Annotated in this window: 49 protein-coding genes and 1 tRNA gene (1 of these 50 running past the window's edge); 27 read left to right on the top strand and 23 right to left on the bottom strand. The window is 67.8% G+C overall.

Translation table 11 applies throughout. From position 1 onward, the window contains the following. Nucleotides 1-2,685, bottom strand: partial view of an alpha-2-macroglobulin family protein gene (locus BW981_RS17205; protein WP_076441448.1) — the 5' portion only. It extends 2,574 nt beyond the left edge of the window; 2,685 of the gene's 5,259 nt are visible here — the first part of the coding sequence; it begins with the start codon at nt 2,683-2,685; the stop codon falls past the left edge of the window. Nucleotides 2,686-3,042: 357 nt separating this feature from the next. Between BW981_RS17205 and BW981_RS17200 the strand changes: the two genes are divergently transcribed. From BW981_RS17200 to BW981_RS17185, 4 genes are all read left to right on the top strand, one after another. After that, the gene (locus BW981_RS17200; protein WP_210188687.1) at nt 3,043-4,476 is read left to right on the top strand and encodes a serine protease; all 1,434 of its coding nucleotides are present in this window, start codon (nt 3,043-3,045) and stop codon (nt 4,474-4,476) included. Nucleotides 4,477-4,600: 124 nt separating this feature from the next. Next, entirely contained in the window at nt 4,601-5,590 is a 990-nt protein-coding gene (locus BW981_RS17195; RefSeq protein WP_076441444.1) for a tripartite tricarboxylate transporter substrate binding protein, read from the top strand. 80 nt (nt 5,591-5,670) lie between these two features. After that, on the top strand, nt 5,671-6,138 hold the full coding sequence (locus BW981_RS17190) for a tripartite tricarboxylate transporter TctB family protein (protein WP_076441442.1): 468 nt from the start codon (nt 5,671-5,673) through the stop codon (nt 6,136-6,138). 10 nt (nt 6,139-6,148) lie between these two features. Further along, complete coding sequence (locus BW981_RS17185; protein ID WP_076441441.1) at nt 6,149-7,666, top strand: tripartite tricarboxylate transporter permease; 1,518 nt, start codon at nt 6,149-6,151, stop codon at nt 7,664-7,666. A gap of 57 nt (nt 7,667-7,723) precedes the next feature. Here the strand turns inward: BW981_RS17185 and BW981_RS17180 are convergent, their stop codons facing one another. Further along, nucleotides 7,724-8,473, bottom strand: a complete 750-nt coding sequence (locus BW981_RS17180) for an enoyl-CoA hydratase-related protein (RefSeq protein WP_076441439.1) — start codon at nt 8,471-8,473, stop codon at nt 7,724-7,726. A gap of 141 nt (nt 8,474-8,614) precedes the next feature. On the opposite strand from BW981_RS17180, the gene BW981_RS17175 reads away from it, so the two are divergent. Continuing rightward, entirely contained in the window at nt 8,615-10,000 is a 1,386-nt protein-coding gene (locus BW981_RS17175; protein WP_076441437.1) for a hypothetical protein, read from the top strand. A gap of 15 nt (nt 10,001-10,015) precedes the next feature. Here the strand turns inward: BW981_RS17175 and BW981_RS22680 are convergent, their stop codons facing one another. The 3 genes from BW981_RS22680 to BW981_RS17160 all read right to left on the bottom strand — a co-directional run bounded on the left by BW981_RS22680 (nt 10,016) and on the right by BW981_RS17160 (nt 12,905). Continuing rightward, nucleotides 10,016-10,258 carry a hypothetical protein gene (locus tag BW981_RS22680; protein WP_139333820.1) on the bottom strand — a complete coding sequence of 81 codons (243 nt, stop codon included), beginning with the start codon at nt 10,256-10,258 and terminating at the stop codon, nt 10,016-10,018. A gap of 601 nt (nt 10,259-10,859) precedes the next feature. After that, the gene (locus BW981_RS17165) at nt 10,860-11,018 is read right to left on the bottom strand and encodes a nitroreductase family protein (RefSeq protein ID WP_083712444.1); all 159 of its coding nucleotides are present in this window, start codon (nt 11,016-11,018) and stop codon (nt 10,860-10,862) included. Between the two features lie 177 nt (nt 11,019-11,195). Further along, a complete protein-coding gene (locus BW981_RS17160) occupies nt 11,196-12,905 on the bottom strand; it encodes a lysine--tRNA ligase (protein WP_076441480.1) in 1,710 nt (569 codons plus the stop codon). A 236-nt stretch (nt 12,906-13,141) separates the two neighbouring features. Between BW981_RS17160 and BW981_RS17155 the strand changes: the two genes are divergently transcribed. Continuing rightward, a complete protein-coding gene (locus tag BW981_RS17155) occupies nt 13,142-14,290 on the top strand; it encodes an amidohydrolase (protein ID WP_076441433.1) in 1,149 nt (382 codons plus the stop codon). Nucleotides 14,291-14,378: 88 nt separating this feature from the next. Here BW981_RS17155 and BW981_RS17150 read toward each other — a convergent pair whose 3' ends face one another. The 3 genes from BW981_RS17150 to uxaC all read right to left on the bottom strand — a co-directional run bounded on the left by BW981_RS17150 (nt 14,379) and on the right by uxaC (nt 18,230). Next, nucleotides 14,379-15,206, bottom strand: coding sequence for a transporter substrate-binding domain-containing protein (locus BW981_RS17150; RefSeq protein WP_083712442.1), 828 nt, complete (start codon nt 15,204-15,206; stop codon nt 14,379-14,381). Nucleotides 15,207-15,360: 154 nt separating this feature from the next. Further along, complete coding sequence (locus BW981_RS17145; protein ID WP_076441429.1) at nt 15,361-16,830, bottom strand: mannitol dehydrogenase family protein; 1,470 nt, start codon at nt 16,828-16,830, stop codon at nt 15,361-15,363. Next, entirely contained in the window at nt 16,827-18,230 is a 1,404-nt protein-coding gene (uxaC, locus tag BW981_RS17140) for a glucuronate isomerase (protein ID WP_076441427.1), read from the bottom strand. Before uxaC ends, BW981_RS17145 begins: the two co-directional genes overlap by 4 nt. A 324-nt stretch (nt 18,231-18,554) precedes the next feature. On the opposite strand from uxaC, the gene BW981_RS17135 reads away from it, so the two are divergent. The 4 genes from BW981_RS17135 (at nt 18,555) to BW981_RS17120 (ending at nt 22,758) form a co-directional block, all read left to right on the top strand. Next, complete coding sequence (locus tag BW981_RS17135) at nt 18,555-19,982, top strand: ABC transporter substrate-binding protein (RefSeq protein WP_244560358.1); 1,428 nt, start codon at nt 18,555-18,557, stop codon at nt 19,980-19,982. 155 nt (nt 19,983-20,137) lie between these two features. Beyond that, nucleotides 20,138-21,082, top strand: a complete 945-nt coding sequence (locus tag BW981_RS17130; RefSeq protein ID WP_076441423.1) for an ABC transporter permease — start codon at nt 20,138-20,140, stop codon at nt 21,080-21,082. Further along, entirely contained in the window at nt 21,079-21,936 is an 858-nt protein-coding gene (locus tag BW981_RS17125; protein WP_076441421.1) for an ABC transporter permease, read from the top strand. Before BW981_RS17130 ends, BW981_RS17125 begins: the two co-directional genes overlap by 4 nt. A 21-nt stretch (nt 21,937-21,957) precedes the next feature. Then, a complete protein-coding gene (locus BW981_RS17120) occupies nt 21,958-22,758 on the top strand; it encodes an SDR family NAD(P)-dependent oxidoreductase (RefSeq protein WP_076441419.1) in 801 nt (266 codons plus the stop codon). A 35-nt stretch (nt 22,759-22,793) separates the two neighbouring features. Here the strand turns inward: BW981_RS17120 and BW981_RS17115 are convergent, their stop codons facing one another. Next, nucleotides 22,794-23,369 (bottom strand): DUF4337 domain-containing protein, encoded by a 576-nt coding sequence (locus BW981_RS17115; protein WP_076441417.1) that lies wholly within the window; start codon nt 23,367-23,369, stop codon nt 22,794-22,796. Nucleotides 23,370-23,454: 85 nt separating this feature from the next. Further along, the gene (locus tag BW981_RS17110; RefSeq protein ID WP_076441415.1) at nt 23,455-24,384 is read right to left on the bottom strand and encodes a tyrosine recombinase XerC; all 930 of its coding nucleotides are present in this window, start codon (nt 24,382-24,384) and stop codon (nt 23,455-23,457) included. Between the two features lie 59 nt (nt 24,385-24,443). Between BW981_RS17110 and BW981_RS17105 the strand changes: the two genes are divergently transcribed. From BW981_RS17105 to BW981_RS17075, 7 genes are all read left to right on the top strand, one after another. Continuing rightward, nucleotides 24,444-26,627 carry a primosomal protein N' gene (locus tag BW981_RS17105; protein WP_076441413.1) on the top strand — a complete coding sequence of 728 codons (2,184 nt, stop codon included), beginning with the start codon at nt 24,444-24,446 and terminating at the stop codon, nt 26,625-26,627. 106 nt (nt 26,628-26,733) lie between these two features. Next, complete coding sequence (locus BW981_RS17100) at nt 26,734-27,153, top strand: hypothetical protein (protein ID WP_139333819.1); 420 nt, start codon at nt 26,734-26,736, stop codon at nt 27,151-27,153. Between the two features lie 218 nt (nt 27,154-27,371). Then, a complete protein-coding gene (locus BW981_RS17095; RefSeq protein ID WP_076441409.1) occupies nt 27,372-27,941 on the top strand; it encodes a F0F1 ATP synthase subunit delta in 570 nt (189 codons plus the stop codon). Beyond that, nucleotides 27,941-29,473, top strand: a complete 1,533-nt coding sequence (gene atpA, locus BW981_RS17090; protein WP_076441407.1) for a F0F1 ATP synthase subunit alpha — start codon at nt 27,941-27,943, stop codon at nt 29,471-29,473. The genes BW981_RS17095 and atpA overlap by 1 nt, the downstream gene beginning before the upstream one ends. Nucleotides 29,474-29,570: 97 nt before the next feature. Beyond that, nucleotides 29,571-30,440, top strand: a complete 870-nt coding sequence (locus BW981_RS17085; RefSeq protein ID WP_076441405.1) for a F0F1 ATP synthase subunit gamma — start codon at nt 29,571-29,573, stop codon at nt 30,438-30,440. A gap of 71 nt (nt 30,441-30,511) precedes the next feature. Beyond that, nucleotides 30,512-31,993 (top strand): F0F1 ATP synthase subunit beta, encoded by a 1,482-nt coding sequence (gene atpD / locus BW981_RS17080; protein ID WP_076441402.1) that lies wholly within the window; start codon nt 30,512-30,514, stop codon nt 31,991-31,993. A gap of 115 nt (nt 31,994-32,108) precedes the next feature. Next, nucleotides 32,109-32,522, top strand: a complete 414-nt coding sequence (locus BW981_RS17075) for a F0F1 ATP synthase subunit epsilon (protein WP_076441400.1) — start codon at nt 32,109-32,111, stop codon at nt 32,520-32,522. A 78-nt stretch (nt 32,523-32,600) separates the two neighbouring features. Here BW981_RS17075 and BW981_RS17070 read toward each other — a convergent pair whose 3' ends face one another. After that, nucleotides 32,601-33,098, bottom strand: a complete 498-nt coding sequence (locus BW981_RS17070) for an RNA pyrophosphohydrolase (RefSeq protein WP_083712440.1) — start codon at nt 33,096-33,098, stop codon at nt 32,601-32,603. A 124-nt stretch (nt 33,099-33,222) separates the two neighbouring features. Continuing rightward, nucleotides 33,223-36,318, bottom strand: coding sequence for a bifunctional proline dehydrogenase/L-glutamate gamma-semialdehyde dehydrogenase PutA (gene putA / locus BW981_RS17065; protein ID WP_076441398.1), 3,096 nt, complete (start codon nt 36,316-36,318; stop codon nt 33,223-33,225). Between the two features lie 125 nt (nt 36,319-36,443). Between putA and BW981_RS17060 the strand changes: the two genes are divergently transcribed. The 3 genes from BW981_RS17060 (at nt 36,444) to BW981_RS17050 (ending at nt 39,785) form a co-directional block, all read left to right on the top strand. Then, nucleotides 36,444-36,902 (top strand): Lrp/AsnC ligand binding domain-containing protein, encoded by a 459-nt coding sequence (locus BW981_RS17060; RefSeq protein ID WP_280174204.1) that lies wholly within the window; start codon nt 36,444-36,446, stop codon nt 36,900-36,902. Nucleotides 36,903-37,023: 121 nt separating this feature from the next. Continuing rightward, entirely contained in the window at nt 37,024-38,079 is a 1,056-nt protein-coding gene (locus BW981_RS17055; protein WP_076441478.1) for an ABC transporter substrate-binding protein, read from the top strand. 86 nt (nt 38,080-38,165) lie between these two features. Then, the gene (locus BW981_RS17050; protein WP_076441394.1) at nt 38,166-39,785 is read left to right on the top strand and encodes an AMP-binding protein; all 1,620 of its coding nucleotides are present in this window, start codon (nt 38,166-38,168) and stop codon (nt 39,783-39,785) included. Here BW981_RS17050 and BW981_RS17045 read toward each other — a convergent pair. The 4 genes from BW981_RS17045 to BW981_RS17030 form a co-directional block, all read right to left on the bottom strand. Continuing rightward, nucleotides 39,769-40,713: a GNAT family N-acetyltransferase gene (locus tag BW981_RS17045; RefSeq protein WP_139333818.1), complete on the bottom strand. Its 945-nt coding sequence runs from the start codon at nt 40,711-40,713 to the stop codon at nt 39,769-39,771. The genes BW981_RS17050 and BW981_RS17045 overlap by 17 nt on opposite strands. 283 nt (nt 40,714-40,996) lie before the next feature. Next, nucleotides 40,997-42,133: a CobW family GTP-binding protein gene (locus BW981_RS17040; RefSeq protein ID WP_244560356.1), complete on the bottom strand. Its 1,137-nt coding sequence runs from the start codon at nt 42,131-42,133 to the stop codon at nt 40,997-40,999. A gap of 38 nt (nt 42,134-42,171) precedes the next feature. After that, entirely contained in the window at nt 42,172-43,083 is a 912-nt protein-coding gene (locus tag BW981_RS17035) for a DMT family transporter (RefSeq protein ID WP_076441388.1), read from the bottom strand. A gap of 7 nt (nt 43,084-43,090) precedes the next feature. Continuing rightward, nucleotides 43,091-44,611, bottom strand: a complete 1,521-nt coding sequence (locus BW981_RS17030) for a D-alanyl-D-alanine carboxypeptidase family protein (RefSeq protein WP_076441386.1) — start codon at nt 44,609-44,611, stop codon at nt 43,091-43,093. A gap of 197 nt (nt 44,612-44,808) precedes the next feature. Here BW981_RS17030 and BW981_RS17025 point away from each other — a divergent pair, with 197 nt between their 5' ends. The 3 genes from BW981_RS17025 (at nt 44,809) to BW981_RS17015 (ending at nt 48,243) form a co-directional block, all read left to right on the top strand. Continuing rightward, nucleotides 44,809-45,717 (top strand): DMT family transporter, encoded by a 909-nt coding sequence (locus BW981_RS17025; protein ID WP_139333817.1) that lies wholly within the window; start codon nt 44,809-44,811, stop codon nt 45,715-45,717. 110 nt (nt 45,718-45,827) lie between these two features. Beyond that, nucleotides 45,828-46,997, top strand: a complete 1,170-nt coding sequence (locus BW981_RS17020; protein WP_076441384.1) for an acetyl-CoA acetyltransferase — start codon at nt 45,828-45,830, stop codon at nt 46,995-46,997. A 37-nt stretch (nt 46,998-47,034) separates the two neighbouring features. After that, nucleotides 47,035-48,243, top strand: a complete 1,209-nt coding sequence (locus tag BW981_RS17015) for an MFS transporter (RefSeq protein ID WP_083712437.1) — start codon at nt 47,035-47,037, stop codon at nt 48,241-48,243. Nucleotides 48,244-48,251: 8 nt separating this feature from the next. On the opposite strand, the gene BW981_RS17010 is transcribed toward BW981_RS17015, so the two are convergent. Continuing rightward, nucleotides 48,252-48,524, bottom strand: coding sequence for a BolA family protein (locus tag BW981_RS17010; protein ID WP_076441382.1), 273 nt, complete (start codon nt 48,522-48,524; stop codon nt 48,252-48,254). Between the two features lie 113 nt (nt 48,525-48,637). Between BW981_RS17010 and BW981_RS17005 the strand changes: the two genes are divergently transcribed. Together BW981_RS17005 and BW981_RS17000 are read left to right on the top strand one after the other, a co-directional pair. Further along, complete coding sequence (locus BW981_RS17005) at nt 48,638-49,261, top strand: J domain-containing protein (protein WP_076441380.1); 624 nt, start codon at nt 48,638-48,640, stop codon at nt 49,259-49,261. Nucleotides 49,262-49,305: 44 nt separating this feature from the next. Then, a complete protein-coding gene (locus tag BW981_RS17000) occupies nt 49,306-50,163 on the top strand; it encodes an urea carboxylase-associated family protein (protein WP_076441379.1) in 858 nt (285 codons plus the stop codon). Between the two features lie 12 nt (nt 50,164-50,175). Here BW981_RS17000 and BW981_RS16995 read toward each other — a convergent pair whose 3' ends face one another. The 5 genes from BW981_RS16995 to BW981_RS16975 all read right to left on the bottom strand — a co-directional run bounded on the left by BW981_RS16995 (nt 50,176) and on the right by BW981_RS16975 (nt 55,174). Then, nucleotides 50,176-52,158, bottom strand: coding sequence for a protein meaA (locus BW981_RS16995; RefSeq protein ID WP_076441376.1), 1,983 nt, complete (start codon nt 52,156-52,158; stop codon nt 50,176-50,178). Nucleotides 52,159-52,307: 149 nt separating this feature from the next. Beyond that, entirely contained in the window at nt 52,308-53,222 is a 915-nt protein-coding gene (locus BW981_RS23275) for a cell wall hydrolase (RefSeq protein WP_076441374.1), read from the bottom strand. 292 nt (nt 53,223-53,514) lie between these two features. Beyond that, the gene (locus BW981_RS16985; protein WP_076441372.1) at nt 53,515-54,012 is read right to left on the bottom strand and encodes a DUF1178 family protein; all 498 of its coding nucleotides are present in this window, start codon (nt 54,010-54,012) and stop codon (nt 53,515-53,517) included. Between the two features lie 109 nt (nt 54,013-54,121). Continuing rightward, nucleotides 54,122-54,376 carry a glutaredoxin 3 gene (gene grxC / locus BW981_RS16980; RefSeq protein WP_076441370.1) on the bottom strand — a complete coding sequence of 85 codons (255 nt, stop codon included), beginning with the start codon at nt 54,374-54,376 and terminating at the stop codon, nt 54,122-54,124. A gap of 60 nt (nt 54,377-54,436) precedes the next feature. Then, nucleotides 54,437-55,174: a ComF family protein gene (locus BW981_RS16975; protein ID WP_076441368.1), complete on the bottom strand. Its 738-nt coding sequence runs from the start codon at nt 55,172-55,174 to the stop codon at nt 54,437-54,439. A gap of 437 nt (nt 55,175-55,611) precedes the next feature. Here BW981_RS16975 and BW981_RS16970 point away from each other — a divergent pair. Next, nucleotides 55,612-55,687 (top strand) — tRNA-Glu (locus tag BW981_RS16970). A gap of 741 nt (nt 55,688-56,428) precedes the next feature. Beyond that, complete coding sequence (locus BW981_RS22670; RefSeq protein WP_139333816.1) at nt 56,429-56,962, top strand: hypothetical protein; 534 nt, start codon at nt 56,429-56,431, stop codon at nt 56,960-56,962. A 489-nt stretch (nt 56,963-57,451) separates the two neighbouring features. On the opposite strand, the gene BW981_RS23270 is transcribed toward BW981_RS22670, so the two are convergent. Beyond that, the coding region (locus tag BW981_RS23270) for a hypothetical protein (RefSeq protein WP_210188686.1) at nt 57,452-57,671 on the bottom strand (220 nt) is incomplete at its 5' end.

The raw sequence follows: 57,671 nt of genomic DNA, 5'->3' as shown, positions 1-57,671 counted from the left end.
CTGCAGGCTCTCGCCATCGGCGTAGGAGGCCTTGTCGAGGGCGACATCGAGCACGTCGGGCGTATCGGCGGTCTTGTCGCTCTCATAGCCGATGCTGAAGGAGATCGCGGTCGCGGCCTCCTCGGCCCCGTCCGAGGTCACGTCGAGGCGGTAATTGCCCCATTCGACGGGGGCGGCGATCTTTGCCGGCGCATCGGCCGAGACCGCGACCTCGCCATCGGCGACGCGGCGGGTGGTGGTGACGCCCTCATAGTTCCAGCGGCCGTCCTGGAAGAACCACTGATAGTTGCGGCGGACCTTGGAGAGCACCCATTTCACGCCCGGCCGGGCGATGCGCCTGCCGTCGCCGCTTGCCATGATGACGTCGAAGCTCGCGGTCTGGCCGTTGCCCAGATCGCCATCCTTGAAGGCCTTGCGCACACCGATGGCCGCGCCCTTGGGCACGATCGGCAGCGTCACGGAGCGCGCGATGGCCCGCCCGCCGGGCTCGCCGACGCGCACGGTCATTTCGACCTCGAGCGGGCGGTTGGTCTCGGCCTGCTGGACGGGGTTCGAGATCGTCGCCTTGCCGGCGGCGTCGGTGGTGGCGCTCTCCTCGAACTCGGTCTGCACCGGGTCGAAGGCCTCGTCGGTCAGGCCGACCTGATAGTCCTTGAATCCGGGAATCGCGCTCTGGCTTGCGGCGCGCAACGTCATCGCGCCGGTGACGTCGAGGGCGGAGCCGGGTGCGCCATAGAGGTAGCGGGCTGCGACGTCGAGCTCGGCCGGCTGGCCGGCCTGAAGCACCGGCGCCTTCGGCGTGAGGGTCAGCTCCAGCCGCTCGGGAACGTAGTCCTCGACGAGGAAGGAGGTCTCGCCGATCGGCTGGCCCTTGGGGTCGGAATAAGCCAGCACGCGCCAGGTGCCGGTCGCGGCGCCCGCAATGAGCGGGATCGAATAGGCCCGGCCGCCGGCGCCCTGGTCCTCGACCTGACGGCGGCGGTACTCGACGCCGTCCGGGCGCTTGACGACGAGCGTCAGCGGCAGGCCGGTGACGGCAGCGCCCTTCGCATCGCGCAGCAGCGTGGTCAGGAACACCGTCTCGCCGGAGCGATAGACGCCGCGCTCGGTGTAGAGATAGGCGTCGAGCCCGGCGGGGGCGACACGGCCCTTCACGCCGCGATCCGACAGATCGAAGGCGGTCTGCTTCAGGTCGAGGAAGCCGTAATCCTCAGCGAGGCCGGCGGTGACGAGGCCCGGCGCATTGCCGCCCTCGCCCTTGGCGAGGCCGGCATCGAAGCGGGCATAGCCGTTGGCGTCGGTCCTGGCGGTGCCGAGCACCTCGTTGTTCCTGGCGATCAGCCGGATCTCGGCATTGGCGACGGGCCTGGCATCGGCGAGCGAGCGGGCGAGCACATGCACGCCGTCCGGGCCGGAGAAGGAGGTGAGCCCCAGATCGGAGACGACGAACCACTGCGTCGCGCGGGTGGAGCCGTCATCGTAGCCGTCGCCGTCGTCGCCGGCCGGCACCGAGGCCGCCCCGCCCGAAGGCTTGGCGAACATCACATAGACGCCGGGCTTGAGCGCGCCGACCGCCTCGACCACCGGGAAGGCGGTGACGACGTCCTTGTTGAGTTCGGACTTCACCTCCATCGTGCCGGTCCAGACGCTCTGCCCCTTGTCGGATGCGATCTGCTTGGCCGACCAGGAGCCGAGCTGGCCCAGGAAGTCCTCGGAATGGACCGAGTTGATCAGGTTGCGGTCGCCGATCCGCATCACCTCGAGGTCGAGCCGGCCGGCATTGACCGAGACGACCGGGATGCCCTGCTGACCTGTGCGCGGCAGGACGTAGTTCTTGCCGGTGAAGCGCACCGAAGGGGTGCGGTCGCGGACATAGATCTCGTAGTCGGCCGATTTCAGCAGCGTCTCGTCGGGGATGGCGGAGGGCACGCCCTGGCGGATGACGATGGCGTAGCGCTCGCCATGCTTCAGCCCGTCGACGCAGATCTGCCGATCCTCGGCGCTGACGGCGAAGTCGCCCTTGCCGCCCGAGATCGCGACATAGGGCGCGAAATCGACGCGCCCGCGCGCCAAGGCTTCAGAGAACTCGAAGCAGGCGCGGGGGGAGGCGGCGTCGGAATCGGTCTTGTTTGAGACCAGCCGGAAGCCGCGTTTCTCGCGCAGGGTCTCATAGGCGCTCTGGAGCGCCGGGTTGGCCGCGATGTCGAGGCTCAGGCGATAGGTGGTCAGCGCCGGGCGCCAGAGTTCGTAGCGCTCGAAGGTCTGGGCGAGAACGCCGAGCGAGGCGGCCTCGTCGGCGCGGCCGGCCGCGCGGCTATAGGCCAGATAGGCTGCGGTGATGGCGCGCTCGCGCAGCTCCCAGCGCTCGCGGTAGTCGCGCGGCTCGATCCCGGTGGCGGCCCGCGCCATCAGGCGCCAGGCGGTCGCATTGTTGGGGTCGGCGACGACGGCGGCATTGGCGAGCGGCAGGACGGCCCGGGCGTCGCCGCGCGCCAGCGCGATCTCGCCAGCCCGCACGAGATCGGCCGCCGGGCGGTTTGCGGCTGCAACCTCGCGTTTCAGCCGTTCCTCGAGCCTCACCCCATCGGCTGCCAGATCGTTGCGCACATAGGCCTTCTGCGCGAAGGCGGGCGCCGCAGAAACGAGCAGGGTGAGCGCGAGCAGCAGGCGGGCAAGGATGGGCATCTCGATCCTCTGGGGCCGGAGCAGCCAGCCTGGCTGACTCTGACGTCCGTCCGATGACGGGCGAAAGCGCCGGCAGGCTATCACTGCCGGATTCGCGCGCAAGTCGTGTGGATGAAGGAGGCGGTGGATGCGTCGGCCGGTATAGCCTCAGCAGTCTGAGTCAGCGGGTCATCCCGGACGGAGCAAAGCGGAGATCCGGGATCCATGCCTGAGCGTTCTCGGCGAGGTTCCGGCATGGATCCCGGGTCGCCCTGCGGTCGCCGGGATGACCCGCGCCTCTGGGTTGCGCCGTTCCGGTTGCGGTGCGGGGCATTCTGAAGCTCAATGCGGCCGCGATCCGCCCGCGAGGACCCGATGATGCTGCCTGTACGCCGAAACGGCCCTTGGACGATGTCGATGGTGACGGTGCTGCTGCTGACCTCGCTCGGCTTGGCTCATGCGCAGGCTCCCGCCCCCGCCCCCAACCCGCAGATGGCGACGGCCCAGGCGAGCTTCGAGGCCTTGCCCGAGGCGGAACGCAAGGCGATCCAGGCCGATCTGATCTGGGCGGGCGGCTTTACCGGTGCGACCAGCGGCTCCTTCGGCGCGCTGACCTTCCGGGCGATCAACACGTTCAAGAGCGGGCGCGGGCCGGCGGACGGCGTGCTGCCTCCCGCCGAACGGGCGGCGCTGGCCAAGGCGGCGCAGGCGGCGCGCGATGCGGCCGGATTCCGGCTCATCGCCGACGACAAGACGGGGGTCAGGATCGGCGTGCCGACCAAGCTCCTGCCGAAGCGGGACGTGACGCCGGCCGGCAGTCGCTGGCAGAGCGCCGACGAGAAAGTGACGCTCGACACCTCCGCCTCGCCGCCGGGGGACAACCTCGCGGCGCTGTTCGAGAAGGCGACCACGGTCAACCCCAACAGCCCGCGCAAGATCACCTACAAGCTGCTCAGGCCCGATTTCTTCGTGGTGACCGGTGAGACGCCGACGGGCAAGTTCTACCGCAGGCTCGCGGCTGGGCCGCAGGGGCTGCGCGGCTTCTCGATCGGCTACGACAAGGCGCAGGCGGCGAGCGTCGACAAGCTGGTGATCGCCATCGCGGGCAGCTTCGAACCGTTCCCGAGCGGACCGATGCCGACGCAAGGTTCCGCGGTCCCGGTTGTAGCGCAAGGGCTCCCCGCCGGCGGGACGCCGCTTCCGGGAGGCCAGCCGGCGGCGCGGCCGAACATCCGCTCCGGCGTCGCGCTCCTCGTCGGGGACAAGCTCGCCCTCGGCGCGGCCGCGACCGCCGAAGGTTGCCGCAGCCTCAGCATCGGCGGCCGCAATGCGAAGCTGCGCGCGAAGGACGAGGCGAGCGGCCTCGCCCTGTTCGACCTCGACGGCGCGGTCGTCGCCAAGCCGATCTCGCTGGGCGGCCAGGCCAGGCCCGGCGTGCCTCTCGTGCTGATCGCCTATGGCAGCGGTGCCGGGCAGCCGCAGGAGCAGGCCCTGCCCGGCGAGGGGGCCGAGGCCGGCGGCAGGCCGGCCGTGCTGGCGCCGCTCCAGCCGGGCCAGGCCGGGGCGGCGGTCTTCGACCGCCAGGCCCGGCTCGTCGGCACCGTGGCGAACGAGCCCGCCGGCCAGCTCGTCGCCGGCGTCGCGCCCCTGCGCCGCCATGCGATGGTCGGTGGCGAAGCGATCCTGAGCCTGCTGGCGCGAAACGGCGCGTCTCTTCCCGTCGCGGGCGGGCAGGCGGGGCCCGAACTCAGCACCGGCGCCGTGGTGAGCGCCGTGGGCTCCGCCGTCGTACCGCTTCTGTGCGGGCGTTGACCGGCGAAATGGGAGGTTGTCACACGTAGCCGGATAGGCTCCTATACTGGAGTCAATCAAAGGGGGCCCCGTCACGGACGAGGAGCGCCCGGACATTAAAACGATTTAGCGGAGGAATACCCGAATGACCCTCATCAACAGACGCAGTGTGCTCAAAGGCGCGGCTGCCGGCGCGGCTGGCCTGATCGCCGCGCCGGCCATCGCCCAGGCCAAGTTTCCGTCCCGGCCCGTGACCGTGGTTTGCCCATGGGGTGCCGGCGGCGGCACCGACGCCGTGGTGCGCATCATCGGCGCGCTGCTGGAGAAGAGCCTCGGCCAGCCCTTCAATGTGGTGAACCGCACCGGCGGCTCGGGCGTCGTCGGGCATTCGGCCATCGCGAGCGCGGCCCCTGACGGCTACACGCTCGGCATCATCACCTCGGAAATCGCGATGATGCACCATCAGGGCCTGACCAAGCTGACCTATGCCGACTATACGCCGCTGGCGCTGATGAACAGCGACCCTCCGGGCGTGCAGGTTCGGGGAGACTCGCCCTACAAGACTGTGGTCGAGCTGGCGGAGGCGATCAAGACCGCGCCGGCCGGCAAGATGAAGGCTTCGGGGACCGGCCAGGGCGGTATCTGGCACCTGGCGCTGATCGGCTGGCTGCAGGCTATGGGTCTGAAGCCTGATCATGTGGCGTGGGTGCCCTCGAACGGTGCGGCACCGGCGATGCAGGATCTGGCGGCCGGCGGTATCGACCTCGTGACCTGCTCGGTCCCGGAGGCGCGCGCCATGCTCGATGCCGGCAAGGCGCGGTCGCTGGCGATCATGGCAGCCGAGCGCAATCCGCAGTTCAAGGATGTCCCGACGCTGAAGGAGGCGATGAACATCAACTTCACGCTCGGGTCCTGGCGCGGCATCGGCGGCCCGAAGAACCTGCCCCCGGACATCGCGAAGCTGCTCTCGGCGGAGCTCAAGAAGATCTACGAGGCCAAGGAATACAAGGACTTCATGGATTCCCGCGGCCTGACGATGATCTACGCCAATGCGGAAGACTTCCGGAAGTACATGGCCGATAGCGACAAGGCGATGGGCGACTTCATGAAGGCGGGCGGCCTGGCCAGGGGCTGACGGCGCTCTGCGAGTGCGTTTCGCGGCGCGCCGGCACCAGCCGGCGCGCACTTCTGCGTCTTCTCCTGCCAGGTCGATCCATGCGTTTCAACGACACCATCGTCGGCGCCGCTTTCGTTCTTCTCGCGGCCGCCATGATCGCGCTGACATTCTCGTTTCCGTCCTTTCCCGGCCAGAACTACGGCCCGAGCCTGTTCCCGCGGATCCTGGGGGCGGGCATCATCCTGTGCTCGCTTGTCCTCATCATCCGCGACCGGCGGGAGGTTAAGGCGCCCTGGCTGAAGCTGGCGGCCTGGACGCGGGATCCGCGCAAGGTCCTGTCCTTCGCGCTGATGATCGCCGCGATGCTATTCTACATCTTCGCCTCCGAGACGCTGGGCTTCATCCCCTGCGCGTTCGCGATCCAGATCGTGCTGTTCCTCTGGTTCGGCGTGAAGCCTGTGACAGCGGTGATCGTCGCCGTCGCGATGACGCTGCTGGTCAACTGGTTCTTCGGTTCGATGATGCTCGTGCCCTTGCCGCGCGGCATCCTCGACAGCCTGCTCTGAGGAGGCGGCGATGGCTGCAATCGAAACCGCCTTCGGTCTTGTTTTCCAGTTTCAGGTGCTGGCCGTCATTCTGGGCGCCGCGATGTTCGGCATGTTCGTCGGCGCCATGCCCGGCCTGACCGCCACGATGGCGACCGCGCTGCTCGTGCCGGTGACCTTCTTCATGGATCCCGTTCCGGCGCTGGGCGCCATCGTGACCGCGACGGCGATGGCGATCTTCGCCGGCGACATCCCGGCCGCCATGCTGCGCATGCCGGGAACGCCGGCTTCCGCGGCCTATGCCGACGAAAGCTACGAGATGACCAAGAAAGGTCAGCTCGACCTGTGCATGGGCGTCAATCTGGTGTTTTCCGTCATGGGAGGCATCTTCGGCGTCATCGTGCTGATCGTGCTCGCGCCGGCCCTGGCGGAGCTGGCGATCAACTTCTCCTCCTTCGAGTATTTCTGGTTGGCGTGCCTAGGCCTGACCTGCGCCGTCTTCATCGGCAGCGGCGACGTGGTGAAGGGCCTGCTGTCGTTGTTCCTGGGGCTGGCGATCGGAACGGTCGGCATCGATCCCGCGGCGGGCCAGCCGCGTTTCACCTTCGACAATGTCGACCTGCTGGCGGGGATCAACTTCATCCCCACGCTGATCGGGATGTTCGCGGTGTCGGAACTGCTGCGTGGCGCGGTCTCGCTCGATCAGGGCAGCGCCATGGTGCAGCAACAGGTCGGGAGGCTTCTCCGCGGTGTCGGCGGCGTCTGGCGCAAATACTGGAAGAACTTCTTCCGCGGCTCCATTCTGGGGTCGTTGATCGGCGCCCTGCCCGGAGCCGGGTCCGATATCGCGGCCTGGGTGTCCTACGCCCTGTCTAAGAAGCTGTCGAAAGAACCTGAAAAATTCGGGACCGGCCATATCGAAGGCATTGTCGACGCGACATCGGCGAACAACGCGGCACTCGGGGGCGCATGGATTCCGGCTCTCGTCTTCGGTATCCCCGGCGATTCCATCACCGCCATTGTCATCGGCGTGCTCTATATGAAGGGCATGAATCCGGGGCCGAGCGTCTTCCTGCAGACGCCGCAACTGATCTACGCTGTCTTCATCATCTTCATCCTGGCCAACCTCATCATGTTTCCGCTGGGTTGGGCGGCGATCAAGTCGGCCAAGCAGATCCTGAGGGTGCCGCGCAACATCCTGCTGCCGGTCATCCTGATCTTCTGCATGGTCGGCTCATTCGCGATGACCAACTCGCTCTATGGCATCGTGCTCATGGCCGTCATGGGCGTTTTCGGCTGGTTTCTCGAAGAGCATGGCGTACCCGTCGCGCCGCTGATCCTCGGTCTCGTGCTCGGAGAGATGCTCGAGCAGAACTTCATGACGTCGATGATCAAGTCGGACGGGTCGTTCCTGGTGTTCTTCGAGAGGCCGATCGCGGGCGTTCTCGGGGTCTGTACCGTGGTGATCTGGGGTCTGATGCTGTGGCGGATGCTGCCCTTCGGGAAGAGGACGCAGATCGTGCCCGAGGGCGAGGTGACGCCGCCCTGAACCTGTCGGGCCGCGGAGGCATGCTTCGCGGCCGGCAACACCACGCCGTCGCCGCCGCTACCTCTTCAGGAAGGCGGCGAAGGCTGCCATCGCCTCTGGCGAACGCAGGCGCTCGCCGAGATGATGCGCCTCGATCGCGATGGTCTCGGCCACGGCGTTGTCCGTGCCGCGCTTCAGCAGCCTCTTGGTGAGGGCCATGGATTCAGGCGGTAGCGCGGCCAGGGCCTTGGCCTTGCCGAGCGCGTGGTCCAGCGCCGTGCCCTGGGACACGACGGCGTTGAGGAGGCCGGCCTGCATCGCGGCCTCGGTGCCGAAAGCCTCGCCCAGCATCAGAAGCTCGGCCGCCTTCTTCGCGCCGGCCACGAGCGGCAGGAGATAGCTCGATCCGCCCTCGGGCGACAGGCCGAGCGTCACGAAGGGCAGGCGGAAGGTCGCGCCCTCGCCGGCGAAGGCGAGGTCGCAATGCAGCAGCATCGTCGTGCCGATGCCGACCGCGAAGCCCTCGACAGCGGCGACGATCGGCTTGCGGGCGGTCGAGATCGCGGTCAGGAAGTCGATCGCGATGCGCGGCCCTTCGCCCGATGCGGCGGCGATCGCGAAGTCCTTGATGTCGTTGCCGCTGGTGAAGCAGCCTCCGGCTCCGGTCAGCAGGACGGCGCGGATCGAGGCGTCGGCCTCGGCGGCAGCGAGGGCTGCGATCAGCCCGGCATAGCTCGCGCGGTCGAGCGCGTTCTTGCGGTCGGGCCGGTTCATCGTGATCTGCATCACGCCCGCTGCGACGGTTTCGGTGACGACGCTCTCGCTCATGGTCCGGCTCCTGCAACACAGCCGGGATCGCACGCAGCTTCGCGCAGGGTCAAGCCGCGGAGAAATCGCTGCGATGCCATTGACAGCATCATTCCACAACCTATGGTAGAGAGATAATCTCGGCTAACCCTGGGGCGTGCAATGACAAGCGAAGAAGACCTGCTGAAGTCGCTGCTCGAAAAGATCTATCTCCTCGTTTGTGGCCCGGACACGATCAACAATCTCGCTCCGGTGGGCGGCAGCTACGTCTCGTTCTGTCTGCCGGGCATTCCACTCGGCAAGGACGATCTCGATTTCAGCTTCGTTGAACTCAACAAATCAGAAATCGCCGCCGATTTCGCCAGTTTGGTCAATACAGTTCCGCCGCCCCGCGGCCAATGGGTCCCTTCCGACCGTAAAGTCGACGCCTATTACAAGCGCGTGTTAAGCGAAACGATCCGCCCCGTCGTCACATTGAACAACAACGAAAAGAAGCGGCTGGCGTCAGCTCAAGAGATGCTTACCCGCATGGTCGACGCTGTCGATCTGACCACTGGGGCGACCAAGAAGGTACCGGCGGACACGCCCCTGTACGAAGCCTATCAGGAACGCATGGGAGATTATCTGGCAGCTCTCACGACCTATAGGAGTCTTCAGGCCGACTATCTTGGGCGCCCGAACGATCCCGCCGCTCAGAGCGAATGGTTCACCAAGGCCGGGATTCTGCGGCAAAAGGTGCAACAGAAATACGACCGTTGGCTCGCCGGAGGCAAAACCCAGATCGAGGAGGCTATTGCAACGATCGCCGAACTCGGCCGAGGGACGGGCGAACGATGGCAGCGAATGAAGGAAGTCGTGCGCCTGGCCGAGCAGACGACACCAGAGGGGACACCCTATCTGTTCACCAAGTTCTTCCCTTCAAAATTCTGGGATGAGGCCCACGCGACGTCCTGGACGAAATTCTCGATGGGCAGGGAAGAGGTGCACACCGTCAATGAAACCTCCTCGACCAGCTTCGGCGGTGGCGGCGGTTTCAATCTGGGGCTCTGGTCCGTCGGCGGTTCGGCTTCCTATGCCGAGCAAAAAAGCCGCTTCAAGAGTGACGGGCTGATCTCGAAGGTCGAAGTGGAGCTGGTGCGTATCCCGATCCGGCGCAGTTGGTGGGATGCGACGATATTCTGGGACCGGGGCTGGAAATTCGACCCGCAGATTTCGAACTTGGTCCTCAGTGACGGGAAGATCCCGCCGAACGGCGAGTTGCCCGCATATCCGACCGCGATGATCGTCGCAAAAAACCTCAAGCTCGGCATCGACATGACGAGTGAGGAGAACACGCATGTCGCCACGCAGTTTTCCGCGAGCGCCAGTGTCGGCTGGGGGCCATTCTCGGTCCGGGGCAACTATTCGCGCAATACCGACCGGAAAACCCACGACTTCACGCGAACCGCGGCGGGCATCGAGTGCGCTGGAATGCAGGTCATCGGCTTCGTCTGCGAAATGCTGCCCAAGTCGCCCGACCCTGATCCCAACCTCAACTGGCAAGCTTGAGTTCACGACATGCGCTTACAAATTGCGATCGTCGTCACTGCAATGTTTGTCGGTGGATGCCAGCTTGAGCGACGCGTCGGCGAGCTGGAGGGCGGTCTGCACTCCGCCGATCGCAACATCGAGCGGCAGGCACGTGACATCCAAAGGGTCAGAGGCCGCATGGCGGCTTTGCAGCAGGAACTCGACGGAGTGTCCCGGCTTCGCGTTGTCGTTCCGGCCGGCCGCGAAGTAGCCATCTATGGCAATCAAAGCGGTCACAACACGCTCGTCTCAGTTCTTAACGCTTCGGGCGCGCAGGGTCTGCAGATCAAGACGCAACGTATTCCAAAGCCCAGCGATACCGGGACGGCACCCCTCCCGGAGGACTTCGAGAAGACTAACTGGCTCGACCTCTCGGCTCGAGGTAGCAGGCGCCAGCTTGCCGTGCCTTGCGGCTTTGAACTGCGGGCCAAATCGCCTTTGCCGGCCAGTATCGCGGTCTTGGTCAAGCGTGAGTCGGCGCAGTGTCAGTCGCCCTGACAGGCGCATTCAGGAGAAGAATTCGCTTCAAGGAGCCTGGCGAGCGTCAAGAGGCCTGCCATCCTGCGCAACCAGGTGGCCGCCAGCGCCTTCGCGATCAGCGCGCGGATATTGGGTAATCCGCAGATCCCGGCGAAGGGGGTGAAGCCTCAACCCTGCTCCACACCCTGCTCCACGCCGAACGTCACCCGATAGACCGCCTTCCATCACTCGCCGGAAGCGCCAGCCTGCTCCCGCAGGCGCTCGGGATGATAGCGGTATTCCTCGACGCCGGGCCGCTTCCCGGCTTCGTGTGCCGCAAGCAGCGCGACCTCCAGTCGCGACCGGGCCTGCGGACCGATCACCCGCAGGCGCCAGGCTGCATGTTGCTCCCGCTCGGCGTGCAGGCGGCGAGCGCGATCAAGTGCTGCAGCAGCGCGGGATCGACGGGCGTCGGTAGAAAGGCGCGGAGGGCGCGGCGCGAGGTGATGGCGTGCTCGACGGCTTGGGTGGGTGTCATTGGATAATTCCTGTTGATGACATCAAACCCACCTCGTCATCCCGGGCGACCGACAGGGAGACCCGGGATCCATTCCCGAACCCCGGCCGGAAGCGTTCCGGAGTGGATCCCAGATCGGCGCCGCTGCGCGGCTTGTCCGGGATGACGGCGCGTTTCTCCCGATGGCAAACGCCCGTCTCAGCCCGCTTTCCGCGCTTCGACAAACGCCGCATGCTCGGCGACCAGCTCGCCCGCCAGCCCCTTGGCGATCAGCGCGCGGGTGTTGGCGATGCCATAGATCGCGGCGAAGGAGCCGAAGCGGGGGCCCTGATCCTCGCCGAACATCACCTGGTAGATCGCCTTCCACCACTCGCCGGAGACGCCGGGGCGCTCGGGCGTCGCATTCTTGGCGGTGAGGTTCTGGTAGCGCGGGATGGCGCGGGCGACGTCGAGGGCGGTGTCCTGCACCATTTCGGGCGTCGGATCGGCCGGCAGGGCGGCCAGTGCGGCGTCGAGCCTGCTGAAGGCGTCGCGCTCGACCTCGTCGGCCTCGCGATAGCTCTTCGCCGGCTTCACGAAATCGCGGAAATAGGCGATCGCGTAACCGACCAGCGCATCGAGGCGCGGATGGGTCTGCGGCGAGATGCCCGGCGCATAGCGCTGGAGGAAGCCCCAGAGCACGGTCTTGTCCTCGGAGTTCGCCACCGCGACGAGGTTCATCAGCAGACCGAAGGTGATCTGCGTGCGGACGGCGTTCTCGCCCTCGCCGGAGGCGACGACCTCCGGCTGCGGCGGGTTGCCGGCATGGATGTGCCAGACCGGGTTGCCGAGCCGGTTCTTCCAGTCCTGCTTCTCGTAGCCAGTCAGGAACTGCAGATATTCGTCGATCGCGCGCGGGATCACGTCGAAATGCAGCTTCTTGGCCTCGCGCGGGCGCTGGAACATGTAGAGCGCCAGGCTCTCCGGCGGGCCATAGGTCAGCCAGTCCTCGATCGTCAGGCCGTTGCCCTTCGACTTCGAGATCTTCTGGCCCTGCTCGTCGAGAAACAGCTCGTAATTGAAGCCTTCCGGCGGCGTGCCGTCGAGCGCGCGCACGATCTGCGAGGAAACCTTGACCGAGTCGATCAGATCCTTGCCCGCCATTTCGTAATCGACGCCGAGCGCGACCCAGCGCATCGCCCAGTCCGGCTTCCATTGCAGCTTGACGTGGCCGCCGGTGACGGGCGTGACGAAGCGCTCCTGCGTCTGCGGGTCGGTCCAGGCGATGGTGCCGGCCTCCGCATCCACCTCGTCGATCGGCACCTGCATGACGATGCGCGTCTTCGGGTGGATCGGCAGGAAGGGCGAATAGGTCGCCGCCCGCTCCTCGCGCAGGGTCGGCAGCATGATCTTCATCACCGCATCGTAGCGGGCGAGCATCTTGAGCAGCGTGCCGTCGAACTCGCCAGCCTTGTAGCTGTCGGTCGAGGACTTGAACTCGTAGTCGAAGCCGAACCCGTCGAGGAAGGCGCGCAGGCGCGCATTGTTGTGGCGGCCGAAGCTGTCGTGCGTGCCGAACGGGTCCGGGACCTCGGTCAGGGGCTTGCCGAGATTGGCGGCCAGCAATTCCTTGTTCGGCACGTTGTCCGGCACCTTGCGCAGCCCGTCCAAATCGTCCGAGAAGGCGACGAGCCGGGTCGGGATCGTGTTGCCGGTCAGCACGCGGAAGGCGTGGCGGACCATGGAGGTGCGGGCGACCTCGCCGAAGGTGCCGATATGCGGCAGGCCCGAGGGGCCGTAGCCGGTCTCGAAGATCACCGTCTTCTTGCCCGATTTCTCGATCCGCGCCACCAGCTTGCGAGCTTCCTCGAACGGCCAGGCGGCCGAGCGCTGGGCGGCTTCCACAAGGGCGGGGTCGAAGGCGGGCATGTCGGGCGGTGTCCTCTCCGTCAGGAAAAACGCGGAAAGGGGCTTTCGCAGATTGCGAAGGCCGGCGTCAATGCACGCATCGCTCCGCCAGCCCGCATGGTGAAGGCCGGTCCTGACGGACGATGCCGCTTCGTCGGCCTTCGACCGCAGGGGCGGCATGCCGGGCGGCCGGTTGTCCAGGGGGCCGCCGCTCCTCTAACGTGCAGCCGAACACGCTTGGCCCAGAGGATGACGCCTTGAACCACGACCTGCACGAGACGCTCACCGCCTGGCGCCGTCATCTGCATGCCCATCCCGAGCTCGGGCGGTACGAGCAGGCGACGAGCGCCTTCGTCCAGGAGAAGCTGACCGAGCTCGGCGTGCCGTTCACGCCGGGCGTCGGGGGCTACGGCATCGTGGCGACGCTGAGCCGCGGCGGCTCCGAGCGCTCGGTCGGCCTGCGCGCCGATATGGACGCGCTGCCGATCGTTGAGGCCAACGACCTGCCCTACACCTCGCAGAATCCCGGTGTGATGCATGCCTGCGGCCATGACGGGCATACCACGGCGCTGCTCGGCGCCGCCGCCCTGCTCAAGGAGGATCCGAGCTGGAGCGGCACCGTGCAGCTCGTCTTCCAGCCGGCGGAAGAGGGGGCTGGCGGGGCCCAGGCGATGCTGGCGGACGGCATCCTCGAGCGCTTCCCGATGCAGCGGATCTTCGCCCTGCACAACTGGCCGGGGCTGGAAGCGGGCACCGTCGCGGTGCATCGCGGGCCGGTGATGTCTGAGCCCGGGCGCTTCCGGATCACGCTCAACGGCAAGGCCGGGCACGGCGCCCTGCCCGAGCAGGCGCATGATCCGATCGTGGCGATGGGGCATCTCATCGTCGCGCTGCAGACCATCGTGGCGCGCAATGTCGATCCGATGGAGTCGGCGGTGGTCTCGATCGGGCAGGTGCATGGCGGCACCGCCTCGAACCAGATTCCCTCCAGCGTCTTCATCGAGGGGACGTTCCGGACCTTCGTGCCGGCGGTGCGAGACCGGCTGCTCGCACGGATCCGGACGATCGCTGAGCATGTCGCCGCGACCTTCGAGATGACGGCGGATGTCGAGATCATGCATGGCAGCGCGACGGTCAACACGCCGGCGGAAGAGGAAATGGCGGCCGCGGCCGGGGAGGCGGCAGGGCTCGCCGTCCGCCGCGACCTCAAGGCCTCGACGACCGGCGAGGACTTTGCGCATTTCCTGCAGAGGCTGCCGGGCTGCTACATCTGGATGGGCAATGGCCCGACCGCGCCGAACGGCGAGCTTCACAACAACCGCTACAACTTCAACGACGCGATCCTGCCGGCGGCGTCGGGCTGGCTCGCCGCCGTCGCCAAGCAGGCGCTGGCCAGCAACGCCTGAGGTCGGGCCGCCTTGTCATTCCGGGTTTCACGCCTGCGGCGTGCCTCGGAATGACGCTCGTTCGGTGGCAACCGCCGCTCCGAGAGCCTCAAAACGGGCTGACCGGGAAGAACCTCAGATAGAGCCTGGCATAGGTGCCATCGTCCCACAGGCTCTGCAGCGCATAGTCGATGGCGCGCTTCAGAGCGGGGTCGTCCTTGCGCAGGATGAAGGCGACGCCTTCGCCGAAATAGGTGCTCTCCAGATAGGGCCCGCCGGCGAAGGCGAGTTCGCCCTGGCTGCTCGCCAGCAGCAGCGAGAGCGAGACGCCGTCGGCAAAGAGATATTCCGCATCGCCGCTGCGCAGCGAGGCCAGCGCCCCGTTCAGGCTCGGCGCCGGGCGGCGCTGGGCGAAGGGCATCAGCGCCTCGAGGAAGGCCTCTTGGGCGGAACCGGCGACCACCGCGACGCGGCGGCCCTGCAGGCTTTCGACGTCCAGCTCCGGGCGGGCATTGCCGCGTGTCGTCAGGAAGCGGGCCGGGTTGCGGAAATAGAGGTGGCTGGCCACGAAGCGTCGGCGGATCGGCACGGTGAGATTCATCGCCCCCGCCACCACTTCGCCACGGCCTTCCGCGAGCGAGTCCAGCAGCGTGTCGAAGCGGCGTGCCTGGATGGTGCAGGTCCAGCCCAGCTTCTCGCAGACCGAACGCGCGAGCTCGACCGAGAAACCGGTCAGCGCTCCGTCCGGCGCCGTGAAATGGAAAGGCGGATAGTCGTCATCGGTCAGGAAGCGCACCACCCGCGGCGGCCCGGGCTCCGGCCTGTCGAGCCGGATGCGCGGGTCCCAGAAATTGGGAATGGCGATGCGCGGCGGCTCCTGGGCCAGCGCCGTGGCGGCAGTGAGGAGCAAGACCGCAAGGGCGAGCGCGCGAAGCATCGCCACGCATCTGGCGCGGGATGGGGGCGCGGATCAAGTGGCGGGGCACGGCGACGCGCCCCATTTCCTCCGCCGGAGGGCGGGTTGGGGCGCCGCGCTCCTCGCAATGACCGGGGAGGTCAGCCGCTTTCCGCCATCGAGAGGCGGGCGAGGCTCAGCCCAGGCTCGCCGCCGCCGCCTTGGCGCCCTTGTCGAAGAGCGCGGCGAGATGCGCGCTCACCGGTTTTGTAAACCGCTGCTCGCCCGGCAGGTCGGCCCCGAAGATCGCCTCGATGCCGAGCAGGCTTTCGCTGAGCGCCTGCGCATGGCGGCCGGCCGCGTCGGCCCGCCGCCTGAACTCCGCCGCCAGCGGGTCGCGCACGTCGATGGCGGCGCCCTTCTCGTCGGTGCCGGAGACGTAGCGCATCCAGGCGGCGACCCCGAGCGCGAGATGGTCGATCGGGGCGCCGGCTTTCAACCGCTCGCGGATGGTGCCGAGCAGGCGCTGCGGCAGCTTCTGCGAGCCGTCCATGGCGATCTGCCAGGTGCGGTGGCGGATCGCCGGATTCTGGAAGCGGGCGAGCAGGGCCCTGGCGTAATCCGCGAGCACGACGCCCTGCGGCGCGGGCACGGTCGGGATGATCTCGGCCCAGAGGCCTTCGAGGAAGCGGGCGAGGATCGCGTCGCCGCTGGCCTCGGCGACCGTCTCGTGGCCGGCGAGATAGCCGAGATAGGCGAGCGAGGAGTGGGCGCCGTTGAGCATCCTGAGCTTCATGAACTCGAAGGGCGCGACATCCGTGACCATCTGGGCGCCGACCTCATGCCAATCGGGGCGGCCGGCGGCGAAGATGTCTTCGATCGCCCATTGCCGGAAGGGCTCGCCGATGACGGGGGCGGCATCTTCCAGCCCGGTCAGGCGCGCGACCTCGGCGATGTCCGCGTCGGTCGTCGCTGGCACGATGCGGTCAACCATCGTCGCCGGAAAGGCGCCATTGGCCTCGATCCAGGTCGCGAGCGTGTCGTCCTGCAAAGCCGCGAAATCGCGCACGAGCCCGCGCAGCACATGGCCGTTGGCGGGGAGGTTGTCGCAGCAGAGTGCGGTGAAGGGGCCAAGACCGGCGTCGCGGCGCGCCTTCAGCCCGGCGACGAGGATGCCGACGGCCGAACGGGGCGCCTGCGGCTTGGCGAGGTCGTGGACGATGTCGGGATGGTCGGCCTTGAGCTTGCCCGTCGCCGGATCGTGGCAATAGCCCTTCTCGGTCACGGTCAGGGAGACGATACGCGTATCGGGCGCGGCGAGCCGGGCGATGAGCGCGGCAGGGCTTTCCGGCGCGACGAGGACGTCCAGCACAGAGCCGATGACGCGCAGTTCCGGCCCGGTCGGGGCGAGCTTGAGCAGGGTGTAGAGCCCGTCCTGCGGCTTCAGCCGGTCGCGCTGGTCGCGCCGCTGGAGGCTGGCGCCGGTGATGCCCCAGGCGCCGAAGCGCCGTTCCAGCGCGTCTTCCGTATAGTCGGCGAGGTGGCCGCGGGCGAAGGCGCCGAGGCCCAGATGGACGATGCCGGGCTTCAGGGCGGTGCGGTCATAGGCCGGGCGGCGGACGGCGGGGGAGAGCTGGCCGAGCGTGGCGTTGGAGAGGCGCGTCACAGCTTGTAGGCCTCCTTGGCGAGGCGATAGGCGAGGTCGTGCGCCACCTCGGCCGCCTCGTCCTCCTCCAGCCGGTGCTCGGCGACGAGCCTGGCGAGATAGGTGCAATCGATCCGGCGGGCGACGTCGTGGCGGGCCGGGATGGAGAGATAGGCGCGGGTGTCGTCGTTGAAGCCGACCGTGTTGTAGAAGCCGGCCGTCTCCGTGGTCAGCTCGCGGAAGCGCAGCATCGCCTCGGGCGCATCGAGGAACCACCAGCCCGGCCCGAGCTTGAGCGCCGGGTAATGGCCGGCGAGGGGGGCGAGCTCGCGCGAATAGCTGGTCTCGTCGAGGGTGAAGGCGATGACGGTGAGGCCGGGCTCGTTGCCAACCGCGTCGAGCAGCGGCTTCAGCGCCTCGACATAGCTGGTCTGGGTCGGGATGTCGGCGCCCATGTCGCGGCCGAAATGCTCGAACAGAACGGGATTGTGGTTCCGGTAGGAGCCGGGATGGATCTGGAGCACGAGCCCGTCGTCGAGGCTCATCTTCGCCATCTCGGTCAGCATCTGGCCGCGGAAGAGATCGGCGTCCTTGGCCGAGACCTTGCCCTTGAGAACCTTGGCGTAGAGCTTCTCGGCCTCCACGTCCGAGAGGTTGGCGGTACGGGCGGTGGCGTGGCCATGGTCGGAGGAGGTCGCGCCGCGCTGCCTGAAATAGGCCCGGCGCTTGCGGTGGGCTTCGAGATAGCCGGTCCAGCTCCCGATATCCTCGCCGGTCAATTCGCCGAGCTTCTCGAGATTGTCGGCAAAACCCTCGAATTCCGGATCGACAACGCTGTCGGGCCGATAGGCGGTGACGACCTTGCCGGTCCAGCCGGAGTCGCGGATCATGTCATGCCAGCGCAGATCGTCGAGGGCGCCCTCGGTCGTGCTGATCGCCTCGATGTTGAAACGCTCGAACAGGGCGCGGGGCCTGAGCTCCGGCTCGTCCAGCTTGGCGGCGATCTTGTCGTAGATGCGGTCGGCGCTCTCGGCCGAGAGCCGCTCGTTGACACCGAAAATGGTCGAGGCGGCATGCTCGAACCAGATCCGCGTCGGGGTGCCGCGGAAGAGGTGCCAGTGGCTGGCGAAGAGCTTCCAGATCTGGCGCGGATCGGTCTCGACCGCGCCGCCATCCTTGCGCGCGATGCCGAGCTGCTCGAGCCTGACGCCCTGAGAGTAGAGCATGCGGAAGATGTAGTGGTCCGGCTTCACGAACAGCGTTGCCGGATCGGGGAACGCATGGTTCTCGGCATACCAGCGCGGGTCAGTGTGGCCATGCGGCGAGATGATCGGCAGGTCGCGGACGGTGGCGAAGAGCCGGCGCGCGATGCCGCGCGTCACAGGATCGGCGGGAAAAAGGCGATCGTCGTTGAGCAGCATGGGCATCTCCCGTCTGGCTGCCCGTTCTCTAGGCCCGAGCCGGTCGAGGGTCAATTCCCTGGTATACTAGTGCGCCAGCGAGATCGCCGATCAGCGTCATTGCGAGCGCAGCGAAGCAACCAGCAGACGGAGAACGCGACCGCTCCTGGATTGCTCCGTCGCGTTGCTCCTCGCCATGGCGGCGGGGAGACTCGCGCCCGCTCTTGCGCCCGGCCAAAATCCCGGCTCATCTTCGCTCCGCAACGGGACGGAGCAGAAACGATGACGACGCGGCGTGACCTTCTGGCGGGAGCAGGCCTCGCGGCGCTTGCGGCACAACTGCCGATGGCGGCGCTCGCGCAGGCGAAGGATTCCGTCACCATCTCGATGACGCTGGAGCCGCCGACGCTGGACCCGACCTCGGGCGCCGCGCAGGCGATCCGCGAGGTGACGCTGCAGAACATCTTCGAAGGCCTGGTCAAGATGGACCGGACGGGCAAGATCCAGCCCTGCCTTGCCCAGAGCTGGGAGATCGCGCCCGACAACGTCACCCATACCTTCAAGCTGCGGACGGGCGTGACCTTCCATGACGGCACGCCCTTCACCGCCGAGCAGGTGAAGTTCTCGTTCGAGCGCGCGGTCGCGGCCGATTCGACCAATGCGCAAAAGCAACTCTTCACGCCCATCGCCGAGATCGCCGCGCCCGACCCGGCGACGGTGGTGATCAAGCTGAAGCAGCCGACCGCGAATTTCATCTACGGGCTGAGCTGGGGTGATGCGGTCATCGTCGCGCCGCAGAGCGCCGCCAACAACAAGACCAATCCGGTCGGCACGGGGCCGTTCAAGTTCGTGCGCTGGAACCGGGGCGACCGGCTCGAATTCGCCCGCAATGACGCCTATTGGGGCGAGAAGCCGGCGCTCGCCAAGGCGACCTTCCGCTTCCTGTCCGATCCGCAGGCGCAGGTCGCGGCGCTTCAGGCGGGCGATGTCGACGCCAACACCAATCTCTCGGCGCCGGAAGCGGTGGCGCAACTCAAGAGTGATCCCAAGCTCAAGGTCACCATCGGCAAGACCGAGGGCGAGACGGTGCTCGGCACCAACAACGCCAAGGCGCCCTTCGACAAGCTCAAGGTGCGCCAGGCCATCGCCCATGCGCTCGACCGCAAGACCATCGCGCTCGGCGTCTACGGCTTCGACGTCACGCTGATCGGCAGCCATTTCTCGCCGCTGCACCCGGCCTATGTCGACCTGACCGGCACCTATCCCTACGACCCCGCCAAGGCGAAGGCGCTGCTGGCCGAGGCAGGCTTCCCGAACGGCTTCTCCTGCACGCTGAAGCTGCCGCCGCCATCCTATGCCCGGCGGGCCGGCGAGATCGTCGCGGCAATGCTGGGGCAGGTCGGCATCACGGTTTCGATCGAGCCGCTCGAATTCCCGCAATGGCTGGAGCGCGTGTTCCGGAACAAGGATTACGACCTCAGCATCATCGCTCATACCGAGCCGCTCGATATCGATATCTATGCCCGGGACCAATACTACTTCCAGTACAGGAATCCCGAGTTCAAGACGCTGATCGCCAAGATCTCGGGCACGCTGGACGAGACCGCGCGCAACGAGCTCTACAAGCAGGCGCAGCAGATGCTGGCGCGCGACGCGGTCAACGGCTTCCTGTTCATCCTGCCGAAGATCACCGTCGCCAAGGCCAATCTCGACGGCATGTGGACCGACTGGCCGCTGCCGGTGACGCCGCTGGCGGAACTGCGGTGGCGGTGACCGCAAGGTATCGAACGGCGCGGGTCGTCCCGGGCGGAGCGGAGCGGAGACCCGGGATCCATGCCTGAACCTCGTGCGCAGGCGTTCCGGCATGGATCCCGGATCGGCGCGGCTTCGCCGCTTGTCCGGGATGACGGCGTGGCTGGGGGCAGGGCGTGATCGGCTACATCCTGCGACGCCTCTTCGCGCTCGTCGCGACGCTGCTGATGGCGGCGCTCGTGATCTTCCTGGTGCTGGAGGTGCTGCCGGGCGATCCGGCGGCGGTGACGCTGGGGCTCAACGCCTCGCCCGAGGCTCTCGCCGCATTGCATGCGGAGATGGGGCTCGACAAGCCGGCGCCGCTTCGCTTCCTCCTCTGGCTCGGCGGCATGGCGACCGGGGATCTCGGTGAGAGCTATACCTATCGCGTGCCGGTGGCGCAGCTCATCGGCGAGCGGATGGCGGTGACGCTGCCGCTCGCGGTGCTGGCGATCCTGCTGGCGGTCGCGATCGGGATGCCGCTCGGGGTGGTCGCCGCCTCGCGCCATGGCAAGGCGGTGGATGCCGGCGTGATGGCCTTCGCGCAGGCGGGGCTCGCCATCCCGAATTTCTGGTTCGGCCTGCTGCTGGTGCTGGTCTTCGCGGTGGGGCTCGGCTGGCTGCCGGCCAACGGCTTTCCCGGCTGGCAGGCGGGGCTGGGCGTCGCGCTGAAATCGCTCGCCATGCCCGCGCTGGCGCTGGCCCTGCCGCAGGCGGCGATCATCGCGCGCGTCACGCGCTCGGCGATGCTTGACACGCTGCAGGAGGATTTCGTCCGCACCGCCCGCGCCAAGGGGTTGAGCGAGAGCACGACGATGCGCCGCCACGCGCTGCGCAACGCGCTGATCCCGGTCGTGACGATCCTCGGCCTGCAATTTTCCGTGCTGATCGCCGGCGCGATCATCATCGAGAACGTCTTCGCCCTGCCTGGGCTGGGGCGGCTGGTGTTCCAGGCCATCGCCCAGCACGACCTGATCGTGGTCAAGGACCTCGTGATGCTGTTCGCGGGCCTCGCGATCCTGATCAATTTCGCGGTCGAGCTGCTCTACGGGCTGATCGACCCGCGGCTGAGGCAGGCATGAGCGCGATCGACGACACGGCGCCCGGCCGCCGGCATGGCTGGCTCTCGCCCTCGCTTCTGATCGGCGCAGGCTTGAGCGTGCTGATCGTGCTGGCGGCGCTGGTTTCCTATGCCTGGACGCCCTATCCGCCGACGCAGATGGCGATCTTGCAGCGCCTGCAGGGGCCTTCGGCCGCGCATTGGTTCGGGACGGACCAGTTCGGGCGCGACGTGTTCTCGATGATCATGGTGGGCGCGCGCAATTCTCTCGCGGTCGGCCTCGGCGCGGTTGGGATCGGCATGGTGCTGGGCACGGCGCTCGGCCTCGTGGCGGCGCTGAGGCGGGACGGGCTGCTCGACAACCTGATCATGCGCACGGCCGATTTCACCCACGCCTTCCCGGCCGTCCTGACGGCGATCATGATGACCGCCATCGCGGGACCGGGCATGCTCAACGCGGTGGTCGCCATCGGCGTGCTGAACCTGCCCTATTTCGCGCGCCTGGCGCGCGGCGCGGCGCTCCAGGTCTGGGCGCAGGACTTCATCCAGGCGGCGCGGGCCAACGGGCTGAGCAACCGCCAGATCACCATCGCCCATGTGCTGCCGAACATTGCCGGCATCCTGGTGGTGCAGGCGACGATCCAGTTCGCGCTGGCGGTGCTGGCGGAAGCCGGGCTGTCCTATCTCGGGCTCGGCACCCAGCCGCCGAACCCGTCCTGGGGACGGATGCTGAACGAGGCCCAGACCTTCATGGCGACGCAGCCCTGGCTCGCCATCTTTCCGGGCGCGGCCATCGCGCTCGCCGTGCTGGGCCTCAACCTGCTCGGCGACGGCCTGCGCGACGCGATCGATCCGCGCCTGCGCCGCAGCCGCTGACGACACGAAAGGACAACCCCCATGGATCTCAAGCTCGAAGGCAAGCGTGCGCTGGTGACCGGCGGCAGCAAGGGCATCGGGCTCGCGATCGCCCGCCAGCTCGCGCGGGAAGGCGTCGACGTCGTCATCGCGGCGCGCAGCCCGGCAGAGCTCGCCACGGCCGCCACGGCGTTGGCGGCCGAGACCGGCCGCAAGATCGTCGGCCTGACGGTCGATACGGGAAGCGACGCGTCGGTAAAACACCTTGTCGCCGGGGCCGTCGCGGCGCTGGGCGGGCTCGATATCCTCGTCAACGCCGCCGGCAAGCCGGGCGGCCAGGCGCCGCCGCCGAAGCTCCCCGAGATCACGGATGCGCTGTTCTACGACGACGTCAACGTCAAGGTGATGGGCTATCTCAGGATGGCGCGGGAGGCCGCGCCCCACATGGCCGCGCAGGGCTGGGGACGGATCATCAATATCAGCGGGCTCGCCGCCCGCTCGACCGGCTCGACCATCGGCTCCATGCGCAATGTCGCCGTGGCGGCGCTGACCAAGAACCTCGCCGACGAGCTGGGGCCGCAGGGTATCAACGTCACCGTCGTCCATCCCGGCCTGACGCGGACGGAGAAGACCGCCGGCCTGATCGCCGGCAAGGCGGCCTCGGGCGGCAAGAGCGAGGCCGAGGTCGAGAAGGGCATGACCGCGAACATCCTCATCGGCCGGCTGGTCGATGCGGCCGAGGTGGCCGATGTCGTCGCCTTCCTCGCCTCGCCGCGCAGCGTTTCGATCAACGGCGACGCCATCGCCTGCGGGGGCGGCATCCGCGGCGCGATTCATTATTGAGGGTTGCCGCGTTTTCCCCCGGGCTTGGCGGAGCCTCAGAACAGCAGATGCGGGGCGAAGAGGGCGAGTCCCATGAAGCCGAGGGCCACGGCCCCGAGGCCGCCACCGACAAGCGCCAGCAACGCCACGCCTGTGATGATCGAGGCCGAGGCCACGACGATGCCGATCTGAAGCAGGCCGGAGGCGATCTCGAAATTCTCGTTGCGGGCCTTGTGGTCGTCGCGCGCCTGTTCGGCGGCCTTGGCGCGGCCGGCGAGCTCCTTGCGGCCCTCATTGGTTTCGGGCTCGCTGTCGTAGCGGGCGGCCGTCGCCTTCCAGCCCTCGATGCGCTTTTGCATGCGCTCGCGCGCCGGGGCGTCCGTCGTGTCGGCGAGATCGAGTTCCATCGCCTCGGCCGCGGTGCGGACGACCGTGCCGCGGATCGTCTTGGCCTGGAAGAACGCCCAGAGGTTCGAGGCATCGATGTTCTTGGCGACAGCCTCGTTCTCGGCCTGCTTGCCGCCGATCTCGGCCAGAGCCAGCATCAGCGCCAGCACCGCGATCAGCAGCGCAACCTTCTTGTTCCCGCCTTCCGGCGTCTCGACATGGCCCGACATCGAATCACCCCCCAAATCGCTCGCGCCTTCTGGGGCGCTTCCGTTGCGGCATCAAGAGGGGGGTTCGATCGCCGCGCGTCCGGCTTTTCGGTTCGATGCTTCAGACGCCGCGTGCCCGCGGATGGGCCGCGTCATAGGCCGCCATCAGCCGGGTGGAATCGATGCGGGTGTAGATCTGCGTCGTCGAGAGGGAGGCGTGGCCGAGCAGCTCCTGGATCGCGCGCAGATCGCCGCCGCGGCCGAGCAGATGGGTGGCGAAGGAATGGCGCAGCGCATGCGGCGTCGCGGAGGAGGGCAGGCCGAGCGCGCCGCGCAAGCCCTCGACCGCGAGCTGGATGATGCGCGGGGAGAGGGGGCCGCCCTTGGCACCGACGAAGAGCGGGCCTTCCGGCGGCAGGCGCCAGGGGCAGAGCTTCAGATAGTCGGCGATCGCGGTGACGACGACGGGCAGCACCGGAACCATGCGGGTCTTGGAACCCTTGCCGATCACGGTCAGCGTTTCGCCGGCACTCTGCGGCGCCTGCGCTCGCGACAGCGAGAGCGCCTCCGAGATGCGCAGACCGCTGCCATAGAGCAGGCCGAGGACGGCGGCGTCGCGCGCGAGGATCCAGTCCGGGCGCTCCTCGCCGGCGCGGCTGTCCGCCTGGGTGACGGCGCGGGCGGCGGCGGGCTCGAGCGGGCGCGGCAGGGATTTGGGCAAGCGCGGCCCGCGCGTGGCGGAGAAGGCTGCGGCCGGCAGCTTGCCGTTGCGCTCGCCGAATCGGGCAAAGGAGCGCAGGGCCGCGAGCTGGCGCATCAGCGTGCGGTTGCCGACCCCGTCGCGCCGCCGGCGACCGAGAAAGGCGCGCAGGTCGACGGGCTTCAGCGCGGCGATGTCGGAAAGGGCGGGCGGCCCGCCGAGATGCTCGGTCAGGAAGGCGGTGAACTGGCTGAAGTCGCGCGCATAGGCTTCCAGCGTCTTCGGCGAGAGGCGCCGTTCGGCCGAAAGGTGCCGGAGCCAGTCGCGGCGGAAGGCGTCGAGGTCGCTCATGGCGTCAGGATGACGCTGCCGCCTTAACAGCAGCCAAATCGGTGCTAGAGACAGTCGCAATGGACGACGCAGCGGACATTCAGCCGGGCGGCACGGTCGAGGTGCTGATCCCGCTCGGGCTCGACCAGGCCTACAGCTATGCCGTGCCGCCGGGTCTGGCATTGGCGCCGGGCGACGTCGTGCAGGTGCCGCTGGGGCCGCGCGAGACGGTCGGCGTCGTCTGGGAGATCGGAAGCGGGCGCGGCGGCAACCTCAAGAAGGTGACCGCGAAGATCGACATGCCGCCGCTCGACCCGGCGCTGAGGAAGCTGGTCGACTGGGTGGCGTGGTACACGCTGGCGCCGAAGGGCTCGGTCCTGGCGCTGGCGCTGCGCCGGCCGCCGGACGATACGCCGGAGCGTCCCAAGATGGGCGTCAGGCTGGTGGGCGCGCCGCCGGCGCGGATGACGCCGGCCCGCGCCCGCGCCATCGCGGCGGCCGAGGGCGGGCTGCTGATCGCGAAACCGGCCCTGGCCGAAGCGGCCTCGGTCAGCGGGGCGGTGATCGATTCGCTCGTCGATGCCGGTACCTTCTCGATCGAGCCGTTGCCGCGGGAGGCGATCGCCGCCATGCCCGATCCGGCGCATGCGGTGCCGGAGCTGTCGGAGGGGCAGGTCGAGGTGTCGCAGGCGCTGGTGGCGTCGGTGCAGGCGCGGGCCTTCGGCGTGACGCTCCTCGAAGGCGTCACCGGCTCCGGCAAGACGGAGGTCTATTTCGAGGCGGTGGCGGAGGCGGTCCGGCTCGGGCGCCAGAGCCTGATCCTGATGCCCGAGATCGCGCTGACGGCGCAGTTCATCGACCGCTTCGAGGCTCGCTTCGGGGTGCGGCCGGGGCTTTGGCATTCGGCGGTGACGGGCCGCAGGCGCGAGCGGCTGCAGGCCGCCATCGCGTCGGGCGAGGCCAAGGTGGTCGCCGGGGCGCGCTCGGCGCTGTTCCTGCCCTACAAGGATCTCGGCCTCATCGTCGTCGATGAGGAGCACGAGGCCGCCTACAAGCAGGAGGACGGCGTCTCCTACCACGCCCGTGACATGGCGGTGGTGCGGGGCAGGATCGAGAACGCGCCGGTGGTGCTGGCCTCCGCGACGCCCTCTCTCGAAACGCGCGTCAACGCCGAGCGGGGCCGCTACGCCCATCTCAAGCTGCCGGAGCGCTTCGGCGGGCGGGAATTGCCCAAGCTTGGGCTGGTCGATCTGCGCCGCGACAAGCCGGAGCGGGGGCGCTGGCTCTCGGGCGCGCTGGTCAAGGCGGTCGAGGCCAATCTGGAGGCCAAGGAGCAGTCCCTGCTCTTCCTCAACCGGCGCGGCTATGCGCCGCTGACCTTGTGCCGCGACTGCGGCCACCGCTTCCAATGCCCGAACTGCACCGCCTGGCTGGTCGATCACCGCTTCCGACGGGCACTGGTCTGCCATCATTGCGGGCATGTCGAGCGCCGGCCGCATGAGTGCCCGCAATGCCATGCGCCGGAAAGCCTCGTGGCCTGCGGGCCCGGCGTCGAGAGGCTCGCCGAGGAGGTCGCGACGCTGTTCCCGCAGGCCCGCTCCATCGTGCTCTCGAGCGATTTTCCGGGTGGCACCGAGCGGCTGAAACAGGAGCTGATGGCGGTGGCCGAGGGCGAGTTCGACATTGTGATCGGCACGCAACTCGTCGCCAAGGGTCACAACTTCCCCGGCATGACGCTGGTCGGGGTGATCGATGCCGATCTGGGGCTGACCTCGGGCGATCCGCGCGCGGCGGAACGCACCTTCCAGGCCCTCCGGCAGGTGACGGGCCGCGCAGGGCGCGGCGAGAAGCCGGGCCGCGCCCTGCTGCAGACGCATGATCCGGAGCATCCTGTGCTGAAGGCGCTGATCTCGGGCGATCCGGAGCGGTTTTATGCCGCAGAGGAGGCCTCGCGGGAGGCCGCCGGCCTGCCGCCCTTCGGTCGCCTCGCGGCGCTGATCGTCTCCGCCAATTCCCAGGGCGAGGCCGAGAGCCATGCCAGGGCGCTGGCGCGCTGCGCGGAAGCGGGGGGCGACATCGTCGTCCTCGGGCCCGCGGAGGCGCCGCTCGCCGTGCTGCGCGGGCGCCACCGCATGCGGCTGATCGTCAAGACCGGTCGGGAGATCAACCTGCAGGATTATCTGCGCGGCTGGCTGAAACGGGCGCCCAAGGCCAAGGGCTCGGTCAGGGTCGCGGTTGACGTCGACCCACAGAGTTTCCTGTGAGAGCGAGATCCGCGGCGAGGCCAATGCGCACTCTTTCCCGAACGCTCTTCATGCTTCGGTGACGAGCCGGCCCTAGGTTATGCCGCCGGAACCGGTGGAACAGGCGATGAGATTCCTGAGAACTCTGGGCCTGATCAGCGCGTTGACGCCGGTAGCCTATTGCGCCCAGTTGGCCTTCGACCTCTCGGAGCTCGTCGAGCCGACCGGCCCCGGCAACCCCGGAGGCTGGTGGCAGCATGCTTCGGAATCGGGCCTCGCTCCGGCCATCATCGGCCTCGGCGCGGCCGCGCTGGTCTTCGCCATCGCCTTCGTCCTGAAGTTCATCGGCGCCATCAGAAGCCGGCCTCCCGGCGAGATCCCGAGCCGTCCCATGCCCGAAGGACCCCTCGCGCCGGACGGGGAGGCCGATGCCGAGGCGATGATCGCCCGGTACTTCGCCAAAAGACACCCCGATCCTGGAAGCCCGGAGCGGGCGCCTCCCCCACCGTCAGCGCCGGCGCGAAGCTTTGGCCGCAGAATGGGCTGAGGGCGGCCCGCCTGCCAAAACGCCGCACGAATTCCCCGGAGCGGTCCCGCTGTTCGGGTTGCGCCTCCCCAAGGCGCATGCTAGGGCACCGCCACATTTCGGTCGCGAAGTCGTCTTGTCGGCTTTGCACCTTTGATACTCGCAGCGCCGGGACGACGCACTCCACCTTCCGTCGGGAAGGTCGCCGGTGCGGTCCCTTGAAACGAGAGACAGGACGCGTGGCAGAAGGCGGATCGCAGGGGACATGGGTGTCTGGCGTAGCGCAGCGCTATGCCACCGCGCTGTTCGAGCTGGCTCAGGAGAACGGCGCGATCGATGCCGTCTCCGCCGCGCTCGATGCCTTCAACGGCCTGATCGGCGAGAGTGCCGATCTGAAGCGCCTGATCGAGAGCCCGGCCTTCACGGCTGAGGAGCAGGTCGGTGCGGTCAACGCGATCCTCGCAAAGGCCGGCATCACCGGCGTCGCCGCCAATTTCATCGGCCTGGTCGCCAGCAAGCGTCGCCTGTTCGCGCTGCCTGGCATGATTCAGGGCTACAAGCGCCTCGTCGCCGCCTCCAAGGGCATCGTCTCGGCCGAGGTCACCGTCGCCGAGCAGCCCTCGGCCAAGCGGCTCGATGAGATCCGCGCGGCGCTCGTCGGCGTCGCCGGCAAGGATGTGGACCTCACGGTCAAGGTCGATCCGGCGCTGATCGGCGGGCTCGTCGTCAAGATGGGTTCCCGCATGGTCGACGCCTCGCTGAAAACCAAGCTCAATTCAATTCGTCTTGCCATGAAAGAGGTCGGCTGATGGACATCCGCCCCGCTGAAATCTCCGCCATCCTGAAGGCTCAGATCTCGAATTTCGGCTCGGAAGCTTCGGTCACCGAAGTCGGCCAGGTTCTCTCCGTCGGTGACGGCATCGCCCGCGTCTACGGCCTCGACAAGGTCCAGGCCGGCGAGATGGTCGAGTTCGAGACCGGCGTGCGCGGCATGGCGCTCAACCTCGAGAGCGACAATGTCGGCGTCGTGATCTTCGGTTCCGACCGCGAGATCAAGGAAGGCCAGACCGTCAAGCGCACCGGCGCCATCGTGGACGTGCCGGTCGGCAAGGAACTGCTCGGCCGCGTCGTCGACGCGCTCGGCAACCCGATCGACGGCAAGGGCCCGATCAAGGCCACCCAGCGCTCGCGCGTCGACGTCAAGGCGCCCGGCATCATTCCGCGCAAGTCGGTGCACGAGCCGATGGCGACCGGCCTCAAGGCCGTCGACGCGCTGATCCCGATCGGCCGCGGCCAGCGCGAGCTGATCATCGGCGACCGCCAGACCGGCAAGACCGCGGTGGCACTCGACGCGATCCTGAACCAGAAGTCGCTGAACGTCGAAGGCGCCCCCGAGAGCCAGAAGCTGTACTGCGTCTATGTTGCGGTCGGCCAGAAGCGCTCGACCGTCGCCCAGCTCGTGAAGGTGCTCGAGGAGCGCGGCGCGATGGAATACTCCATCGTCGTGGCCGCGACCGCTTCCGACCCAGCCCCGATGCAGTTCCTGGCGCCCTTCGCCGGCTGCTCGATGGGCGAGTATTTCCGCGACAACGGCATGCATGCCGTGATCATCTATGACGATCTCTCCAAGCAGGCCGTCGCCTATCGCCAGATGTCGCTGCTGCTGCGCCGCCCGCCGGGCCGCGAAGCCTATCCGGGCGACGTGTTCTATCTCCACTCCCGCCTGCTCGAGCGCGCGGCGAAGATGGGCGAGGCCGCCGGTCTCGGCTCGCTGACGGCGCTGCCGGTCATCGAGACGCAGGCGAACGACGTCTCCGCCTACATCCCGACCAACGTGATCTCGATCACCGACGGCCAGATCTTCCTCGAGACCGACCTGTTCTACCAGGGCATCCGCCCGGCGGTGAACGTCGGCCTCTCTGTGTCGCGCGTCGGCTCCTCGGCGCAGACCAAGGCGACCAAGAAGGTCGCGGGCAAGATCAAGGGCGAGCTCGCTCAGTATCGCGAGATGGCGGCCTTCGCCCAGTTCGGCTCTGATCTCGACGCGGTCACGCAGCGCCTGCTCAACCGCGGCGCCCGCCTGACCGAGCTCCTGAAGCAGCCGCAGTTCTCGCCGCTGAAGATGGAAGAGCAGGTCGTGGTGATCTATGCCGGCGTGAACGGCTATCTCGATGCGCTGCCGGTCAACAAGGTGCGCGCGTTCGAGGACGGGCTGTTGTCGCTGGTCCGTTCGAAGCATGCCGACATGCTGAACGAGATCGGCACCTCGAAGGACCTTTCGGACGCCAATGCGGCGAAGCTGAAGGGCATCGTCGAGGGCTTCACGAAGTCCTTCGCCTGATCGTCACCCGCGCGGCGGAGCTTATCGGCTCGCCGCGCCTCTTCGCCGGATTGCTTCGCCGCTGCTTTCGCAGTGACGGATAGGGGATCGAGAACGGATGCCGTCTCTCAAGGACCTGCGTAACCGCATCGCCTCGGTGAAGGCGACGCAGAAGATCACCAAGGCCATGCAGATGGTCGCGGCCGCCAAGCTGCGCCGCGCCCAGATGGCCGCCGAGGCCGCGCGCCCCTATGCCGAGCGCATGGAGACGGTGCTGGCCAATCTTGCCGGCGGCGTCACGGGCTCGACCGCGCCGCGGCTGATCGCCGGCACGGGCGCCGACAAGGTGCATCTGCTGCTGGTGCTGACCGCCGAGCGTGGCCTGTGCGGCGCCTTCAACTCCTCGATCGCGCGCCTTGCCCGCGACAAGGCGCTGGCGCTCAAGGCCGAAGGCAAGACGGTCAAGATCATCTGCGTCGGCAAGAAGGGCTACGACATTCTGCGCCGGCAGTTCGCCGCAGAGATCATCGAGTTCATCGATCTGCGCGAGTTCAAGCAGGTCGGCTTCGCCAATGCCGAGATGATCGCCCAGAACGTGCTGGCGCGCTTCAATGCCGGCGAGTTCGACGTCGCGACGCTGTTCTTCTCGCGCTTCCGCTCGGTGATCGCCCAGATCCCGACCGCGCAGCGCATCATTCCCGCCGAAATCCCGGCCGGGACCCAGCAGACCGACGCCGTCTACGACTACGAGCCGGAAGAGGGCGAGATCCTCGAGACGCTGCTGCCGCGCAACCTGACCGTCCAGGTTCTGCGCGGGCTGCTCGAGAACGCCGCTTCCGAACAGGGCGCGCGCATGTCGGCGATGGATTCCGCCACGCGCAATGCCGGCGAAATGATCAAGAAGCAGACCCAGCTCTACAACCGCTCCCGCCAGGCGATGATCACGAAGGAACTGATCGAGATCATCTCCGGCGCGGAAGCGCTCTGACCGACTCAATTCGTCGGCGGGTCTCCGCCGGCAACCGTCACATCCGAATGCGCTAGTCCCGAGGTTCCGCCATGGCCAAAGCCGCTACCAAGAAGACCGTCACCGACGAGAAGCCCGCCAACACCGGCACCGGCCGGGTCGCCCAGGTGATCGGCGCGGTCGTCGACGTGCAGTTCGACGGCGCCCTGCCCGAGATCCTGAACGCACTCGAGACCAACAATCTCGGCAACCGCCTGGTGCTCGAAGTCGCCCAGCATCTCGGCGAGAACACCGTCCGCACCATCGCGATGGACTCCACCGAGGGTCTGGTCCGCGGCCAGTCCGTCACCGACACCGGCGCGCCGATCTCGGTCCCGGTCGGCGAGGAGACGCTCGGCCGCATCATGAACGTCATCGGCGAGCCGGTCGACGAACTCGGCCCGATCCTGACCACCAACACCCGCGGCATCCACCAGCCGGCCCCGGCCTATTCCGAGCAGTCGACCGAGGCGCAGATCCTCGTCACCGGCATCAAGGTCGTCGACCTGCTGGCGCCTTACGCCAAGGGCGGCAAGATCGGCCTGTTCGGCGGCGCCGGCGTCGGCAAGACCGTGCTGATCATGGAGCTGATCAACAACGTCGCGAAGGCCCATGGCGGCTATTCGGTGTTCGCCGGCGTTGGCGAGCGCACCCGCGAGGGTAACGACCTCTATCACGAGATGATCGAGTCCAACGTCAACAAGGACCCGAAGGAGAACGGCGGTTCGGCCGCCGGTTCCAAGTGCGCGCTGGTCTACGGCCAGATGAACGAGCCCCCGGGCGCCCGCATGCGCGTCGCGCTCGCCGGCCTCACCGTCGCCGAGGACTTCCGCGACAAGGGCCAGGACGTGCTGTTCTTCGTCGACAACATCTTCCGCTTCACGCAGGCGGGCTCGGAAGTGTCCGCGCTTCTCGGCCGCATTCCTTCGGCGGTGGGCTATCAGCCGACGCTCGCCACGGACATGGGCAACCTGCAGGAGCGCATCACCACCACCAACAAGGGCTCGATCACCTCGGTGCAGGCGATCTACGTGCCGGCGGACGACCTGACCGACCCGGCGCCCGCGACCTCCTTCGCCCACCTCGACGCCACGACCGTGCTGTCGCGCTCGATCGCGGAAAAGGGCATCTATCCGGCGGTCGACCCGCTCGACTCGACCTCGCGCATGCTCTCGGCCGACATCGTCGGCGAGGAGCACTATGCGGTGGCCCGTCAGGTCCAGCAGATCCTCCAGCGCTACAAGGCCCTGCAGGACATCATCGCGATCCTGGGCATGGACGAGCTCTCGGAAGACGACAAGATGACCGTGGCGCGCGCCCGCAAGATCGAGCGCTTCCTGTCGCAGCCCTTCCACGTCGCGGAAGTGTTCACCGGCTCGCCCGGCAAGCTCGTCTCGCTCGAGGACACGATCAAGGGCTTCAAGGGTCTCGTCGACGGCAAGTACGATCACCTCCCCGAGGCGGCCTTCTACATGGTCGGCTCGATCGAGGAAGCCGTCGAGAAGGCCCAGCGCCTCGCCGCCGAGGCGGCCTGAGGCCAGCCAAGAACGTCATTCTCGGGCTTGTCCCGAGAATCTCATGACCAGACAGCACTGGTTTCCGAGGTGGCCGGCTATAGCCCGGCCATGACGAGCCGGGGAGAATGACACGATGGCCACCTTCAAGTTCGAACTCGTCTCGCCGGAACGCATCCTGTTCTCGGGCGAGATCGTCAGCGTCATCATCCCCTCCGCCGAGGGCGAGATGACGGTGCTCGCCGGCCATGCTCCGCTGGTCGCGACGCTGAAGACCGGTATTCTCCTCGTCCAGACGAGCGAGAGCAACGGCAAGGAATTCTTCGTCAATGGCGGCCTCGTCGAGGTCAACCAGACCTCAACCACGGTGCTCGCCGAACAGGCGCGTTTCCTGGAGGATGTCGACGCTTCCGTGCTCGAGGCCGAGATTCTGACGGTCGAGACCCGGATCGAAGGCGCGCATACCGAAGAGGACAAGAAGCGCCTGCGTGAGACGCTGGTCCAGCTTCGCGAGTTCAAGCACGTCTTCGAGGGCCGCAAGGCGGCTTGAGGAACGGCTTCAGCACCGAGCCAGTTTTCAAGGGCCGCGAAAGCGGCCCTTTTCGTTGGTGTGTCGGCGCCGCGGCCTTCAAGCCGCGTACCGCGCGAAGGCCGCGACCACTTTCTCGTAGACCGGGCGCTTGAACGGCACGATCAGATTCGGCGTTTCCGCCAGAGGGCACCAGCGCCATTCGGCGAATTCAGGCGGCTCGTCACCATTGGGACGGCCGATGTCGATCGCTTCTTCGTCGCCGGTGAGACGGAACGCCACCCAGCGCTGTCGCTGGCCGCGAAAGGCGCAGAGCCGGTGCGGCGGGCCGCCATAGGGCGGGAAATCGTAGCTCCACCATTCCTCCGTCGCGGCCAGGAAAGCGGCTTCGGTGACGCCCGTCTCCTCGGCCAGTTCGCGGCGCGCGGCCGCGACGATGTCCTCGTCGAGGTCGATCCCGCCCTGCGGCATCTGCCAGTCGAAGCCGGGAAGGACGACCTCCGGCCCGGCGCTGTGGGAGCGGCCGGTAAAGACGAGCCCGGCGCTATTGAAGAGGGCGATGCCGACGTTCGGGCGGTAGGGGAGGAAGATCGACATGGCGGTATTATCGTCATTCCGAGCGCAGCGAAGCAATCCAGGAAGATGGACCTCGGCGCAATCAGCCTGCCCCTCTGGATTGCTGCGCTGTGGCTCCCCGCAATGACGGTTCAGCCCCTTGGGCCTATTCCCCCATCGCGATCAGGCTGGCATTGCCGCCGGCTGCCGCGGTGTTGACCGTCACCGTCTGCTCTGTGGCGAAGCGCGGCAGGTAATGCGGGCCGCCGGCCTTTGGCCCTGTGCCGGAGAGACCGTGGCCGCCGAAGGGCTGCACGCCGACGACCGCGCCGATGATGTTGCGGTTGACGTAGACGTTGCCGGTGGAAAGACGCCGCGCCACCTGCTCAACCGTCGCCTCGATCCGCGAATGCACGCCCAGCGTCAGGCCGTAGCCCGTGGCTTCGATCGCATCGATCACCCGGTCAAGATCGCCCGCCTTCCAGCGCACGACATGCAGGATCGGGCCGAAATGCTCGGCGGTGAGGTCGCTCACTGTGTCGAGCCGGATGAGATGGGGCGCGACATAGGTGCCGCCGATCTCCGGCGCCTGCCCGGCAAAGGCGACGCGGCCTTGGCTATGCATCGCGGCGACATGGGCGTCGAGCCGCTGCCTGGCGGCCGTGTCGATGACCGGCCCGATATGGGTGTCGAGCTTGCGCGGGTCTCCGAGCTTCAGGACGCGGGTCGCGCCCTCGATCATCTCGATCATCTTGTCGGCGACGTCGTCCTGCACGACCAGAAGGCGCAGCGCCGAGCAGCGCTGGCCGGCCGAGCGGAAGGCCGACATCACGACGTCGTCGCTGACCTGCTCGGGCAGGGCGGTGGCATCGACGATCATGGCGTTGAGGCCGCCTGTCTCGGCGATCAGCGGGACGATCGGCCCGTCCTTGGCGGCGAGCGCCCGGTTGATGCCGCGCGCTGTCGCGGTCGAGCCGGTGAAGGCGACGCCGGCTACGTCCTTGTGCGCCACCAGGGCGGCACCGGCCTCGCTGCCGCCCGGCACGAGATGCAGCGCGCTCACCGGCACGCCGGCCTCGTGCAGGATGCGGACGGCGACCGCGGCGATCAGCGGGGTCTGCGGCGCTGGCTTGGCAACGACGCTGTTGCCGGCGACCAGCGCGGCGACCACCTGGCCGGCGAAGATGGCGAGCGGGAAGTTCCAGGGCGCGATGCAGATAAAGGCGCCGCGCCCGCGCAGCACCAGCCTGTTCTCCTCGCCGGTCGGGCCGGGAAGGGCGAGCGGCATGGCAAAATGCTCTTCCGCCTGCGCGGCATAGTAGCGGCAGAAATCGACCGCCTCGCGCACCTCGGAGATCGCATCGTCGATGGTCTTGCCGGCTTCCGCCTGCAGCAGCGCGATGAGGAGGCCGCGGCGGGCCTCCATCAGGTCGGCGGCCTTGCGCAGGGCGGCGGCGCGGATGCGGGCGGGTGTCTCGCTCCAGCCGCGGAAGCCCTTGACGGCGGCTTCCACGGCGCGTGCGGCGGTGGCGGCGTCGGCCTCGACGACCTTGCCGATGGGCTGGCCGTCGATCGGTGAACGGACCTCGCGGGCGGCGCCCGGTTGCGGCTTGCCGCCGATCAGCGGGGCGGCGTCCGGGAAGGCGCCCGCAGCGCCGATTTCCTTCAGCAGCCCTTCCAGGCTCTCTTCATGGCCGAGCTCGACGCCGGCCGAGTTCTTGCGCGAGGGGCCGTAGAGATCGGCCGGGAGCGGGATGCGGCGATGGCGGGCTGCGCTCGCGCTGCCGATGACGTCGGCCGGGGGCGTCAGGAGCTGCGAGACCGGCACGTCCGGATCGCCCGAGGCGCTGACGAAGGAGGAATTGGCGCCGTTCTCGAGCAGGCGGCGGACGAGATAGGCGAGCAGGTCCTGATGGCCGCCGACGGGCGCATAGGTGCGGCAGGCATAGCCGTCGTTCTCGCGCAGCAGCTTCTCATACAGCGCCTCGCCCATGCCGTGCAGGCGCTGGAATTCGAAGCCTTCCGCATTACCGGCCATTTCCGCGACGGAAGCGACTGTCAGCGCGTTGTGCGTGGCAAACTGCGGGATGATGCGGGGCCGCAGGCGCAGGAGCTGCGCGGCGCAGGCCTCGTAATTGAGATCGGTCATCGCCTTGCGGGTGAAGACCGGATAATCGGGCAGGCCGCGCTCCTGGGCGCGCTTCAGCTCGGTGTCCCAATAAGCGCCCTTGACCAGCCGCACCATCATGCGCCGGCCATGGATCTCCGCGAGCCGCCCGATATGGGCGATCACCGCCGAGGCGCGCTTCTGATAGGCCTGGATCGCGAGGCCAAAGCCGTCCCAGCCAGCGAGCGAGGGATCGGCGAAGACGGCGTCGATGACGTCGAGCGAGAGCTCCAGCCGGTCGGCCTCCTCGGCGTCGATGGTGAAATTGAGATCGTAGCTCTTGGCCTGGCGGGCGAGCTCGATCACCTTCGGCACCAGCTCGGCCATCACCCGCTCGCGGTTGGTGGCGTCGTAGCGCGGATGCAGGGCCGACAGCTTGACCGAGATGCCCGGGCGGTTCGGCAGCCGGTCGTTGCCGGCCGAGCGGCCGATGGCGTCGATCGCTGCAACATAGGAGGCGAGGTAGCGGTCCGCGTCGGCTTGGGTGCGGGCGCCTTCGCCGAGCATGTCGAAGGAATAGCGATAGAGCTTGCCGACGCCGGAACGGGCGCGCTTCAGCGCCTCCTCGATCGTCTGGCCGAGGACGAAATGGTTGCCCATCACCCGCATCGCCTGGCGCGTCGCGGTCCGCACGGTCGGCACGCCGAGGCGCTTGGCGAGGCTGCCGACGATGCCGGCCGGGGTTTCGCCGGGCTGGATGACGCGGGCGGTGATGCCCAGCGCCCAGGCCGATGCCGAGACGAGGAAGGCGTCCGACTTCGATTCGTGGTTGGCGAAATCGCCCTGGCCGAGCTTGTCCTCGATCAGCCGGTCGGCGGTGGCGGCATCGGGCACGCGCAGCAGCGCCTCGGCCAGCACCATCAGGGCAAGGCCCTCCTTGGTGGAGAGCGAATATTCGCGCAGCAACTCTTCGATGCCGCCGAGGCCGACCTTGCGTGTGCGGATCGCCTCGACCAGCCCGGTCGCACGGGCGTCGATCCGAGCCTTGGCGGCGGGGTCGCGCCGCGCCCCGGCGAGAAGACGATCGGCGATCGCGCCATCGTCTTCGGCGTAGGGCGCGCGAAAGGGGGGCAGGGAGGAGACGGGGGCGGCCATGGAGGCTCCGGTCGGGTCGCTGGCGGATGATCTGAAGTGTGAGGCTCCTGAGTCCTGATTTCAATTGCGACTCTTGACGGCAAGGCAGTATCTTTCCCGGTTAAAGGGCCCTATTTTAGAGAAACATCATGATCGATCGCATCGACCGGCGACTTTTGGCGCTGCTGCAGGCGGATGGCCGGATTTCCGGCGTCGAACTTGCCGAAAAGGTCGGGTTGTCCGCGACAGCCACGGGCGAGCGGCTGAAGCGGCTGACACGCGATGGCTACATCACCGGCTATCGGGCGACGCTGGACCCGGCAAAGCTCGGCCTCAACCTGCTGGTCTTCGTCGAGGTCTATCTCGACAAGACGACGCCTGATGCCTTCGAGCGCTTCGCGGCGGCGGTGAAGCGGGCCCCTGAAGTGCTGGAGTGCCACATGGTCGCCGGCGGCTTTGACTACCTGGTCAAGACGCGGGTCGCGGATATGGGTGCCTACCGGCATTTCCTTGGCGAGGTGCTGCTGGCGCTGCCAGCCGTCCGCGAGACGCGAACCTATGCCGTGATGGAGGAGGTCAAGACCGACGGGGCCCTGCCGCTGTGACGCTCCTGCCACCTCGAAAAAGAGCGCCTGTTGACGCGATTTCAACGTGTTATGATCTGAAGGTGGCAAGCGAGGGTTGCGGATGCCGCAGGCAATACGGCTCTCTTGGCGGAGGATGACGATGGTGGCGGCTGGGCGCGGGACCGGGACGGGGTTGTCGCGGCGCGGTTTCGGGCGCCTCGCAGCGGCGGGGACGGGCTTTCTCGCGCTGGGCAGGCCTGCGCTCGCCCAAGCCGTCCCGATCAGGCTGCTGCTGGACTGGCGCCTCGAGGGCCTGTCGGCGCTGTTCCTTGCGGCGCAGGAGAAGGGCTATTTCGGCGCCGAGGGTCTCGATGTGGTGATCGAACCGGGGGTGGGCTCGCGGCTGGTGCCGTCCCGCATTGCCGCCGGCGAGTTCGATGCCGGCTTCGGAGACATCAACGCGCTGGTGCGGCTGCGGGACGGCAAGCCGGGCTACGATCTCAAGGCGGTCATGATGGTCCATGACCGGCCGCCCTTTGCGGTCATCGGGCGGCGCAGCCGCGGGATTACCGCAATGCCCGCCAGCCTCGAAGGCCGCAAGCTCGGTGCGCCGGCTGCCGATGCGTCCTTTGCGCAGTGGCCGCTGTTCAAGACGCTGAACCGCATCGACGACAGTCGCATCCGCCTGGAGACTATCGGTTTTGCCGTGCGGGAGCCGATGCTGGCCTCGGGCGAGGTCGACGGCATCTTCGGCTTCGGCCCTTCGGCGACCGCGATCCTGACGGCGCGCGGCGTGCCAGCGGAGGACATCGTCGTGCTGACGATGGCCGATCATGGCGTGGTGCTCTACGGAAACGCGGTCATGGTCTCGCCGAAGCTCGCCGCCGACCAGCCCGGTGCGGTGCGCGGGCTGGTGCGGGCGCTGATCCGCGGCATGCGCGAGGTTTCGACGCATCCGGATGCGGCCGTGCAAATGCTCGGCCGCCGCAGCGACGCGGCGCAGCCCGAGGTCGAGCGGCAGAGGCTCGCCGCGATGCTCCAGCAGAATGTGCTGACGCCTCATGTCCGCGAGCACGGGCTGGGCGGGCTCGATCCGGCCCGCTGGCAGCAGGCGCTCGACCAGCTGGCGATGGTGCAGCCGCTGCGCGACCGGGCGAAGGCGGGCGACGCGTTCACGCCTGCTTTCCTCCCCGCGAAGGAAGAACGCCTGTTCTGAGCGCAAGGCGGCTCTTCCCTGCCCGCTCATGACAGGGCAAGGCGCGCTTCCTATCGTGCGCCGCCTCTCACAGGACCTGCCGAACCTTGCATCTTCCGAGACTGCCCGATTACGCCGCCCTGCGCGCCGCCTTCCGCTGGCACATTCCCGAGCGCTACAACATTGCCGTCGATGTCTGCGATCGCTGGGCGGCGCTGGAGCCGCAGCGGCCGGCGATCATCGAGGTCTCGCGCGACTGGCAGGTCCATCCGGTCAGCTTCGGCTGGCTGCGCGAGCAGTCGAACCGCCTGGCCGACGCTTTGGGCAAGCGCGGCGTCCGGCGCGGCGAGCGTCTCGCGATCCTGCTGCCGCAGGGGCGCCACGTCCTCACCGCGCATCTGGCGGCCTATAAGCTCGGCGCCGTCGCCGTGCCGCTTGCAGCGCTGTTCGGCGTCGATGCGCTGGCTTACCGGCTGGCGGATTCAGGCGCGAAGGCCATCGTCACGGACGATGCCGGGCTGGCGAAGCTGCGGCAGATACCGGAGCTGCCGGCGGGGCTGGAACTCGTCGTCTCCATCGACGGCGCCGATGGCGGAATCATGGGCTGGGACACGCTGGTCGAGGAGGGATCGGCCGATTTCGTGCCCGCCGAAACCGGTCCGGACGATCCGGCGCTGATGATCTACACCTCCGGCACGACCGGCAACCCCAAGGGCGCCCTGCACGGGCACCGCGTTCTGCCGGGGCATCTTCCCGGCGTGCAGATGCCGCATGAATTCATGCCGCAGCCCGGCGACCGCGCCTGGACCCCGGCGGACTGGGCCTGGGCCGGAGGCCTGCTCAACATGCTGCTGCCGGCGCTGCATTTCGGGGTGGCGGTGGTGGCGCGCCCGGTGACACGGTTCGAGCCGGACGAAGCCTATCGGCTGATGCAGGATCTCGCCATCCGCAACGCGTTCGTCCCGCCGACGGCGCTGAGGATGCTGCGGGGCGCCGGCAGCCCGCGGGACCGCTTCCGGCTGAATCTGCGCACCGTCGCGGCGGCGGGCGAGGCGCTGGGGGCCGAGACGCTGGAATGGGGGCGCGAGGCGCTGGGGCTCACCATCAACGAGGCCTATGGCCAGACCGAATGCAATCTCGTCCTCGCCTCCTGCGCCGGGATCGGCATCAGCAGGCCAGGTTGCATCGGCAAGGCGGTGCCGGGGCACGAGGTCGCGATCATCCGGCCCGACGGCTCCGTCTGCGAGCCAGGCGAGGAAGGCCAGATCGCGGTGCGCCGGCCCGACCCGGTCATGTTCCTGGGCTATTGGAACAACCCGGCCGCAACTGCGGCGAAGTTCGTCGGCGACTGGATGATCACCGGCGACGAGGGCGTGCAGGACGAGGACGGCTATGTCCGCTTCATCGGGCGCGACGACGACATCATCACCTCCTCGGGCTATCGCATCGGCCCCGGCGAGATCGAGGACTGCCTGCTGAAGCATCCTGAGGTGGCGCTGGCCGCCGTGGTGGGCAAGCCGGATGCCCTGCGGACCGAGATCGTCAAGGCCTTCGTCGTTCCGCGCGACGGCGGGCCCGGCTCGCCGGAACTCGCCGCGGAACTGCAGGCCTTCGTCAAGGCGCGGCTCTCGGCCCATGAATATCCGCGCGAGATCGCCTTCCGCGAGGAGTTGCCGATGACCACGACCGGCAAGATCATTCGCCGTCAGCTCAGGGCCGAGGCCTGAACAGGCCGCGATCGAGGCTCGCGCGCAGGCGGCGGGCGAGATCGACGGGCCTGCGTGGCGACGGGTCGCTCAATGCCAGGTCATGGACCGGCATGCCGGCGCTGGCCGGCAGGACGAACTGGTCGCCAAGGCCAAGAAGCTCCAGGCCGGGCGAGCTCCGCTGGATCAAGGCCAGCAGGCCGTCCTGCCTGTCCCGCGTCTCCTGCTGGTTCCCTGCTTCTTCCGCGGCTGCCTTGTAGAGCCAGCGCCGCTTGCCCCTGCCCAGGGTGAGGGCGGCGGCGACAGTCCGGGAGGCGTCCATCAGCAGGCTTACCCGGCAGAGCTTCTCGCGGGCGAGATTGCGGCTCATCGCGCGCAGGAAGGCCGCTTCGCGGTTGTCCTGCACGGCTGCGCTTCCGGCGCGGCCCGTCGCTCCCGACGCCTCCAGCGCCATCAGGATTTCGACGCCGTCGCGCAGCTCGCTCTGGTTCCTCGCCTCCTGAAGCGAGAACTGCGGGCCGGGGCCGGCGGAGCCGGAAGCGGGACGCGGCGCCCGCAGGCTGGCGATGATGGCCAGCCCTTCCAGCCGGGCCGCCGTCGCCAGCAGGAGCCGCAGCGGATTGTCCGGCGCAAGCCCGTGCACCCGCAATCCCTCGCCCATCATGCCGTTCGCCCTGAGGGCGCGCAGCAGGGCGCCGGCCACCGGAAGGGCTGCATCGCGATCAATCAACGGCCAGTCACAGAGCAGGCGATCATCCTCGCAGCCGGTCACGCTCTCGCCGCGCAGCATGCGGGCCTTGCGCCGATAGGGCATGAAGCCGACGAGCCGCCGCTCCTGGCCCCCCGTGCTGTCTTGCCAGACGAGCAGTACGGAAACGTCGCGGAAGGCCACGAGATGCTGTGCGGCGGGCAGGAGGAAGCCCGGCTCGAAGAAGGGGTTCGCGGTCACGGCGTGTTTCGCCAGCGCGCTCCAGCTGGCGGAGATCTCCGCGCAGGCCGGGAGGCGACGGCTCTCGACGATGCACGGCGCGCCGGACCGCACCGGAACGGAGACGGCCCCGCGTGGCGGCACTGCGCCGATCATCGGTCGCGAAGGCAAAAGGCCCTGCATCGCTTCGACCCCTCGGTTCCCCGTTCCGGTACGAAATCGTGCCGGAACGGCCGGGCGCCTGGCCGCGTCCCGTTCTTTGGGTCAGAAGCTTCAAGATCGGGGCCGCGGCGGCGGCCTCTCGTCAGGCCGGTTGCGCGGCTGCCGGCTGCTGCTGGCCGAGGAAGGCGGACCAGAGCCGCCGCACCGTCTCCTCCTCGACATCCTTCGCGATCAGCACGAGACGCGACCGGCGGTCGCCATCCGGCCAGCCCTCCAGCTCCAGCGGCGGATGCAGGACCTGTTGGACCGCATGAAGCAGCAGTGGCCGGTTCGGCTGGCCGGCGATGGCGACGAGGCCCTTGAGGCGGAGCAGGCGGGGGCCATGGATCGAGCGCAGCATCGTCCAGAACAGCTCGAAGGTGGCGCGGGCGACCGGGGTCTCGGCGGTCAGCGCAAAGGCCCGGATCGAGGCATCGTGGCGATTGACGTCGTGATGGTGGTGGCCGTCATGGGGATGATGCCCGCCGCCGTGATGATGGTGACCATGATCATCGTGGCCATGGCCATGGTCATGCGGGTGCCCGTGCTCAGCGGCGCCGGGCAGGACGTCGGCCATGAGCCAGCGGCCCAGTTCCTGCGGCCGCTGCGCCAGATCGTAGAGGCCGGCGCCGAGCAGGGACGAGGCGGGGGCTCCCGGCGGCAGGATCGGCGCGCCGGGATTGAGCATCGACAGCCGCTCCCGCAACGCGTGGCCCTCTTCCGTCGCCGCCATGTCGGCTTTGGTCAGCACCAGGCGATCGGCCGCGACGACCTGGCGGCGCGCCTCCTCATGGGCGTCGAGGGTCGCCATGCCGTTCACGGCATCGACCAGCGTCACCACCCCGTCGAGCCGGAAGCGCATGGCGAGATAGGGATGGTTGATCAGGACGTTGAGGATCGGGGCCGGGTCGGCGAGGCCGGTGGTCTCGATGACGAGGCGGGCGAAGGGCTTGATCCGGCCATTGTCGAGCCGGCGCAGCAGGTCCTCCAGCGTGACGATCAGGTCGTCGCGGATGGCGCAGCAGAGGCAGCCGGATTCCAGCAGGATCATGTTGTCCGCGACGCCCTCGACCAGCAGATGATCGAGCCCGACCTCGCCGAATTCGTTGATCAGCACGACCGTATCCGAGAGGCCCGGGTCCTTCAGCAGGCGGTTGAGCAGCGTCGTCTTGCCGGCGCCGAGGAAGCCGGTGAGCAGCGTCAGGGGAATCGGGATCGGCCTGGTCGGAGAGGTGGTCACGGCGGGCGGGTCCTGTCTGCTCGCACCGAAGGGGTGCATCAGGCGACCGCCGGGCGGCGCCTGTATTGTTCTAATATTACATTAGTGGCCAGAGCCGCCATGACAAGGCCGCAGCCGGCATATTGCAGCGTCCCGAGACGCTCGCCGAGAAACAGGGCCGCGATCAGCACGGCGAAGACCGGTTCGGCGCAGAAGGCGAGTCCGGCCGGCCCCGGCGCGATGCGGGCCAGCGCCAGAATCTGCAGCAGGAAGCCGATGAAGTAGCCGCCGAAGGTGATCGCGATCGCGACCGGCGCGAGCGCGAAGGCCGAGGGCGGCAGGACGCCGCGCGTCACGGCGAGGATGACGAGCGTCACCGGCAGGATCACGACATGCGACCAGAACAGCTTCGGCACCGTGGCGATCCGGGCGCAGCCTGCGGCCGCGAAGAACTGGACGGCGGCCGACAGGCTCGCCAGCGCGGCGAGCGCCAGACCACGCGGGTCGAGCCCGTGCCAGTCGGGCCCCACCACGAGCGCGATGCCGACGAAGGCGAGCAGCGCCACGGCGAGCCGGTCGGCCCTGAAGGGTGCGGGCGTCAGCAGCGGCTCGGCCAGCACGATCACGACCGGGAAGGTGTAGAAGATCACCGCCGCGACGGAGACGGGCACATAGGAGACCGAGGAGAGATAGGCGGTCCCGACCAGTGCCGTGGCGATCCCGAAGAGCAGCACCGAGCGGCGCTCGTTGCGCGACAGGCCGAGCGGCGCCCGCATCAGCAGGGCGGCAAGCGCGACGAGCCCGAGCATGATCAGCACGCGGTAGAAGACGAGGAGCGGGCCGCTCAGGCCGGCATGGCCTGCGATCTGCGCGCTGACGATGTTGGTGCCGAAGGCGGCCGCCGAGGCGAAGGCGAGGGCCAGGCCCTGCCGCTCGCGGCCCTGACTGTCGCTGGCGGGCGAGCCGTCCAAGCGTCGCTCAGTCGTCGTCGCCGGTCGGGAGCTTGGTCTTCGCGGCCGGCTTGGCCGGCTTGGCGACCGATGCGGCCGAGATGGCCTTGGGCCGCGCTGCGGGCTTCGCCTTCACCGCCGCCTGGGCCTTGCCCGCCGTCTTCGGAGCGGCGGCCTTGATGCCGGCGCCTGCGGCCGGGCGCAGGCTCGCGGCGGTCGCCTGACCGGACTGGACCGCGCCCTGCAGTCGCATCGGCCCGGATTCGAACGCGTCGCTCGACGGCTGCACGGGCGTGTTCGCGGGTGCGAAGGCGGTGGTTCCGCGCGGAATCGCGCCGTTGCCCGAGGCCGTGCGCGGAGCGGGACCGCCGGTCAGACCGGCCGTGACCGGGGCACCGGGAACGATCGTGGGCGCGCCGCGCGCGACACGGGATGCAGGTTGAGAGGCTGCGTTCGCGGCCAGCGGCGCCCGGTCCGACCCCGCCGTGCGGCCGAAGGTCACCTGGATCGGATTGGGTTCGGCCCGCGGTCCGAGGACGAGGCGCCCGCGCGGCGAGCGCGTCACGATCGAGGTCGAGGCCGATTGCGTGGCGAAGGTCAGGAAGCGGCCGGCATTGTCGCTGGTGCTGTCCTGGCCGCCGACGGGGCCGGCGACGTCGGCGTCGTCCGCCATCGCGCCGCCGCCACGGTTGCGGACCTCGTCGCAGACATTGGGGGCGCGGGTGCCGCTGGGCGGCATGGAGGCGAGGTTGATGCCGGTTCCGCCCCATTTGGCGAAACCTTCGTCGAGCAGCTGCGCCGCCTTGACGGTGCGGTCGGTCGCCGAGGTCGAGCCGAGCACGACGGCGATCAGCGTGCGCCCGCCGCGGCTGGCGGTGGCGACGACGTTGAAGCCGGAGGCACAGGTGAAGCCGGTCTTCATCCCACTGATGCCGGGATAGCGCCCGACGAGGCCGTTGGTGTTGTGGATGAGCTGCTTGCCGAGCTGGACCGCCGGAGTGCCCCAGTAGTCGGAATAATCCGGGAAATCCCGCATCAGCGCCATCGCCAGCAACGCGAGGTCATGGGCGCTGACCTGCTGGTCCGGATTGTCCCAGCCATTGGGGTTCATGAAGCGGGTGTCGCGCATCCCGAGGCGCCGGGCCTCGGCGTTCATCATGCCGACGAAGCTCTCGACATCGCCGCCGACGCCCTCCGCCACGACATAGGCGATGTCGTTGGCCGACTTCACCATCATGATCCGCAGCGCGTTGTCGAGCGTGACCTCCTGGCCCGGCTTGATATAGACCTTCACGCGCGGCTGGCTCGCGGCCCGCTTCGAGGCGGGGATCGCAGTCTCCAGGCCGATGCGGCCGTCGCGGACCGCCTTCAGCGCCAGATAGATCGTCATCATCTTGGCGGTGGAGGCCGGGCGCCAGGCCTGCGTCGCGTTCTCGCTCGACAGGACATCGCCCGTCGACGCGTCCACCACGAGGCTCGCGCCGGCCAGAGCGGGTCCGGCGGTGGCGAGGCCGAGGGCGAGGACGGCGGTGAAGCGGAGTGCTGTCATCGGGCTGAGTCTTGAACCTGTCTGGGTTGCGGCATCTGGCGGGAGTGACGAAGCGGGTTCAACGCGACGCATGCGGCATTTTCGAGACGAAGGTGAACATCGCCCATGAATGCATACCTACCCCCAGCGCAGCGATTTGCCTAGCGCAAGAGGCCGGTCCACAAGCGGACAGACTTCACTTTCAGCGAGATCGCCCCTTGGCCTTCGGCTTGCTCTGGATTCCGGCGACGATCCTCGCCTCGCTGCTTCAGACGGCGCGCAACCTCGCGCAGCGCTCGCTGACGGACGTCATCGGCGTGATCGGGGCGACGCAGGTGCGCTTCCTGTTCGGGCTGCCCTTCGCGATCGTGTTCCTGGGGCTGGCCTGCCTGGCTCTTCAAACCGTGCCGCCGCCGATCGGCTGGCCAAGCCTCGCCTATGCCGCCTGGGGTGCGCTGGCGCAGATCGCCGCCACGGCGCTGATGCTGGCGACGATGCGCGAGCGCTCCTTCGCGGTGGTGACGGCCTATACCAAGACCGAGCCGGTGCAGGTCGCGCTGTTCGGCGCAATGCTGCTCGGCGACCATCTGACGGCGGCCAAGTTCCTGGCCATCGCGATCGCCACCGCCGGCGTCATCGTCGTCTCCTGGCGGACGGGCGACCGCTTGAGCCGCGCCGGCCTGCGGCCCGCCGTGCTCGGCATCGTCTCGGGCGCCTTCTTCGCGATGTCGGCGATCGGCTATCGCGGCGCGATCCAGGCCTTGCCGGAGGGCGGGTTCCTGATCCGCTCCTCGACCATCCTGGTGCTCGGGCTCGGGCTGCAGACCGTGCTGCTGACGGTCTATATGCTGGCGGCCAACCGGCAGGCGCTGATGGCGAGCCTGCGCGAGTGGCGCCGCTCGCTGTCGGCCGGCTTCCTGGGCGCGGCGGCTTCGCAGTTCTGGTTCATCGGCTTCTCGCTGACGAGCGCGGCCAATGTGCGCACGCTGGCGCTGATCGAGGTGCCGCTGGCGCAGATCCTGTCCCGGAAGCTGTTTTCGGAGGGCACCAGCCGGCGCGAGCTTGCCGGCATGGCGATGATCGTTGGTGGCGTCGGGTTGCTGATGTGGCTGTCGACCCCGACCTGAACGGCATTGCCAGCCGATCCGCGCACGGCCACCATGCGCGGAAACCTGTTGCGGTGCGAAGGCGCCCGACCAAAATAACGTGTAACTGCACTTTCCAGGGAGTTTCCAAGATGAGCGCTGCGATCGTCGGCTGGGCCCATACGCCGTTCGGCAAGCAGGACGCCGAAACCATCGAGAGCCTGATCGTGCGCGTCGCCACCGATGCGCTGGTCGATGCGGGCATCACCGCCGCCGAGGTCGATGAGATCGTCCTCGGCCACTACAATGCCGGCTTCTCGCCGCAGGATTTCACCGCCTCGCTGGTGCTGCAGGCCGACCCGGCGCTGCGCTTCAAGCCGACGACGCGCGTCGAGAACGCCTGCGCCACCGGCTCGGCCGCCGTCCATCAGGGCGTCAAGGCGATCAAGGCGGGCGATGCGAAGATCGTGCTCGTCGTCGGCGTCGAGCAGATGACCAAGACGCCCTCGGCCGAGATCGGCAAGGCACTGCTCAAGGCCTCCTATCTGCCGGAGGACGGCGAGACGAAGGGCGGCTTTGCCGGCGTATTCGGCCAGATCGCCGGCGCCTATTTCCAGCGTCATGGCGACCAGTCCGATGCGCTGGCCATGATCGCGGCGAAGAACCACAAGAACGGCGTCGACAACCCTTACGCCCAGATGCGCAAGGACCTCGGCTTCGCCTTCTGCCGCGAGGAAAGCGAGAAGAACCCTTATGTCGCCGGCCCGCTGAAGCGCACCGACTGCTCGCTGGTTTCGGACGGCGCCGCGGCGCTGGTGCTGGCGGACGAGCAGACCGCGCTGCAGATGCGGCGCGCCGTCGGCTTCCGAGGCATGGCGCATGTGCAGGACTTCCTGCCGATGTCGAAGCGGGACATCCTGAAGTTCGAGGGCGCGGCCGTCGCCTGGCAGAAGGCGCTCGCCGCCGCCGGGGTGACGCTGGAGGACCTGTCCTTCGTCGAGACCCATGACTGCTTCACCATCGCCGAGTTGATCGAGTACGAGGCGATGGGCCTGACCAGGGAAGGCGACGGCGCCCGCGCCATCAAGGAGGGCTGGACGCTCAAGGACGGCAAACTGCCGGTGAATGTCTCCGGCGGCCTCAAGGCCAAGGGCCACCCGATCGGCGCGACCGGCGTCTCGATGCATGCGCTCTCGGCGATGCAGCTCGTCGGCGAGGCTCCGGAAGGCATGCAGCTCGCCGAGCCACAGCTCGGCGGCATCTTCAACATGGGCGGCGCGGCGGTGGCGAATTACGTCTCGGTGCTCGAGCGGATCAAGTGAGCCCGACGCCTCGCGGCGGAGCGCGAGCGGCCAGGCCGTGACGAGCTTCCTTGTCCTGCTGCTGGCCTATATGCTGAGCCAGTTCTTCCGGGCCTTCCTCGCGGTGGTCTCGGCGGATCTGGTGCGCGACCTCGGCCTCGACCAGGGCCAGCTCGGCAGCCTGCAGGCCGCCTGGCTGGTCGCCTTCGCCCTCTCGCAGTTCCCGGTCGGCTATGCGCTGGATCGACTGGGGCCGCGCCGGACGCTGGCCGGCTTCCTGCTGGCGGCCGTCGCCGGCACGGTGCTGTTCGGGCTGGCGCAGGGCTATCTCACCGCGCTCATGGCGCTCGCGCTGATCGGCATCGGCTGCGCGCCGATCCTGATGGCGGGCTTCTATCTCGCGGCCCGGCTCTATCCGCCGCGGCATTTCGCGACGCTGTCCTCGCTGCTGATCGGCTTCGGCTCGATCGGCGATCCGCTGAGCGGAGCGCCGCTCGCCTATTTCGTGGCGGGCTATGGCTGGCGCGTCACCGTCCTGGGCCTTGCCGGCATCGTTGCGCTGACGGCGCTGCTCGTGGTGCTCCTGCTGAAGGACCCGCCGCCGCTTCCCGGGCCCGCGCACCGGCACGCCTCGCTTCTGGGCGGGATCCGGCAGATCGCGACCAAGCGCGCGCTCTGGCTGATCTTTCCCTTCACCTTCGTCAGCTACGGCGTCACCATCTCGATCCGCGGCCTGTGGATCGCGCCCTATCTCCAGACGGTGCACGGCTTCGACCTCGCCGCGACCAGCTATGCCGCCATGGCCATGGGCGGCGCCATCGGGGTGGGGGCCCTGGCGATGCTGCCGCTCTATCGGCGGGTTGGCGCCAAGGCGACGGTCGCCGGCTGCGCCGTGGTCGTCATCGGCGCCTGCTTCGCCCAGGCGCTCTGGGGCCAGTCCTCCTCGCGCCTCGCGGTCGGGCTCTTCCTCGTGATGGGTCTGTTCGGCGTCACCTATGCCGTGGTGATGGGGCATGCGCGTGCGTTCATGGCGCCTTCCGAGATCGGCCGCGGCGTCACCTTCATGAACTTCCTGTTCATGGGCGGCGCCGGCGTCATGCAATGGACCTCCGGCCGGCTGGTGAAGGCGCTCGCGGGACAGGGCTACGACGCGCAGACGACCTATGGCTGGCTCTTCGCCTTCATGGGGCTCGCGCTTGCGGCAACGCTCGCGCTCTATGCCGCCTCTCCGGCGGAGCCGAGGAGGGACGCGCCGGCCGCGGCGTGACGCGGCCGCTATCCCTCGCCCGGCGCCTTCGCAGCGATGGCGAGCGCGTGGACCCGCTCCGCCAGCTCCTCCGCCAGGGCGCCGTTGACGAGCCGGTGCCGCTCCAGACGGGACTTGCCAAGAAAGGCGTCCGAGACGATATCGACGCGGAAGTGAGTCTCCCCGCCCTCGCGCCATCCGCCATGGCCGTGATGCTGGTGCGATTCGTCGATCACCTTCAGCTGCTGTGGCGTGAAAGCCGCTTCGAGCTTGCGGGTGATCCGCTCGGTTATCGTCGTCATGATCGCGCCACCGTTGCGATGATCTCTGTCCGATCCGGCTGGAGCGCCGCTGCGCCGTTCATGCGCTGCGGTCTCTTGCCGGCCTGTCCCATGCGTCTCATAACCAGTCGACGATGAACATCAACTCGCGCTTTTTCGATCGCATCAGGATCGGCGCTTCCGAGCCGGAAGCCGTGGCCGACAGCGCTTCCCCGCGCTGCGACCATCCCGGCTGCACGCGCGCGGGCGAATTCCGCGCGCCGAAGGGGCGTGGCCGCGAAGGGCAGTTCTTCCGCTTCTGCATGGAGCATGTGAAGGCCTACAACGCGACCTACAACTATTTCAACGGCATGGATGACGAGGCGCTGGCCGCCTACCAGAAGCAGGAGGAGATCGGGCATCGCCCGACCTGGAAGCTCGGCGTCAACTCGCAGGCCGGCCGCATGGCGCAGCGCGGCCGCAAGCGTGCCGCCGGCGGTGAGGAAAGCCCCGACCTGCATGACGCCTTCAACCTCTTCGGCGCACGCCGGGCGCAGCAGGCGAGCCAGCCCGAGCCACGCGTCGGCATCGTTGCGATGAAGGCGCTGACGACGCTCGGCCTCGACGACAGCGCCGATTCGGCCGCCATCAAGGGACGTTACAAGGAGCTGGTGAAGCGCTTCCACCCCGATGCGAATGGCGGCGACCGCTCGCGCGAAGGCACGCTGCAGGAGATCCTCAAGGCCTATCAGCAGCTCAAGAGCGTGGGTATGGTCTGAGCGGCCGGGCGGGTCGCCTGGTCCGGACAAGCACCGGAGGCGAGATGTCGAGGGAGATCGGGCAGGCACCGCCTGATGCGGCCGAGCGCCGCAGCAAACCGCCCGTCATCGTCTACCCGAACGAAACCCTGCCGGGCGCGGACATGGCGATGCTCGCAAGGGCGCGCGAGGCCCTCACGCTGATCGACGAGATCGTCGTGCCGCCACGCGAGGGCGGCAGCTTCCGGGTGCCGAAGGGACATTTCGTCCGCATCCTCAGCATCGAGGGGCCGCAGGTCGGCGACCTCAATCTCTGGAACGCCGACGACCTGTCGGAGCGCTTCTTCAGCGGCAAGACGCGGGCCCTGCATGCGACGCATCTGACGACCGGCGACAGGCTCTGGAGCAACCTGCCTCATCTGCGGCCGATGGCGACGATCACCCACGACACGCTCGGCTGGTACGGTTTCGACGACGATGGTGCCGGCGTGCATGATGTCATCGGCACGCGCTGCGACCCCTACACCCACCGGCTGCTCAGTGGCGGCGACTATCACCATTGCTGCCATTCGAACCTGTCGAGGGCGCTCGGGGCAGTGGTCGGCCAACCGGCGCGAGAGGTCGAGCACCACGTCCATGACGTGCTCAATGTCTTCATGTGCACCGGCTTTACCCGCGACACGCATCAGTACTTCATGAAGGCGAGCCCGGTGCGGCCGGGCGACTATCTGGAGCTGTTCGCCGAGATCGATCTGATCGGCGCCCTCTCGGCCTGCCCCGGTGGCGATTGCGGCGCGACGCATTCCAGCGATGCGGCAGCCTGCCATCCCCTCAAGGTGGAGATCCACGCGCCTGAGCCGGGCTTGCTCACGGGGTGGCAGGCGCCGGAGCCGAGCGGCTATGGACGCGGGCACGGCCAGTAGGGCGGATGCCCCTCACTCCTTCCCGGCGAGCCCGGCCACATCCGCGATGATCCCGTCCAGTTCGAAGTCCTTCGGGGTGTAGACGCGGGCCACGCCCATGTTGCGCAAGGCGTTCTCGTCGTCGGGCGGGATGATGCCGCCGACGACGACCGGCACGGTCATGCCCGCGACGCGCAGGCGGGCGGTGACGTCCCTGACGAGAGGCAGATGCGAGCCTGAGAGGATCGAGAGGCCGATGATATCGGCCTCCGTCTCCTGCGCCTGCGTCACGATCTCTTCCGGCGTCTGCCGGATGCCGCCATAGCTGACGCTCATCCCGGCGTCGCGGGCACGAACCGCGATCTGCTCGGCGCCGTTCGAATGCCCGTCGAGGCCCGGCTTGCCGACGAGGAAGCGTGGCGGGCGGCCGAGGCGCTCGGTGGCCTTCGCCACCGCGGCCTTGGCGGTGGCGAGGCCGGTCGCGTCGCCGAGGCGGGTCGTGTCGACGCCGGTCGGGGCCCTGTACTCGCCGAAGATCTCCCGCAGCGCCTGCGCCCACTCGCCGGTGGTGACGCCCGCCTTGGCGCAGGCGATCGATGCCGGCATGACATTGCGGCCCTCGCGCGCGCTGGCGGCGAGGTCGGCCAGGGCGGCTTCGGCGCTCTTGGCGTCGCGGGCCGAACGCCAGGCCTTGAGCCGGCCGATCGCCTCGATCTCGACCGAATCCGCCACGGTGATGACCGCGCTGTCGCCGGCCGAGAGAGGCGAGGGCTCGCTGCTAGTGAACCGGTTGACTCCGACCACGACCTGTTCGCCGCGCTCGATCGCCTCGATCCGCCGTGCCCCGTTCTCGACGAGCGCCTGCTTCATGTAGCCGCTCTCGACCGCCGCGAGGGCGCCGCCCATGGCGTCGATCCGGGCGAGCTCCTCGAGCGCGGCCGCCTTCAGTTCCGCCACCTTGGCGTCGATCACGGTCGAGCCGTCGAAGATGTCGGGATATTCGAGCAGGTCCGTCTCATAGGCCAGGACCTGCTGCATCCGCAGCGACCATTGCTGGTCGAAGGGGCGCGGCAGGCCGAGCGCCTCGTTCCAGGCCGGGAGCTGCACGGCGCGGGCGCGGGCTTTCTTCGAGAGCGTCACCGCCAGCATCTCGATCAGGATGCGGTAGACGTTGTTTTCCGGCTGCGGCTCGGTCAGCCCCAGCGAGTTCACCTGCACGCCATAGCGGAAGCGGCGATGCTGCTCCTCGGCGACGCCATAGCGGCCCAGCGTGATCTCGTCCCAGAGATCGACGAAGGCGCGCATCTTGCTGAGCTCGGTGACGAAGCGCATCCCCGCATTCACGAAGAAGGAGATGCGCCCGACGATGCCGGGAAATTCTGCAGCGCTCACCTCCGGGCGGGCGCGGATCGCATCCAGAAGGGCGATCGCAGTCGCCAGCGCGAAGGACAACTCCTGCACCGGCGAGGCCCCGGCCTCCTGCAGATGGTAGGAACAGACATTGGTCGGGTTCCACTTCGGCAATTCCGAGGCGGCGAAGACCACGATATCCGTCGTCAGCTGCATCGAGGGGCGTGGCGGGAAGACATAGGTGCCGCGCGAGAGGTATTCCTTGACGAGGTCGTTCTGCGTGGTGCCCTGCAGGAGCCTGCGGTCGGCGCCCTGCTCGTCGGCGACGGCGATGTAGAGCGAGAGCAGCCAGGCCGCCGTCGCGTTGATCGTCATCGAGGTGTTCATCTGCGCCAGCGGAATCTGGTCGAACAGCGCCCGCATGTCGCCGAGATGCGAGACCGGCACGCCCACCTTGCCGACCTCGCCCCGCGCCAGGACATGGTCGGGGTCGTAGCCCGTCTGCGTCGGCAGGTCGAAGGCGACGGAGAGGCCGGTCTGACCCTTGGCGAGATTGTTTCGGTAGAGCCGGTTCGATTCCGCCGCGTCGGAATGCCCCGCATAGGTGCGGAAGATCCAGGGCCGTTCGCGCCCGGCCGGTTCGCCGCTCGGCTGCGTCGCGCTCATCACGTTTCCCCGTTTTGCAGAGCAATCTGAAATGTTGCACTGCGGCGAGGATAAGGGAAGCGCGAGAGCCCTGTCGCCCTCGACGTTAGGCGAAGGCGGGGATCGCGATCAGAGGGCGGGGTGGCGCGGCTGCGGCGCGCCGCGCTTGGTCAGTCCAGCGGGAGGGTGCCGCGCAGGTCGCGCGGCGGCGGCAGCAGGGCTGCGACTTGCATCTCGGCCTTGGGCTGCGGGGCAAAGGCCTTGGCCGTCCGCTTCGGCATGTCGAGATCGAGGGGGCGGTCCGGCGGCAGCGGGGCGCTGCGGATGAGCTTGGCGATCGGTGTCTCGCTCGGGGTGGCCCGGACGATGGCGGGCTCGGGCGCGAAGGCGAGCGGAGCCGAGGAGAAGGAGGTCGTGCCGGCCGGGGCGGTGGTCGCGATCGGCGCGGAGGAGGAGAGCGCCGCGACCTGGTAGCTCGGCTGCTCGTAGGCACGGCGCTCGGGACGCTCGCCACCCTTGATGTAGAAAGCGTTGCCGCCCGCCACGGTCACATAATGCATGTTCTTGTAGCCGAAGCGCAGGCCGGCCGTGTGGAAATGCTTGGCCTCGCCGACCTGGGCGTTGCGCTTGCCCTCGAGAATCTCGTCGGCGATGGCCTCGATCCGCGAAAGGCCCCGTTCCGTCATCGGGCGGCTCAGCACGCCCGCTGCGAACTGGCGGGGAGCGCCGACGACGCCGCAGATCGTCTCGGGGTAACGCTGCGATTCGACCCGGTTCATCACCACCGTGCCGACGCCGAGGAGACCGGCATCGCTCGAGCGATTGGCCTCGAAATACATGGCGCGGACGAGGCATTCCTTCTCGCGCGGATCGGCCTTGGCGAGGGCCACGGCATGTTTCCGCGCAGCGGCACGTTCCTTCGTGGCCGGCGGGGCGGCCGGGGTCGAAGCGGTCTCGACCGGGGACAGGCTGCAGGCCCCGAGGGCCGGTGCTAGCAGGGCCAGCATCAGCGGGATCGATCGACTGCCCTTGCGGACACCTCCGGCGAGACGGAGACGGGTGGCAGTGATCGCGGTCCGCTTCATGCGGCAACCTCCAGTGTTCGGGATCCGGAGGCTGCCCGAGGGCGGCGCACGGATCACCGGCAAGGAACCGCGAATTGCTTAACAGAAAGTTCATCCGGGGAGGAAGAGGGCATGACGCAAGAGCGCGCCCCGGGCGGGCCTGAGCCCGGGCGGTCTTGCAGCTAAGCACCTGATCGGAACGAAAAATCGCTGCGATTGTTCCACGCGGAATTTTTTACAGGTGGGCTGCCGAAGGTTACCGAACGGCCATGAACGCCGATGCGGAGACACTTCGCTCGTCCGGGGAGGCCCCTCAGTGAGCGGAGCCCGGCAGGCGCGGCAATGGCATGAAGGCGACGCCTTCCTCCTGCAGCATCTGCGCATCGTCCATCGAGGCCTGGCCGTAGATGGCGCGCTCCGGCGTCTCGCCATGGTGGATCTTCAGCGCCTCCTCGGCGAAGCGCTCGCCGACATGCTCGGCGTTCTCCCGCACCTGGCGATGCAATTCGGTGATCATGGCGCGCAAGGCTGCCTCCTTTTCACCGATCAGGGCCGTGGGGGAAGGTGGCGCGGCCGGCGCAGGTGCGGAAACGGCTGCCGGGGCGGCCGGGACCGGCAAAGGCTGCGGCCGCCTCGGGCCGAGATCCGTGCGGGCGACATTGGGAGCCATGATGGCCCGCTCGACGCGGGGGCTGCCGCAGACCGGGCATGCGACGAGTCCGCGCTTCGCCTGCTCCTCGAAACTCGCAGAGGTCGAGAACCAGCTGTCGAATTCGTGGGCTGCGTCACAGACGAGGGTGTAGCGGATCATGTCTTATCGGCACATGGCATGGGCGTCATCCTGTCGCAAATAGGTCGATGCCGCGTTTCGGCAAGATCGCGGCAGCCCGTGCGAGGGCGACGATCGGAGCCGCCGCGGCTCAGGCCAGGAGGCCGTCGAGTTCGCCGCGGGCGTCGAGGGCGTGGATGTCGTCGGAGCCGCCGACGTGGTTCTCGCCGATGAAGATCTGCGGCACCGAGGTGCGCCCGCCGGCCCTCGTGGTCATCTCCTGACGCGCGCCGGGCGTGGCCTCCACATCGATCTCGGTGAAGGCGACGTTCTTCTTCGTCAGCAGCGCCTTGGCGGAGCGGCAATAAGGGCACCAGGAGGTGGTGTAGATCGTGACGGGAGGCATGGCTCAGCTGGGCTCGCATTCGTGAGAATTCATAAGGCTTGGTTGTTATGTAGGGATTGCTCAGCGTTCCGTCACGACCCGCGCGAAGGTCAGCACGTCGACGGCGGTGGCACCGGCGCGCAGCAAGGCGCGCGCCGCGGCGTTCGCAGTCGCTCCGGTGGTCAGCACATCGTCGATCAGCAGGATGCGGCGGCCCTGCACCAGGGGCCGCGCCTGGGGCGGGACGCGGAAGGCGCCCTGGAGATTGTCGCCGCGTTGCGCGCGCGTCAGCCCGACCTGCTGGCGCGTGCGCCTGACCCGCGCCAGGGCGGTGATTGCGAGCGTCCGCTCGCCGAGGCCAGCGACGACGCGGGCGAGCAGCGCGGCCTGGTTGAAGCGGCGGCTCCAGAGGCGGGTGCGGTGCAGGGGTACGGGCACGACGAGATCGGCATCCGCCAGCAGTTCATGGCCCGACTGGCGCATCATCCGGCCGAGCGTCAAGGCGAGCTCCGCCCGGTCGCCGTATTTCAGGCGGTGGACGAGGTCTCTGGCGGCGCCCTCGAAACGGCATACCGCCCGGGCCCTCGCGAAGACGGGCGGCTCGGCGATCGCCGCCGGCGACACCATGCCTGGCCCGAGATCGATCTCGAAGGGCGTGCCCAGCCGCTCGCAATAGGGCCGCTCGATGAAGCCGATGCCGCACCAGCATTGCGCACACAGGGCCTGCGCCTCCCCCGTGGCCGCCCGGCAGACGACGCAGCTTGGCGGGTAGAGGATACCGATGGCGGCACGAACCGTGGCCGCGCCGACCTGCAGCATTTGCCGAGGCCATGCGGGAGGGCGCGGGAGCAGGTGGTCCCAACGCGGCCGCTTTCCACCCGCGCCGGGGAGCGCACCGGCCGGCGCAGCATGGCGATCCGCGGCCTCGCCCGGTTCTGCCACCATGCCGACGCCGCTCGCGCGCCACTCCGTCACCTGACAGGCCCTCCCGACCGGGCCGCATCATCGATCCGGCCCGCCGGGAGGGCAAGGGCCGCTTCTCCGCGCCGCCGGGGGGACGGCGTTGCGGAGACGCGGCAGCCGGTCGTCGTTATCGAGGTAAACCGCGGCAGTGCCAGGCGCGACGAAGGCATCGCTGCGTCAGGGACTGCGCGTTTGCGCCATTCTCCGGGCGATGCGTATTCTTTTCGCCGGCGCGCAAAAACCAGTTGCGGCGATCCCGCGCTGCGACTACATAGGCGCCCTCGGCCAGCGCTGCTCCCTTCGTCTAGCGGTCTAGGACGTCGCCCTCTCACGGCGAAAACAGGGGTTCGAGTCCCCTAGGGAGCGCCAACGATTTCAATGATTTAGGTCGTTGCCGGGCCAAGTCGTAAAATATCGGTCAAATAATCCTCCTAAGCGGTCCTGGGACTGTGGTGGATCTTGACGTGACAGCTTTGCGTGGCTGTCGTCTGCGCAACTCTCTTCTCAAACTTGTCATTCTCGTTCGCGCCGGAGTACCAGTGCGCGCTCAACAACCTGTTGGTTGGGAGTGTCGTTCTCGTGGCTAGAAGATGACGGCAGGAGGTGAGGGTGACTTCTGAGGCATCTCGCCTCCTTGCGGATTGGTCGAGCGAACAGGCCTTGGTCTGGATCGTAATGCGTGATTTGGCAGCTGTTTTTCAACCGAACACGTGGCCGAAGCTCAAAGCAGAGCAGCCTGCTGTGACAGGCAATGCAGAGGCCGATCTGCTGCACCAGTTGCGAACGATGAGCATTATCTCCTCCGCTCGATGTGATGAGCTCGATCTGTCTTCGCCAGGTTGGCGACAGCGGAATATCGCTGTGGAATGGAGCTGCTGGCCTGATTGCTACGCGCACCCGGCAGAGCGATTTAAGCCATCGCAGGTGATAGATATATACCCGTCAGATTGCCCTCCTAAGCCGTTCTGTGAGGCTGGTAGAGTTTCGGCATTTCAAATTGCGCAATGGATGGCGTGCCAACACTCGGTGCGGTCAAGATCGTCGGCACCTTTCGGAGTGCAGTTGCAAAAACTGCTATTGGCGTACTCCAGAGGGCTTGGAGACGTTCTCATGAGAGCTTGGGCCGAAGCTGTTCCTATGGGCGAACCCAATACGCTATCTCCTCAAACGATGGCGGCTCTTCTTGCCGGCGACGTTTCGCTCACGATTGGGCCCGGATTTCCCGGCAGTGGTAAGCTGGATGGGTGTTCCGTGGTTGGAGATAGCGGCCCGCTCTGGTCCGGCCTTCATTTTCTAGACCGAGACATTATGCCTGCACTGATGGCGTATGATTTCTCCTGCCCATTCGACAAATATGCGTCCACTCGTGCTGCTCAACGCCTTTTCCCTAAACGCGCTACTCAGCCTTTCGAGGCCGCGGATCAGATAGATCGTGAGACCGCTCAATCTCCCGCTCGGAAGCGCGGGGCACCACGAATTGACGATACGCGTTGGCTACAAATCATGGGCGAGCTTCAGCGAGAAGGAATGACCGAGAACGCTTCAGCAATAGAGGTGGTGCGACGACACAACAAAGAGATCGCAGGGGCATCAGTCGACGCTAAACAAGACCGTCTAAGGAGAATATTGCGGGAAATGCGCTGATCAATAGCGTAGATGTTGGTGATTAATCACGTAAACGCACTCAATTTTCTCCAAACAAATCCATATTATCCAACACGCCAGATGTGGTCCTGTCACTTCAGTTCAGTGCCAAATACGGCAGGAATTGGAGAAAGGAACTATATCAATGAAGGGTCAAATCGACACAAATCAGAAGCTTGCTTACAGCGTCAGTGATTTGGTCAAAGCATCGGGACGTAGTCGCTCAGCTATCTATCATGAGATAGGTGTGGGAAGTCTCAAAGCCCGCAAAGCTGGAAGAAGGACGATCATACTCCATGTCGACGCAGTAGCTTGGCTAGAAGCCCTGCCACTGTGGGAATCGCAGCAACACGCTGCTTAGTCGGACGAAGCTCGGTCGATAAGTTGCAGTGAAATGGGACGACCTTCGCGCCCTGAAGATCGAACGCGATCTGAAGTCGACGGCCCAAAAATACATGAAATATTTCTGGAAACACCGGCGTTTACCGGTCAAGTATCGATAAATAAACGTAACATCAGAAGCATCAGAGAGCCTTTCGGCCCTGATGCACGCACCCCGCGGAACGATGTTGGGGGAATTTGCTCAATGAGATCTTCCTCTCGGGGAACCTTGTTGACCTGAGACCCTTTTCTCCTCCGGTCTGAGGGAGAGTCCTGAGTTTGATTTCTGGCGCTAAGCGGCCTGTTTTTCCAGCGTGGATTTGAGTGC

Source organism: Allobosea sp. TND4EK4 (assembly GCF_900156025.1).
Classification (GTDB): Bacteria; Pseudomonadota; Alphaproteobacteria; order Rhizobiales; family Beijerinckiaceae; genus Allobosea.
This window is presented reverse-complemented; position numbering and strand designations above follow the sequence as displayed.

Bases quoted from the DNA above. Each gene is read 5' to 3' on its own strand.
- BW981_RS17200 (WP_210188687.1), top strand. From the start codon at position 3,043: ATGCTGCCTGTACGCCGAAACGGCCCTTGGACGATGTCGATGGTGACG.
- BW981_RS17195 (WP_076441444.1), top strand. From the start codon at position 4,601: ATGACCCTCATCAACAGACGCAGTGTGCTCAAAGGCGCGGCTGCCGGC.
- BW981_RS17190 (WP_076441442.1), top strand. From the start codon at position 5,671: ATGCGTTTCAACGACACCATCGTCGGCGCCGCTTTCGTTCTTCTCGCG.
- BW981_RS17185 (WP_076441441.1), top strand. From the start codon at position 6,149: ATGGCTGCAATCGAAACCGCCTTCGGTCTTGTTTTCCAGTTTCAGGTG.
- BW981_RS17180 (WP_076441439.1), bottom strand. From the start codon at position 8,473: ATGAGCGAGAGCGTCGTCACCGAAACCGTCGCAGCGGGCGTGATGCAG.
- BW981_RS17175 (WP_076441437.1), top strand. From the start codon at position 8,615: ATGACAAGCGAAGAAGACCTGCTGAAGTCGCTGCTCGAAAAGATCTAT.
- BW981_RS17165 (WP_083712444.1), bottom strand. From the start codon at position 11,018: ATGACACCCACCCAAGCCGTCGAGCACGCCATCACCTCGCGCCGCGCC.
- BW981_RS17160 (WP_076441480.1), bottom strand. From the start codon at position 12,905: ATGCCCGCCTTCGACCCCGCCCTTGTGGAAGCCGCCCAGCGCTCGGCC.
- BW981_RS17150 (WP_083712442.1), bottom strand. From the start codon at position 15,206: ATGCTTCGCGCGCTCGCCCTTGCGGTCTTGCTCCTCACTGCCGCCACG.
- uxaC (WP_076441427.1), bottom strand. From the start codon at position 18,230: ATGCTGCTCAACGACGATCGCCTTTTTCCCGCCGATCCTGTGACGCGC.
- BW981_RS17135 (WP_244560358.1), top strand. From the start codon at position 18,555: ATGGCGGCGCTCGCGCAGGCGAAGGATTCCGTCACCATCTCGATGACG.
- BW981_RS17125 (WP_076441421.1), top strand. From the start codon at position 21,079: ATGAGCGCGATCGACGACACGGCGCCCGGCCGCCGGCATGGCTGGCTC.
- BW981_RS17120 (WP_076441419.1), top strand. From the start codon at position 21,958: ATGGATCTCAAGCTCGAAGGCAAGCGTGCGCTGGTGACCGGCGGCAGC.
- BW981_RS17110 (WP_076441415.1), bottom strand. From the start codon at position 24,384: ATGAGCGACCTCGACGCCTTCCGCCGCGACTGGCTCCGGCACCTTTCG.
- BW981_RS17105 (WP_076441413.1), top strand. From the start codon at position 24,444: ATGGACGACGCAGCGGACATTCAGCCGGGCGGCACGGTCGAGGTGCTG.
- BW981_RS17100 (WP_139333819.1), top strand. From the start codon at position 26,734: ATGAGATTCCTGAGAACTCTGGGCCTGATCAGCGCGTTGACGCCGGTA.
- atpA (WP_076441407.1), top strand. From the start codon at position 27,941: ATGGACATCCGCCCCGCTGAAATCTCCGCCATCCTGAAGGCTCAGATC.
- BW981_RS17085 (WP_076441405.1), top strand. From the start codon at position 29,571: ATGCCGTCTCTCAAGGACCTGCGTAACCGCATCGCCTCGGTGAAGGCG.
- atpD (WP_076441402.1), top strand. From the start codon at position 30,512: ATGGCCAAAGCCGCTACCAAGAAGACCGTCACCGACGAGAAGCCCGCC.
- BW981_RS17075 (WP_076441400.1), top strand. From the start codon at position 32,109: ATGGCCACCTTCAAGTTCGAACTCGTCTCGCCGGAACGCATCCTGTTC.
- BW981_RS17070 (WP_083712440.1), bottom strand. From the start codon at position 33,098: ATGTCGATCTTCCTCCCCTACCGCCCGAACGTCGGCATCGCCCTCTTC.
- putA (WP_076441398.1), bottom strand. From the start codon at position 36,318: ATGGCCGCCCCCGTCTCCTCCCTGCCCCCCTTTCGCGCGCCCTACGCC.
- BW981_RS17055 (WP_076441478.1), top strand. From the start codon at position 37,024: ATGGTGGCGGCTGGGCGCGGGACCGGGACGGGGTTGTCGCGGCGCGGT.
- BW981_RS17030 (WP_076441386.1), bottom strand. From the start codon at position 44,611: ATGACAGCACTCCGCTTCACCGCCGTCCTCGCCCTCGGCCTCGCCACC.
- BW981_RS17020 (WP_076441384.1), top strand. From the start codon at position 45,828: ATGAGCGCTGCGATCGTCGGCTGGGCCCATACGCCGTTCGGCAAGCAG.
- BW981_RS17010 (WP_076441382.1), bottom strand. From the start codon at position 48,524: ATGACGACGATAACCGAGCGGATCACCCGCAAGCTCGAAGCGGCTTTC.
- BW981_RS17005 (WP_076441380.1), top strand. From the start codon at position 48,638: ATGAACATCAACTCGCGCTTTTTCGATCGCATCAGGATCGGCGCTTCC.
- BW981_RS17000 (WP_076441379.1), top strand. From the start codon at position 49,306: ATGTCGAGGGAGATCGGGCAGGCACCGCCTGATGCGGCCGAGCGCCGC.
- BW981_RS16995 (WP_076441376.1), bottom strand. From the start codon at position 52,158: ATGAGCGCGACGCAGCCGAGCGGCGAACCGGCCGGGCGCGAACGGCCC.
- BW981_RS23275 (WP_076441374.1), bottom strand. From the start codon at position 53,222: ATGAAGCGGACCGCGATCACTGCCACCCGTCTCCGTCTCGCCGGAGGT.
- BW981_RS16985 (WP_076441372.1), bottom strand. From the start codon at position 54,012: ATGATCCGCTACACCCTCGTCTGTGACGCAGCCCACGAATTCGACAGC.
- grxC (WP_076441370.1), bottom strand. From the start codon at position 54,376: ATGCCTCCCGTCACGATCTACACCACCTCCTGGTGCCCTTATTGCCGC.
- BW981_RS16975 (WP_076441368.1), bottom strand. From the start codon at position 55,174: ATGCTGCAGGTCGGCGCGGCCACGGTTCGTGCCGCCATCGGTATCCTC.
- BW981_RS22670 (WP_139333816.1), top strand. From the start codon at position 56,429: ATGAGAGCTTGGGCCGAAGCTGTTCCTATGGGCGAACCCAATACGCTA.